The 41411-nt window shown below is 37.9% G+C and carries 32 protein-coding genes; all 32 read left to right on the forward strand.

Annotated elements, in window-relative coordinates:
• Positions 1-4: 4 nt before the first annotated feature.
• A complete protein-coding gene (locus KQI22_RS09015; protein ID WP_216551747.1) occupies positions 5-559 on the forward strand; it encodes a PBECR3 domain-containing polyvalent protein in 555 nt (184 codons plus the stop codon).
• A gap of 67 nt (positions 560-626) precedes the next feature.
• Positions 627-1865 (forward strand): DNA-processing protein DprA, encoded by a 1239-nt coding sequence (gene dprA, locus KQI22_RS09020; RefSeq protein ID WP_216551748.1) that lies wholly within the window; start codon positions 627-629, stop codon positions 1863-1865.
• Between the two features lie 423 nt (positions 1866-2288).
• Entirely contained in the window at positions 2289-3692 is a 1404-nt protein-coding gene (locus KQI22_RS09025) for an O-antigen ligase family protein (RefSeq protein WP_216551749.1), read from the forward strand.
• Positions 3693-3924: 232 nt separating this feature from the next.
• A complete protein-coding gene (locus KQI22_RS09030; protein WP_216551750.1) occupies positions 3925-5622 on the forward strand; it encodes a GspE/PulE family protein in 1698 nt (565 codons plus the stop codon).
• 48 nt (positions 5623-5670) lie between these two features.
• Entirely contained in the window at positions 5671-6891 is a 1221-nt protein-coding gene (locus KQI22_RS09035) for a type II secretion system F family protein (RefSeq protein ID WP_216551751.1), read from the forward strand.
• Positions 6892-6906: 15 nt separating this feature from the next.
• The gene (locus KQI22_RS13845) at positions 6907-7374 is read left to right on the forward strand and encodes a type IV pilin protein (RefSeq protein WP_253293579.1); all 468 of its coding nucleotides are present in this window, start codon (positions 6907-6909) and stop codon (positions 7372-7374) included.
• The gene (locus KQI22_RS09045; protein WP_253293580.1) at positions 7371-7898 is read left to right on the forward strand and encodes a prepilin-type N-terminal cleavage/methylation domain-containing protein; all 528 of its coding nucleotides are present in this window, start codon (positions 7371-7373) and stop codon (positions 7896-7898) included. The genes KQI22_RS13845 and KQI22_RS09045 overlap by 4 nt, the downstream gene beginning before the upstream one ends.
• Positions 7899-7954: 56 nt before the next feature.
• Positions 7955-8731: a prepilin peptidase gene (locus KQI22_RS09050; RefSeq protein ID WP_253293581.1), complete on the forward strand. Its 777-nt coding sequence runs from the start codon at positions 7955-7957 to the stop codon at positions 8729-8731.
• 69 nt (positions 8732-8800) lie between these two features.
• Entirely contained in the window at positions 8801-10633 is a 1833-nt protein-coding gene (locus KQI22_RS09055) for a hypothetical protein (RefSeq protein WP_216551752.1), read from the forward strand.
• A gap of 11 nt (positions 10634-10644) precedes the next feature.
• The gene (locus tag KQI22_RS09060) at positions 10645-11445 is read left to right on the forward strand and encodes a hypothetical protein (protein WP_216551753.1); all 801 of its coding nucleotides are present in this window, start codon (positions 10645-10647) and stop codon (positions 11443-11445) included.
• Between the two features lie 36 nt (positions 11446-11481).
• Positions 11482-12933, forward strand: coding sequence for a type IV pilus modification PilV family protein (locus tag KQI22_RS09065; protein ID WP_216551754.1), 1452 nt, complete (start codon positions 11482-11484; stop codon positions 12931-12933).
• A 61-nt stretch (positions 12934-12994) separates the two neighbouring features.
• Entirely contained in the window at positions 12995-15424 is a 2430-nt protein-coding gene (locus KQI22_RS09070) for a hypothetical protein (protein ID WP_216551755.1), read from the forward strand.
• 10 nt (positions 15425-15434) lie between these two features.
• On the forward strand, positions 15435-15959 hold the full coding sequence (locus KQI22_RS09075) for a pilus assembly FimT family protein (RefSeq protein WP_216551756.1): 525 nt from the start codon (positions 15435-15437) through the stop codon (positions 15957-15959).
• A 40-nt stretch (positions 15960-15999) separates the two neighbouring features.
• A complete protein-coding gene (locus KQI22_RS09080; protein WP_216551757.1) occupies positions 16000-18459 on the forward strand; it encodes a type IV pilus modification PilV family protein in 2460 nt (819 codons plus the stop codon).
• A gap of 33 nt (positions 18460-18492) precedes the next feature.
• Positions 18493-23673 carry a DUF5057 domain-containing protein gene (locus tag KQI22_RS09085; protein ID WP_216551758.1) on the forward strand — a complete coding sequence of 1727 codons (5181 nt, stop codon included), beginning with the start codon at positions 18493-18495 and terminating at the stop codon, positions 23671-23673.
• Between the two features lie 158 nt (positions 23674-23831).
• Positions 23832-25082: a DegT/DnrJ/EryC1/StrS family aminotransferase gene (locus KQI22_RS09090; RefSeq protein ID WP_216551759.1), complete on the forward strand. Its 1251-nt coding sequence runs from the start codon at positions 23832-23834 to the stop codon at positions 25080-25082.
• On the forward strand, positions 25075-25758 hold the full coding sequence (locus KQI22_RS09095) for a sugar transferase (RefSeq protein ID WP_216551760.1): 684 nt from the start codon (positions 25075-25077) through the stop codon (positions 25756-25758). Before KQI22_RS09090 ends, KQI22_RS09095 begins: the two co-directional genes overlap by 8 nt.
• 51 nt (positions 25759-25809) lie before the next feature.
• Positions 25810-26547: a glycosyltransferase family 2 protein gene (locus KQI22_RS09100; RefSeq protein ID WP_330623322.1), complete on the forward strand. Its 738-nt coding sequence runs from the start codon at positions 25810-25812 to the stop codon at positions 26545-26547.
• Between the two features lie 2 nt (positions 26548-26549).
• Complete coding sequence (locus KQI22_RS09105; RefSeq protein ID WP_216551762.1) at positions 26550-27755, forward strand: glycosyltransferase; 1206 nt, start codon at positions 26550-26552, stop codon at positions 27753-27755.
• Positions 27756-27816: 61 nt separating this feature from the next.
• Positions 27817-28629 carry a glycosyltransferase family 2 protein gene (locus KQI22_RS09110; protein WP_216551763.1) on the forward strand — a complete coding sequence of 271 codons (813 nt, stop codon included), beginning with the start codon at positions 27817-27819 and terminating at the stop codon, positions 28627-28629.
• 46 nt (positions 28630-28675) lie between these two features.
• The gene (locus KQI22_RS09115; protein ID WP_216551764.1) at positions 28676-30001 is read left to right on the forward strand and encodes a lipopolysaccharide biosynthesis protein; all 1326 of its coding nucleotides are present in this window, start codon (positions 28676-28678) and stop codon (positions 29999-30001) included.
• A 9-nt stretch (positions 30002-30010) separates the two neighbouring features.
• Positions 30011-31087, forward strand: a complete 1077-nt coding sequence (locus tag KQI22_RS09120) for a glycosyltransferase family 4 protein (protein ID WP_216551765.1) — start codon at positions 30011-30013, stop codon at positions 31085-31087.
• 7 nt (positions 31088-31094) lie between these two features.
• Positions 31095-32027 carry an SDR family NAD(P)-dependent oxidoreductase gene (locus KQI22_RS09125; protein WP_216551766.1) on the forward strand — a complete coding sequence of 311 codons (933 nt, stop codon included), beginning with the start codon at positions 31095-31097 and terminating at the stop codon, positions 32025-32027.
• A gap of 92 nt (positions 32028-32119) precedes the next feature.
• Complete coding sequence (locus KQI22_RS09130; protein WP_216551782.1) at positions 32120-33154, forward strand: polysaccharide biosynthesis protein; 1035 nt, start codon at positions 32120-32122, stop codon at positions 33152-33154.
• A gap of 34 nt (positions 33155-33188) precedes the next feature.
• On the forward strand, positions 33189-34379 hold the full coding sequence (locus KQI22_RS09135; protein WP_216551783.1) for a UDP-N-acetyl glucosamine 2-epimerase: 1191 nt from the start codon (positions 33189-33191) through the stop codon (positions 34377-34379).
• Between the two features lie 19 nt (positions 34380-34398).
• A complete protein-coding gene (locus tag KQI22_RS09140; RefSeq protein WP_216551767.1) occupies positions 34399-35595 on the forward strand; it encodes a polysaccharide biosynthesis C-terminal domain-containing protein in 1197 nt (398 codons plus the stop codon).
• 40 nt (positions 35596-35635) lie between these two features.
• The gene (locus KQI22_RS09145) at positions 35636-36688 is read left to right on the forward strand and encodes an acyltransferase family protein (RefSeq protein WP_256447424.1); all 1053 of its coding nucleotides are present in this window, start codon (positions 35636-35638) and stop codon (positions 36686-36688) included.
• The gene (locus KQI22_RS09150; RefSeq protein WP_216551769.1) at positions 36685-37989 is read left to right on the forward strand and encodes a flippase; all 1305 of its coding nucleotides are present in this window, start codon (positions 36685-36687) and stop codon (positions 37987-37989) included. The genes KQI22_RS09145 and KQI22_RS09150 overlap by 4 nt, the downstream gene beginning before the upstream one ends.
• 32 nt (positions 37990-38021) lie before the next feature.
• Positions 38022-38810: a glycosyltransferase family 2 protein gene (locus KQI22_RS09155; protein WP_216551770.1), complete on the forward strand. Its 789-nt coding sequence runs from the start codon at positions 38022-38024 to the stop codon at positions 38808-38810.
• Between the two features lie 64 nt (positions 38811-38874).
• Complete coding sequence (locus tag KQI22_RS09160) at positions 38875-40017, forward strand: glycosyltransferase (protein ID WP_216551771.1); 1143 nt, start codon at positions 38875-38877, stop codon at positions 40015-40017.
• A gap of 127 nt (positions 40018-40144) precedes the next feature.
• Positions 40145-40756 (forward strand): hypothetical protein, encoded by a 612-nt coding sequence (locus KQI22_RS09165; protein ID WP_216551772.1) that lies wholly within the window; start codon positions 40145-40147, stop codon positions 40754-40756.
• Complete coding sequence (locus KQI22_RS09170; RefSeq protein ID WP_216551773.1) at positions 40740-40913, forward strand: hypothetical protein; 174 nt, start codon at positions 40740-40742, stop codon at positions 40911-40913. Before KQI22_RS09165 ends, KQI22_RS09170 begins: the two co-directional genes overlap by 17 nt.
• The last annotated feature ends 498 nt before the right edge of the window (positions 40914-41411 follow it).

Below are 41411 nucleotides of genomic sequence, written 5' to 3' on the forward strand. Positions count from 1 at the left end.
GATTATGAGACATTCAAAAGAGGAATTACAAATCATAAATAATTATAAAAAATCGGTTGATCTGGAAGTGAGGAATTTCGTGGAGAAAGTATATGGTGGCGAGCATGTACAACCAATCACCGTCGGATTTTTAACGGATCGTGCAGCAATAGAAATTGAACATTTGACAGGAATGATGGTATATGGAAATAGGATAGTCCTTGATGATAATGCTGTTATTCATATAAAAAACAGACATGGTATAGGAGGGGAGCAAGATGAGAGCATGAAGAATATTGATGATATTGCAAGGATTGGTTATGTGCTGGCAAATTATGATAATATCGAATTTTACGGTGAATATGCACAGGGATATGTCGATGCAAATGGAAAGCAAGCCCCAAAAGTTGTTGTAATAAAGAAAATTAACGGAACATTTTATGTCGTTGAAGCGGTAAGTGATGCAAAGAAACATCGAAATTATATAGTTTCCGCCTTTATTAAGCCGGCAGATAGAAAAAGCGATTCATCAGTCCCTAATAATGCATATGCCCTAGGTAAACGTCCGAAACGTAGCTGATGATATCGCCTTTATTGATTATTATATAACATATTCTGAAGATATATTCAAGAGCAGGAGACACTACATGACAACAAAAAACATAGAAGAACAAAAGAAATATGAATACTGGCTGTACCAGACAAATCCGCTGCGGCGAAGCCGCATGATCCGGCTGACGGAGCGGGGGATCAGCCCCAAGGATCTTTATGAGATAAAAGAGGAAGAACTGAAGAAGCTGTGGCGGTCTATTTGCCAAAATGGACAGGATAGTGTGACGGAAAGAGATATAGCTCTTATTTTAGAAAGCCGCAGGACATTTGATCTGCAGGGAGAATATGAAAAACTGCGTGAAAAAGGAATTGCGTTTATATCCATACTGCATGAGGATTATGCGTATAAGCTGCGAAATATCCCGGATCCGCCATTTGCCTATTTCAAAAGGACAGACAATACAAAGAACAGATCAGATCAGCCGACGATTGCTATTATCGGAGCCAGAAACTGCAGTGGATACGGAAAAGAGATGGCGAAAAGACTGGGAACGTGCTGCGCAGATCTGGGAATGACAGTTGTCAGCGGACTGGCAGCCGGGATAGATGGCATGGCGCAGGAAGCTGCCAATCAGGCAGGTGGATTTGTACAGGCGGTACTTGGAAGTGGCGTGGATATCTGCTACCCATCACGGAACAGAGAACTATATAACGATATCCTGAAAAATGGCGAGATCCTCAGTGAATATCTGCCGGGAACCGCTCCAATGGCATGCAACTTCCCTCCGCGAAACCGAATCATCAGCGGGTTATGTGATGCTTTGATCGTGGTAGAGGCAAGACAGAAAAGCGGAACAAGCATTACGGTGAATATGGCGCTTGAGCAGGGCAAGGATGTATATGCCATTCCGGGACGGATCACGGATCCGATGAGTCTTGGCTGCAATCACATGATCAGCCAGGGGGCAGGCGTTATCACGGATATAGAGGAAGGACTGCTGGAAATCAGGCAGATCATACTGGAAAGAAAAGCGCAGGCAGGTTGTAGCTATGGCTTATGTGACGAGCATAATGCTGGCATGAGTGAACACACAGATACAAGTAATAAATCACAAGGCGACTCAAGTTTACATAACACTAACGAACAAAAGAATCCGTATCCGCAGGATGACCTGAAAGGATGTCTGTATGCCTGCATGGACTATATGCCTAAAACCATGCAACAGCTTTATGAAGAAATTGGAAATGCCAATATTGCGGAGATCATGACCGCTCTTTTGCAGATGGAACTGGATGGGGCGGTTACGGAAAAGGGAGGGGCGTATTCTTTATGAAATAAATTTGAAACGGGCTACACTTTGAAATTCAGATATGATAAACTAAAAAGAAAATGAGGCACAGGCAAGCATAAGAGCGGCAAGATTTGTACCGGGACTATCAATTAATGCATATTGACAGGAGGTAGTGTAGATGAATGCAGTAAAGGAAACAGTGAGACTGGAAATATTAGAAGTTTTTTATGGTAAAATACGCATTATCGATGCCGAAACAATGTTTTTCAAGTAAAGATATTATGTTTTTGAATATAGATGATACCTCGGTTACTCTTGATTCAAAGGTGGAGTATGACTGCTCTACTGACAGTAAGCGATGAATATATTGAAATGTCAGATAATTGAATAACGAAGGGGTATTTGCAGGGGCTGTTTGCTGCCTGCTTTTATAGATGACGAATGAGATGACAAGGAGCAGTGCATATGAAGGAAACGTATCAGTATATAAAGGGAAAGGCTAAAATGTATATTTCCTGGATGGGGGAGAATTGCTTTACAGAAAAAGCTTTTTACTTATATGTTATATCTTTTATGATTATTATTCCGGTTTTTGAATTACTGTTTGAAGCATATGATGAAGCATACACTTCACAGCCAATCATTGTCGGAGGATATGGATGCGTCGGTATAATAATGTATGCGGTTCATTTCCTGAAAAATAAAAAGGAATTTAAATGGTGCATGTCTGATGTGTTTTATCTGATCCTGTTTCTTTTTGCAATCCTTTCGCTGGTTTTTTCCTGTGATATAGAAGAATCTGTGTTGGGCATAGACTATGATGAACCGATTGAGATTTATGTGGCATATTTTTCACTTATGTTTGCAGCAACGATGATAAGAAAATATGAATATAGAAGAAATATTTTATATACCTTTTTATGGATGGTGTTTATAGAAGGTGGATACGGGGTGCTGCAGAGCTTTGGTATTACAATAGCGCCTGCGGCAAGAAATGCAGAGGCAAATCTGCCGGGAGCGAGGATCGCATATGGGCTTACACAGAATTCCAATTTTTATGGCGCGTTGACAGTTATAATGTTTGCTGCTGTTTTGGGCAAATATTTGTTTGATAAGGAAAAGGTATTCAGAAATATATACATGATCGGTATTGTGATCGGGTTTTATGCCTTGTTGGCATCTAATGCCCGTAGCGCATGGGTCGGCGCAATTGCTATTTTCCTGTTTTATATTGTTGCATTTCTTGTAATGCATAAACATAGCAGACAAAAGGAATGGCAGGTGCAGAGAAAACGTCTGGCAGCTGCATTTCTTGTGTGTGTAGGAGTGATTGGTGCTTTCCTGTTATTGTCAAACAATTTACAGACCCGCTTTATGAAAGCGGAATACGAAATGGAAGTGGGAGGAATTGACAGGCTTGGCAGTGGACGGATCGGAATTTACAAGCAGGGCTTAAAAAGTATTCCAAAACATTGGCTTACCGGTGTAGGACTGGATAATTATATATATACATATAAGGAAGATCCTGCTTATGGTTTTGAAATGGGAGAAGAGGAGGGGGCCAAAAAAGCACACAATGAATTGCTGCATATTGCTGTTACACAGGGAGTACCTGCCGGGATTGCCTATTTACTTCTCTGGATCTATGCAGTTACGGTCGGCGTGAAAAATGTAATAGAAATGAAAGACGAGAATCAAACTATTTTGACATGGATATTTCTGGGAATGGCAGTAGGATATATGGCGCAGGCAGTGTTTAATTGCAGTGTACCGAATGTGGCATCCTATTTCTGGATTGTGCTTGGCTGTGTAATGCCGAGAGATACGCAGAAACAACATTTATATATGGAACAACAGAAGAAGGCATAATTTGTTATGTACAATTTATCAGAAATATACGACGTAAATAAATAAAAATGTAAAAAGTGCCCAAAATTAGATGAAATTTTTGTGTACATATTTGAGTACAAAAGGTTGTAAGCGACTTTACACAATCTTAAGAAAATGTTAAAATGATTTACATAAAATTCATACTTTGGGTTTGCTATGCCCGTAATGACCGAATTTTAAAAAGTAGGAAGTAGTATGAAAGGACAGTAAGATGGGGTTATCAGGAAGAAGAAAGATAAGAATCGGTGATATTCTTATCAATGAAGGCATTATTTCACAGGAACAGCTCGATGAAGCGCTTGCCAAGCAGAGGGAGAATAAGAAACGACTTGGTGAAATCCTTGTAAATGATGGATATGTAACAGATGAGACAATGGCAAATGCCCTTTGCCATCAGCTCGGATATGAAAGAGCTGATCTGCAGAGCCGCATACCGGATGATTTGATCTCCATGTTTGATGTGGATATATTGAAGAAGTATTCAGCCATCCCTTACCGGTATGACGACCGCAATGTGAATGTGATCTGCATGGCAATGTCCGATCCGATGGATATGCTGGCGATCGATGACCTTTCGATGATCAGTAACCGTATGATCCAGCCGGCTGTTGCAACACCGCGAGAGATCATGCTGGCAATCGATAAGTATTATGGAAATGCCGAAGCAATCAAAGCGGCTAATGATTACGAGCAGGAAAGAGCCGATCTGTTCCAGGAAGATGAAATGGATCGAATGATCAATGAGGATGTCAATAATTCCCCGATCGTACAGCTCGTGAATAACATGCTGGAACAGGCAGTTCGTCAGAGAGCTTCCGATATCCATATCGAGGCACTGGAAAAGAAAGTTCGGATCCGTTATCGAATTGATGGCGCATTATTCGAACGTATTACATATAATATAAAGCTGTTACCTGCAATCGTAGCCAGATTAAAGGTTATCGGCGGAATGGATATCTCCGAAAAGAGAAAACCGCAGGACGGCCGTATCACAACATTTGTTGATAACAGAGAATATGATATCCGTGTATCTATCCTTCCGACGGTATACGGCGAAAAGACGGTTATGCGTATTACCAACAAAGGTAATCTGACGCGAGATATTTCAGAGCTTGGTTTCAGCGAAAGTGAGAGAAAGGTATTTACACATATCCTGAAGAACCCACATGGTATCATCCTTGTTACGGGACCTACAGGTAGTGGTAAATCAACAACGCTTTATACGGCATTGAGCGAATTAAATACAGAAGCAGTTAACATTATTACGGTCGAAGATCCTGTCGAGGCAAATGTGGCAGGTATCAATCAGGTACAGACAAATGTAAAAGCAGGACTTACCTTTGCAAGTGCGCTTCGTTCTATTCTGCGTCAGGATCCGGACATTATCATGATCGGAGAAATTCGAGACGGCGAGACAGCGAGCATTGCGGTGCAGGCGTCTATCACAGGTCACTTGGTTGTTAGTACACTGCATACGAACTCGGCGGCAAGTACGGTATCACGTCTGGAAGATATGGGAATCGAATCTTATCTGATTGCCGATTCTGTTGTGGGTATCATTGCGCAGCGTCTGGTACGCCGCCTGTGCCCAAGGTGCAAACAAAAACGTCTTGCGAATGAAGATGAACTGGAAGTTCTTGGCATGGAAGGACAGGAAGTGGAAATCTACGAGCCGGTCGGCTGCCCGAATTGTGACAACAGTGGGTATCGCGGACGAATCGGTGTATATGAGATTCTGGAAGTGAATAATGATGTAAAAAGATGCATCGCAAAAGGCGGTGACGCTGATGCGATCAAGGAAGTAGCTTTGAAAAACGGTATGAGCACGCTGCGTATGAGCGCAACAAGATATGTGCTGCAGGGCATTACATCAGTCAGTGAAATGATCAAAGTTTCCTTTGAAAGCTAGAAGGATACAGAAAAGATAGAAGAGAAAGAAACCTAGGAGGGTGTGCAGGTGACAACTTATAAATATTCTGCAGTTGATAAAAACGGTAAAGCAGTCAGCGGTTCCATTGAGGCGGAAAATGAACAGAAAGCTGCGGAACAGCTGAAAAAAGAAGGAAAGATACCTACTGAGATCAAGGAGCAGTCGTTCCTTGACAAAGATCTGAATATGGGATCTTTGTTTAAGAAAAAAGTAAAGACGAGAGATATGAGTATCTTTTGTCGCCAGTTCGTGAGTATGCACAGAGCCGGTGTTACAATTCTGGAATCTATGCGAATGCTGACAGAACAGACAGAAAATGCGACCTTGAAAGATGGTCTGCAGGAAGTATACCTTGGTGTACAGAAAGGTGAATCGCTTGCAAACTCCATGGCGAAGAGACCTGACGTGTTCCCAAAACTGTTGATCCACATGGTAAGCGCCGGTGAAGCTTCCGGTAGTTTAGATATCGCATTTGAACGTATGGCAACACAGTTTGAAAAATCTGCCAAAATCCAGGGGCTGATCAAGAAAACAATGATCTACCCAATTATGGTATTGGTTGTAGCTGTAGCAGTTGTTATTGTCATGCTGACATTCGTTGTGCCGACTTTCATGGGTATGTTTGCCGATATGGAAATTGATATGCCGAAGATCACACTGGCGGTTGTGGCGGCTTCGGAGTTTATGCAGGCAAGATGGTATATTGTGGTAGCGGTAATAATTGCACTGGTATTTTTCTTCCGTTGGTTCAAACGGACGGAAACGGGTGAAACATTAATCGCCAAAGCTGCTATCAAAGCACCGATGATCGCGGATCTGACTGTGAAGCAGAACGCGGCAAAATTCGCAAGAAACTTATCGACCATGCTGGCAGCAGGTATTTCCATGCCGGATGCAGTGGAAATTGTTGCAGAAACAATGAGCAATAAATTTTATATGTCGGCTATGCGGGATGCAAAGACCGATGTTATGCAGGGTGTACCGCTTTCACAGCCGATTGAAAAATCAGGACTGTTTCCGCCGATGGTATATCATATGGTAAGAATCGGTGAGGAAACCGGTAATATTGAAAACATGCTGGATACATTAGCTGATTATTATGAAGAAGAAGTAGAAGTGGCAACACAGTCATTGATGGCGGCTTTGGAACCGCTGATGATCATTATGCTTGCCGGTGTCTGCGGTGTAATCATTGGCGCGGTTATGGCTCCTATGGCAGCTATGTATGAAGGACTTGATAATCTGTAATAAAAAGGAAGGATTATGAGGGTGAATAAGAAGGAAAAAGGGTTTTCCTTGGTGGAATTGATCATCGTGATTGCAATTATGGCAATCCTGATCGGTGTGCTTGCTCCGCAATATATCAAATATGTGGAGAAGTCGAGAGTGACTGCGGACAGAGATATTTTAGAAACAGTATACAGAGCCTGTTCTACAGCATCGGTAGAAGATGATATTACGGATCTGCCGAGAGCGGGAGATACTAATATCGCTGTAAATCCGGCAGGAGGAAATCATCCGAACTGGAGCAGGCGTGTGCTGGAACTTGTTGGCGTGTCGGATTTTTCGACAGGTGTGGAGAGCAGACTTCGCTCCAAGGTGGCAAGAGGACAGCACATCAAGATTGAAGTAAATGATGCAAATCAGTTTACTGTTTATGTGGGCGCAAAGACCAACGCAAACCAGAACAAAAATGGGATTGTGGTTGGCTTTGAGGCAGATAGTGAATGATTTTAAAAGCTTTATATATAGGGGATAGAGCTTTTGAAATAAATATTTTAACAAGTTTAAAGGAGAGGTTAAAAATGAAAAAGACAAATAACAAAGGTTTCTCACTCGTTGAGTTAATTATCGTTATTGCTATCATGGCAATCTTAATCGGTGTATTAGCACCTCAGTACATTAAGTACGTTGAAAAATCAAGAGTATCAGCAGATAAAGATCTTCTTGACAGTGTTTATCAGGCATGCACAATTGCAGCATCAGATCCTGATGTAACAACAAATGTGCCTGCAGCAAACTCAACAGTTACTAAAGGAAATATTGCAACGGGAACAAACACAGCTGACTGGTATAATGTTGTAGGTAATACACTTGGAACAAATATTGCAGGTGTGGAAGCTAAATTAAAATCCAAAGCTTCAAAAGGCAATGGCACATCAGCAAGTATTACAATTACTTGTGGCGCTAATGGTGATTTTACAGTAACAGCCGGTACAATCACAGTTCCTGAAGTATCAGGATCATCAAACTAATCATTAGTTAGAATGATTTGAACAAAATGCAATATGCATGAAGGAGACATTCCCCTATGACCACATTTTTTATAGCAGATAAAATAATACCGGGAATCATTATATTCCTTTACGGGATTGTGATAGGCAGCTTTTTAAACGTCTGTATCTATCGCATTCCCGCAGGGGAAAGCCTTTCGAAGAAGAGAAGCCACTGCATGAGTTGTGGGTATCAGCTTCGTTGGTTTGATCTGATTCCGCTTTTCAGTTATCTGTTTCTCGGTGGTAAATGTCGAAAATGCAAGGCACATATTTCGGTACAGTATCCGATTATCGAATCGCTGAATGGTGTGCTGTATGTGCTGATTTTTATCATTAACGGGTGGAGTATAGATTCAGTTATATACTGTTTATTGACTTCAGCGCTCATTGTATTGAGCGTGATAGACTTTAGAACTTATGAGATTCCGTTTGGAATCAATCTGTTTATACTGGCACTGGGGCTGATTCACTTGGGATTTCACTTAGGGGATTGGGTGACCTATGTGATTGGCCTCTTTGCTGTCAGTACTTTTCTTGAAATTATTTTCAGAGTTTCGGGTGGCAGAGCAATCGGTTATGGCGACGTCAGACTGATGCGGGCTGCAGGTTTGTTGATTGGCTGGAAGTTATCGATTCTGGCTTTGATCCTTGGATGTATCCTGGGATCTGTCATACATATTATTCGTATGAAGGTGTCCGGCGAGGGACACGTACTGGCAATGGGGCCTTATCTGGCAATGGGTATCTTTATATCCGTGCTGTGGGGCGAACCGTTTATCAATTGGTATTTTAGTTTGCTTGTGACACATTAGTCGGCGCAGCGGACTTTATATAAAAAAGAAAAAAGAGGGTAAAACCTATCGCTTTTAGGGAGGTAAATCATGGCAAAAGCACAAAGAGTACTTAGTATCGAAATCGGATATTCCCTGACACAGGTCTGTGAAATGGATTTCCGGTCAAAACATCCACAGGTATATGGTGTTTTCAGTATGAAGACTCCGGATGGCATTCTGAATGATGGCGCGATCAGCCCGACAGAATCTTATATCCAGGAACTGAAATCCTATATCGCAGCAAACGGAATGAACGCAAAGAAAGTTATCTTCGCAGTTTCTTCCACAAAGATCGCGAGTAGAGAGGCAACCATTCCTATGGTAAAAGAGAATAAGGTTGCAGAAATGCTCATGAGTAACATCACAGATTACTTCCCGGTAGATCCGAGCAGTTATCAGTTTGCTCACAATATTATGGATACGATTACTGACGAAGCAGGCACAAAGCAGTACAGAGTCATGATCATGGCCTGCCCGTCCGAAATTCTGGAAGGTTACAGCTATCTGGCCCAGCAGCTTGGCTTGGAGCTTTCTTCTATTGACTATAGTGGTAACAGTATTTTCCAGGCACTGCGCCACAGATTCGCAACAGGCGTTAACTTAACAGTTAAGATCGATGAAAGAAGTTCCCTCTTAACCGTGACAAATAACGGTGTCATTACCATGCAGCGTTCCGGTATCTATGGTGCGGATCAGGTTGTAGACATTATGATGGATACAGATGTATACGGAGAGCCGCTTTCTTACGAAGCAGCAGTTAAGACACTTCGTAGAAACAATCTGGTTATGAAAGCAGAGGAAGAAGCAACACTGGCAGATAAAGAGGCAGAGGTTGCTGAACTTGAAAGACAGAACGAAGCAGCAATCGCAGCAGCTGCTGCAACAGGTGACAGTTCACAGGTTGCCAGTACAACAGTAGCTGCAAAGCAGGCAGGTGCTAATCTGAAAATGCTGCGTCTGCGCAGAGATGTCACTTATGCATATGAACAGCTGATTAGTTCGATCGTCCGCGTAATCGATTACTATAACAGTAAAAACAGAGATGCGGCAATCGACAATATCATTATCACAGGTATTGCAGCCGACTTCTGGGGCTTCGCAGGACTCCTTTCCGACGAATTGGGAAGAGAAGTTGAAGTACTGAAGGATCTGGCGGGCACAAACATCAATCAGGGCTTACATCTGCAGGATGTATCTCTTGGTGATTACATTTCCGTTATCGGTGCAGGTCTTGGATCAGTCGGATTTATGCCTGCTTCCATGGCTTCCGAAAAAGGCGGTAAGGGAAAGGGTGCAAAGAAGAGCTCTGCATCTAACGAAAAACTGCCGGTGATCGTATTCGTGGCAGGACTTGCAGTTGCAGTTGTGCTGATTGCATTATCTGTTCCGAAATACTTTACAACAAAGATCGAGGGCGAAAACCTGACAGAAAAGAAAACACAGCTGGAGCCGGTACAGGGTATTTATGATACTTATGTGCAGACGAAGGCGGATTGTGATTATCTGAATGAAGTTTATGCCCAGACAGATAATTACAACAGAGATTTATATGAACTGATCGGACAGCTGGAGCAAAAGCTTCCTAAGGATGTAGAAGTTACAACAATGAATGTAACAACAACAGGCGTCAGCCTTGCGTTCTCTGTCGGAACAAAGGAAGAAGCTGCAGCAGCTATTATTAATCTCCGTTCTTTTGAGAACTTCTCAGATGTTTTAGTAACAGCAGTAACAGAAGTAACAAATGATGAGACCGGTACAAGCCGGGTACAGCTTACAGCAGATTGTACATATGGAACAAATCCGGCATTACTTGTTGACGAGTCAACAGAGTCTACAGAAGAAAACGCAGAAACTGCTGAAGCAGAAACTGTTGCTGAATAGGAGGAACCGAGATGAAATTAAAAAAATCAGATATTAATATTTTATTGATTGCACTTGGCATTGCAATCGCAGCAATTTCTTATTTCTTTGTGTTCACAAAATTAAATGAGAAGACAGATGCAATGAAGGCAAATAATGCATCATTGCAGCAGGAAGTAGACAGATTACAGGAACTTGCAAATAATAAGCAGCAGTATTTAGATGATACTGCAACCATGCAGGAAGAAATTGAAAATATCAAGGCACAGTTTGCGGCAGCATACAAGCCGGAAGATGAAGTGCTGTATGTAAGAGATCTGGAAAAGAATTTTGATGCCAGCGCAAAAACGATTAATATGCCCGGAACTACACCAATGGAAGTAGCACAGGCAACAGTAGAAGAACAGCCGGCAACAGATGAAAACGGTGAACCTATAGAGGCTGCAACAGCTACTGCAGATACAACAGGTGCAGCACCTGAAATTTTATTGTATCAGACACCGGTTACGGTTAACTTCGTGGCATCTTATAATTCCATAAAGGAAATTGTAAAGCGGTTAAATGAAGATGAAATGAGAAAATCTGTACAGTCTGTTTCATTGGCATTTGATTCTGAAACAGGTGATCTGACAGGTACATTAATCTTCAACATGTATTCATTAACAGGTACGGATGCAGTATATACTACACCTGAAATTCCTGGTGTTGTATTGGGTAGTGGAAATATCTTTAACAGTGCTGATAAGAAAGTGGCAATTGAAGCAGAAAAAGCAGCACAGGCTAAGGCAGCAGAAGATGCTGCGGCTGAATCGGCTGAAGATAAGAGAAACTAATAATTAAGACGAAAAGCCAGTAAAAGAGGTTCTTTCATGAAGAAAACGAGAAAAACCGAAGGTTTTACACTGGTGGAGCTGATCATAGCAGTTGCAATACTGGGTATTGTGATCTCTCCACTGGTTGCGAACTTTATACAGTCTGCAAAAATTAATAAGAAAGCTAAAATAAGCTTGAACGCAACAAACATGGCGCAGGATATTCTGGAAGGCGCAAGCTCTTATTCCGCGGATGAGTTCATTAAGATGTTTGAAAGTGAAGCAACGCTTGTAAATAAGATCATCCCGTCAGGTCTGACCTATGAGTTCCATGGCGATATGGATGCTGCGGGAAGTGAAGTATATAAGGCAGATGTATCCAGCTTTAATGTATCAGACGGAGCAGTAGGAAGCAGATTATATACAACGAGTGTGAAGGGCGGAATCGCACAGGATGTAAAGCGGGTAGATGGTTCCGGTAACCGGATTACAGATTATTATTTCTTTGCGGACGGTGTAAAACAGGGCAATAATAATTATAATTTGAAATTTCATTTATCTACGGCAAATTCACAGAATAATAAGACTGTTGCCAATATTGCAACGATTAATAATACATATGATGTGACAAGAAATGTTTCAAGTGATGAAGCAACAGTAAAAGCAAATGAATTTGTGAATAGAGCCAGTGGCACCAAGACGGCGGATGATTATCTGCAGATTATGTCACGTACGATTACGATCAGTATATATGATAAGAGTAATGATCTTCCGAAAAGTACGGCGACAACGAAAGCTGAAGGGAATAAATATGTGATAGATCTCACGAAAGAATATTCAGTACCGGAAGGAAATGGAGTGCCTGCCGGCATGACAGCGATTAGCGAAACGGAAAAAGGAATTTCCACTTTGGATGAGTCTCTGTTACCGAGAAGCATTTATTTGTACTTTTGTGGTATGCCTTATACCACAAAAGATGATATCAAAGATAACATTGTAATTGATAACAGAACGGGGAAGGAAATTACAATTTATCTGATCCGGACACTGGATAAAGAAAAAGAAAAGCAAGATCCTAGTCAGGAAGAAACATATAATGATGAGTACGGAGCTTCTGTGAGCGTAGTGTCAAAGATACCGGATGCATCATTGCCGAGGGTTTATACAGATGATACAGTGTCTCCGAATAAACCGGTTACGCATATTGTATCGAATCTGAGATATGATCTGAGTTCTGATGCAAGTAAAAATATCAGGATTTTAAAAGAAGGCAGTAATAGTGAGGTTGTAGACAGCAAGTATCAACCGACGGATCCGACTGAATATAAACAGGACAGATGTAAGTATACATATAATGGAACCGCAATTACGGAAGCATTATATGAATCGAATTTTAGCCCTGCATATCAGCAGGAAAAGAAAAGCTTTATTTATGATGTAACGCTGGATGTTATGGACGTCGCAACAGGCAATAAGGTGGCTACGTTTACGAGTAGTTTATCTGACTAAGGCTGGTGTTCATACAGGTGGAAAGGATGTACATAAAATGATCGGGAATTTGAGGAATAGAATGAAAACAAAAAAGAATAACCGCGGTGCAGCAATGATTATGGTTATTGTCAGTATTGCTTTCATCGGTATGTTGGTTGCGATGATCGTTTATATGGCGTATTGTAACTATTTGATGAAGGGAACTGACCGTGTGGCAAAGGATAACTTCTATTCCGCCGAAACAGCACTCGATATTATCAATGCAGGTCTGCAGCAGGAAGTTTCGGACAGCATGGCAGAGGCTTATGTGTATACCATGAAATACGCAGATGGCGATTCCGCTGAGGATATGTCCAAACATTTTCAGGAGAAATATTTCAAGCAGCTTGAAACTAAACTGTGCGAAAAGAATTATACAGATCCGAATAATCCAACAGTGAAAAATACTGATAAGTGGGATGAGAAACAGCTTAAAGATATCCTGACAAAGGGTGGAATGAGCCCGAATGATTCTATTGGCGTTCCGGGGACTGTATATGTGGGTATTGTAGCCGGACTGGAAAATGCACTTTATCATCCGGATGGATCTACCTACACAGAAATGCAGAATCTGAGAATTGTATATACCAATGATAAGGGGTATGTATCTATTATCGAAACGGACATTCGAATCAAAGCGCCGGATTTGGACTATGCAGTTTCTACATCGCGGTTACAGATTGAAAATTATTCGCTGATTGCAAATAATAGATTGATTAACTCAAATGAATATGAAGGAGCACCGGCTGATTTTAGTGCAGGAGCGAATACAACAGTCACAGGTAATGTGTTTGGTGGTAATGACGGCATTTATGTGGCAAATCATAAGTCTCTTTCGTTTATAGAACCGCCTGTAGCATCAACTCCGGCAGATCCGACTACTGAAGAAGATAAAACTAAAACACAGTATTATCTGATTGCCAACACTTTGAATGTAAGCAATGCAAAGGACTCGGTTGGACTTGTAACAGATGATACGCATTTAAACTATGTATCTAATATCAATGTGACAACGGGAAATCTTTCTCTGGATGGTGCGACTTATGTAAAGGATGATCTGACAACGGATGGAAACGGGAATAATATTAAGCTTTCCGGTATTTACAGAGGTTATGGCGATTCATTAAATAATTCCGGTGCCAGCAGTTCCATCCTTGTAAATGGCGCCAATACGAAGCTGGACTTCTCAAAACTGAACGAGCTGTTTCTGGTAGGTCATGCATATGTGGGTACAAAGCATTATGATGCAGATGCAGACCGTTATAAAGCAGTATATGGAGCGGGAGCAGATGGCGATTATATTGAAAATATTCAGGATTATCAGACCAGACTGGATCAGACAACATCTGTTTCATCCAATAATGTGGAAAAGAATGCAAAGGATGTTATGCTTGGTGAATCTGTTTCCGTAAAGGCAGATCAGCTGATTTATATGGTACCTGCAGAATGTGTGGGATTTGATACAGATACAGGTGAACAGGTGCTTGCCAAAAATCCAATGAGCTATGAAGAGTATCAGAAGCTTACGACAACCTACAAAACCGATCCGAATGATAGTACAAAATATACGACGGAACTGAAATATAAGGTTGTGGATCTTTCGAGATTATGGACGAAGCTGGGTGCTTCTTTCACTTCCGATTATAAAGCAGTATTTCGTCGTGTGAATGGGTCCGTACTTGTATATTTATATCTGGATTTTGGGACAAATGAGCTGCAGGCAAATGAATTCTTTAAAGCATATTATGAGTACGATAAAGACGGACTGAGCAGATACATTAAATCTTATGTATCCAATGTGATCTGGAATCCGGCACTGGCAAGTAATAATAACCAGAATCTGACACTTGCAGGTAATGCATTTTATTTTACAAATAACGGTAAAAATTTAGTGCTGCAGGAAGATACGTTAAACAGCAGTGATGATAAACTGGAAGCGGCATTGAAAAATGTAGATACATATGCGGATACCTATACTTCTCTTATGCATACGTTGCAGGAAAATGCATCAAATAACACATCGATGCAGCAAAGTAACTCGGCATTTGAAAATATTGTAGATGTTGCTGCCGTATCAGGAAAGATAAAGACGGCTGACTTTAAGAAGGATCCTACAAGTCTGACGGAGGACGCGGTTGCACATGTAGATACGGGCGATTATACATATGACGGATCAAATACAAGCTTGAAGGTAATCATCTCTTTGAAGAATGTCTACTTAGAAAAAGACTTTGATGGTCTTGTAATAGCAGGTGGCGATATTGTGATCGGTTCTCAATGTAATTCTGTTACATACAATGCGGATGAGGTTAAGAAGGCACTGCGAGCAAAATCCGCATCAGGTTACTATGCTTATGAAGCTTTGGGTGACAGTGGTAAGCTTACATATGCTGAAACAGCGGAAGTTGCAGGTAATGAGTATGTCGATCTTGGTTCACTGATTGTTTACCAGAACTGGAAGAAAGAATAGGCGGTGTGTGATGAAGAAAAATAATGAAGGATTCTCGATTGTAGAGTTAGTAGTTGTAATTGCATTATTGTCTATCTTTTTAGGAATATTTGTATCAAATATTGGCGTGATCACAGGATATACGGCAAAGGAATGTTATAAAAAGATATCTTCTGCAATTACGGCTAATAAAATTGAAACACTTGGAAAGGCAACAACGACGGGTGATGTTTATCTGGAGATTTATGTTAATTCTACAGATAAACTTCTGTACGCCAGAACTGTAACGAAAGGGAATACTGCTAATCCGGAGTATAAAAATGTCGAGAAACTTGCCAAGAAGAATAATGTTAAGATTTCCTATGTAGTTAAGCCGAATCCAACATCATCGGTTACAAATCCGGTATCGGAAGGACATCCGCTTAAAATCTGCTTTAACAGGGCAACAGGGGCAATCGAGAGCCCGGCAAATTTATCGATGATCGTTGTAAAAGCAGGAACCTACACTTATAAAATTGATATTGTGGCGGCAACGGGTAAAGTCAAAGGGAAATAGTACAGGACAGAAATAAATGGGTTGTAAGATGGGAGGAACTATGAACGTAAAAAAGAAAAAAACCGGAAATAACAGAGGTTTTAGTATGGTCGAGCTTTTGATTGCTTTTGGAATTATGGGAGTGATCGTTACAACAGTCGGCTATATGATGACGACTTCATCAAAAACTTATAGCTCATTAAGTACGGAAGCACAGCTTCAGTCTGAAGCGCAGCTTGTGGCAAATGCAATTTCGGAACTGGCAATTGATTCTTTTGACGCCGGTAATGTTGCATTGGTAAAAAAGTATACAGTACAGTATGATTCTTCAATAACAGATAAGAGTTATTTTTATCTTTTGTCTAAAACAAGAGCGGAAAAAACGAGATACAAGATCTATTTAAATGCAACGAGCAAGGAATTATATCTCGATACAGAAACATATGATGCATCTACAGAGTCTTATACGGTCAAAAACAGTGGAGCTTTGCTGGGGCAGTATCTGGAAGATTTTCAAGTGGATTTAGACAGAGTAAAGGATGAGAATATCCTTTCTTTTGCATTGACCTATAAAAAAAATGGCAGAAGCTACAAAGGTGATTATCAGGTGCTGATGCGTAACAGAGCTTATGCAGATCCTGATTCTAAAAATGATGATACGGCTGAGGCACAGCTCAAGGCACTTACATTGACACCAAAGCTCGTATATATTGATGTAATAAAAGGCGTTACAACACAGTATTATGAGGATTCAATCCATTCTGGTGCCCATACAATCACAAACGGGGCAGGAAGTATTAAATTTACGGCAAAGCCTACATATAAGGGAACACCGGCAAGTGAAGACAGTGACTGGAGCCTGATTAATTATGACAGCACGATTTTCAGTATGAGTACTGCCAAGGGCAAAGAAAGCAATCTGACATGGTCGGATGTCGGATTGGATAAATTCATTAATACACCGAATACAGAATTCAGTGTTGTTGCAGCACAAGGTAATATCAAGAAGGAAGCTAGAATCAGACTGCGGATTGTAAGGAAGATTACATGGGCAGGATCAACCGGCATTTCCGGATGGAAGAGTGAGTACGCAAATGAGATATATAAAGGGAAACAGGTTCCGGATACCAATAATTATGCAAATGCAGGTACTTCGGTTACTTTGATTCCAACAATCGATCAGTCGAATGTCAGCACGGATTTGACATGGAAGCTTTATCATCGTAACCCGCAGGCAACCAATGCGGAATGGCAGTTATGTTCGAATGATGCGCTTGCGAAGCTGTCTTCTGCAAAAACCAGTGGCGGACGCCAGTCAAATACCGTTGTAGTCGGCAAAAATGCACAGAATTTAAGTGATGAATTTAAGGTTGAGGTTATTTCTGATTTCGATGATTCTGTAAAGGCTGCGTATATCTTTGGCATTTTGCCTACCAAGAAACAGTCAAGCAACGGTGATAACAGCCGTGGTTTTAAATTAAACTTTAATGATTGGGCATCAGATGTGACCAGAGGTGGATATACGGATGATCATACGGCACCGGACAATGATGGACAGAGAAAGGTAAAAAAGGTTACCAGAATTACAGGAATCAAAGCAGTGGGTCCTAACAATATTAATGATCCGGCAGAGGGATTGAAGCGCTTTTATCATCCGGTAGCAAATCCTGATGACGGTCAGGGATATATTTATGTGGATATGAATTCATTTGGCTTTAAGATTGATCAGATGGAGCAGTTCTATTTGCATGATAATATGTACTTGGAAGTATCTTTTTATTATGACTTTGATGTTCTGAATCCAAATACACACCAGCCAACAGGTGAAACAAAGAATGTCCAGGGAACTATGCGTTATCATATTCATCCGGTTGAGATGCAGCCATTAGTGCCAACTACAATTTGTCTGCAGAAGGGGCAGTCAACAGAGATTGATACACAGATGAAGTATTATAATGTGACAAAACGTAGTGAGTGGGGAATTTATGTAAATAGTTACACGAAATCCGATTCAAAATGGAGCAGATCCAGCAACTTAAATCGAGCCGGTATGGAGGGTACAAATCAGTATCTGAGCTTTGCGGATAAATCTGCTTATGGAAACGCAGACAATTATGTGGATCAGATTTCTTGCCAAATGGAAGCAAAGAGTACAACCAAACAGTATCCGACAGATGCATTATACGTAAGGATAACTTCCGAAGATTATTATAGTTTTAGAAAAAATAATAATACTGGTAATAACGGACAGGACGATGGAAAGGCTTATCGTGACTATAAGGTTTATATTGCAAATGTAGAGGGGCAGGGAGTTTATTTGCCAGGACCAAATTCAACATATGGAAATTTCCCAAGCAATATAACGGCAACCAGTGCGGGAACTGGAGTGACAATCAAGGGTATTGATACAACAGGTAAGGAAGTATCTGCTGTAGTATATAAATCCGGTAATAAATATAAATGTGTATACGGACCAAATACATATACCTATAACAGTACTTATGAATACTGGAAAAAATAGAAATAGCCGGGTAAAACAGGAGAGCGTATGAGAATGAGCAAGAAAAGTAAAAGGACAATAGTAGGATTAGTCGGATTTTGCATGGCTGCGGTTATATTCGGAGCGGAGGTAATGACCAACGTAACAGATGTGCAGGCTGAAACAAAGGTGTTTGATAAGATTAAAGATACCTATCAGACAGAAAACGCAACAACTTTTACTATATTGGAAATTGAACCAACAGCGGAAACTTATAAGGTTGACAAGGATCAGAATGCAAATGATTATAAATCAACGAAAGCAGAGTTGGGTTACTTGTTTTCAGATACAAGATATAGCGATGAAATGAGGGGATTTGGTAAAACTTCTCAAGGTAGAGCATTAGGAGATCCAAATTACAATCTGGATAATAATAGAAATGAATATGCCAAGATTTTGTTAAAAATGCGAAATTTTGGTATGATAAAGCCGGATGGTATTGATGCGCAGAGAGATGCGCAAAGTGTGGGTGAATACCTGTTTTATGCACCTGGAAATGCTATTTTTTCTACTTTTAAAACTGGTGACTATGAAGAGTTTACGGAAAAAACATTTGTAAAAGGTATATATTCCATGAAAGAGGGTGGAGAATACCAGCTTGCAGATGGATATGAAATTGACAAGAATGGCAGAATTTGTCTGGTTAAACAGGAAAGTGTCAGTGAAAATGATCTTACAGAAGAAGATCGTGCAAATATCATTGGACCGGATGAATCCGTTAGCAGCAACTCGATTGTAAAGCGGCTGGAACCTGTTACAATCGATACTACTAAGATGGGATTACCGGTGGCTGCAGACGGAACAAAGCTTGTTACACATGTTGGTCAGGGTGGTAATCTGACTTTTACAAGATCATTGAATACTTCCTTAACACATACAGAATATTGGGGATATGTCAGTGACGATGAAAGTGGTCAGATTTCTTTATACTATGCTACAAGTTTAAAAGGCAGCCAGAAACATTATAACAGTAATTGGTTTCAAGAGTATGTATTTGGTAATTATGTCGATTATAAGAATAAGATGACCATTAAGTATATTACCAAAGCAGCGAATGAGGTAACAGCGAAGGATATTGAGACGGCTAACCTTATTTATATCAACGGAACAAATACAGAATTTATAAATGAAAAACAGGATATATCAGATGATGTTCTGCTTACTTTATTTAATAAAGTTGCTGTAGATCACAAGGCTTTGATTATGGATTATTTGAATTATAGTCCGGAGTCCGCAGAGTCACAGAATATCAGTAAATTGGCTCTCCTTTTATGGCAGACGGATTATTCGAATGTTGTAACAAGAGCGCAGGAAAAGGGATTATATAATTCTACAACAGAAAAAATAGAATCCCCAAAAGATTCTGAAACGAATAAGCCAACAAAGACATCGGCTGAAATTATAAAAGAACTCTTTGAAGATAAAGAGTTTGTAAGTGGATTAAAAACCACTATTATGTATGGCGGTAATGGTAACTTTGTAACGGGTAATACATATGTATATAATCATCATATTGCTGATTTCGATTCGCCAAGAGCAATGGTAGATGCACTTGATTTTATCGGAAATGGTGATTTTACTTCTTATTATACATCAGCGGTTGCATCTTCTGGATTTTCAGAGGTATTAAGTTATATTAATACAACCAATAAGAATTCACTGGAAGGAACGATGCCAACTAGAGTATCTCCGGCTGTTGCGGTTCAGTACATTCTGGTAAGTGACGGAAGAGGGCTGGCTGTAGTAAAAAACAGTCTGAATATTTTGGAAATCCAGCCGACCACAGCGTTTCTTTATAATGAAAAGCGCGGATCGGAGGAATATGCTGATCTTGCATCAAACAGCAAAACGAAAAAGAACAGAGATGCATTTATAGCGAAATATCTGAGCGCTTACTATAATCAGGATACCATGAAGAAATTTATTACGTTTGAATCCATGTCGATTGATGAATTTAATGGACGTAATGAAGATCTTGTTGAGACATATGATATTGTTTATATTGGCGGTGAGATTGGCAATTATTATTATACAACTGTAAATTCAGGGACATCATCTTCCGGTAGTAATGTAAATACTTATACAGCAGTTGATGGAATTTATAATCCAATTTCATCTGTAACAGGTGATAATCAGCAGACAACAGCCGGTACATCAAATGCAGTGAAAAAGGATCTGCCCGTTTATACAGATAAAGCAATGACTGGTATGATCTATTACAATATCGGAGATATTGTAACAGCAAATAACTGGCTGCTCGGATATCTGGATACGGATCCAAGTACAGAAATCTCAGCTGCGGATCTTGCTGATAAGGAAAGTAACAGAGATGCCAATATTACAAGATTAAATGGAAAAACAAGTACGACGAGATATCCGGGACGTGATATTACCAAGACAAAGCTTGCAAAACTGGAAGAATATGTGAAAGCAAATTGTCTGGTAGTAGTAGACGGAAGCCTGATGGGAGCAGTTGGTACAAAGGATAATATCAAAATTAATCCGACAGCAGTCAATTCAGATGTAAATGATAATAAAAATGATCATGGACGTGTCGATAATGCTTCTAATCTGTATGAATTTTTACAGTATACGTTAGGATATATCTATAATAAAGAAACAGGTGAATATGAAAATAAAGTAACGGATTCGGTTACTGTAACCTCAGACGCTGCAACAGATACATACGCAGCTGAAAATGCAGGGGGCTACAAGCGATATGTAGGATCAAATGTTGTTACAACGAGTCAGTTTGAAGCAGGAACTGTTACAAAGGATACGGTAAGTAAGTATGTTGCGACAGAGAAGCTGACACTTACATTAAATAAGAAGCCTACGGAGTACAGTTATCTGACAAAACAGGGTACGCAGATCATTGATCCGGATACTGTGCAGTATCTGGAGCAGGATTCGGATGGATCGAGAACTTTGACATATCAGTTTGTGATCGGTGCAGATGCGACAGACGGCAATATTGTGACGACCTATAAACCGCATTTGTATATTGATATCAACAATGATGGTAAATATTCTGCCAAGACGGAAGAAATTGCGGATATAACGGTGGAGGTGACCGGAAGCGGGGCTGAAGCAGAGAAAAACGCAAATGGCGAATATGTATTATATAAAGATATTGAGTATACCATGAAGCGTGCGATTGCGAAGGATTATTGCGGTCTCTTGAAGTGGAAGCTGGATGTGGAAGCATATCAGTATGCAAATTCACATGCTTCGGAAGAAGGCTATACACTTGCAAAGAATATTACCGGAAATGAAAAAATCTGCAGTATTTTACAGATCACGAATTATCCAACAAAACGTCATTGGACAAAAGATGGAAAGACACCCGGCTCTACATTGAATTTGGAAGAGGCAATAAAGGATCAGAATGGTACATATGGAAAATATCTGAATAATATTCCGGGATATAAAGTTGTTGTTTCTACTCTGGATGTAAGTCAATTTGAAGATGATTTTGATACCAAATGGACGGAAGAAAGTCAAAAGCCGGCACATAAGAGTCTTGAGGATTTTGCACTTGAGTATTTTGCATCTTATATGGTTGGAGAAGAAAAAGATACGGCAGGAAATGTGACAAAAGAAGGCGTTAAAGGTGCCAATATGTTAGTGCTTGGTTTTGGTGATGATTATGCAAACTTTACCAAGATGAGCGCAATGAAAGCAGTTGAGGCATTTATGGAAAGTGGTAAGCCAACCTTGCTTGCACATGATTTTATCGGATTTAATTCAGGATTCCAGCAGGTAACAGAGTTGCGTAATCTGGTCGGTATGGATCGGTATGGTAATACGCAGAATATTCTTTCAGATGATAGTAAGACAGTATTTATGGGGCTGGCAAACAAATCAGATGCTGCAAAAGGGCTGAATTATTTACATTCCGGTTCAAGCTATACAAGAACAGCGGCAAATGCTGCAGAAGTGAATCTGATCGAGTCAACAGGAAAGACAGTGGCATATCAGCCTGGTATGGCAAGAAAAACCATACTGCCATATACACAGGGATTTAGTAATACGTTGATTTGTTGGAAACGTAATGGGCAGAGTAAAAACTGGCTGAATTCGAACCTGGTATATTTAAATGGAAACGGTGAAGCAGATTATACGGTAAATAAAATGAATGATGGACAGATTACGACATATCCGTATATTTTACCGGATTCTTTTAAAGTATCTCAGACTCATTCACAGTATTTCCAGCTTGATCTGGATGCGGATGATGACAATGATAAGGAGTCGGATGTAGTAGTATGGTACACAATGGGAGACAGTAATTTAGACAGTGGTAAATTTAACCCATATGCAGATACTGTTGGCGGACCGATGGCAACGGATGGATATTATATTTATAATAAAGGTAATATTACATATACCGGAGCCGGTCATGGGCAGATGAATGGTAACAATCTGGATTCGGAAGCACAGTTGTTTGTAAATACATTAATGGCATCCTTTACGGCGAAGTATACAACACCGGATATTGGATTCTTTGAAACACCGGATCTGAATGCAACAGCAATCAGCAGTCTGGCAATTCCATATGATAAAAATGTTACAAAGCCTGTTGATCCGGATCATCCAAATGCAGGAAACACAGCAGTGGATTCCTCTATTCTGACAAATACGGACGGTACGAGAAAATATCAGTTTGTAGATCCGAATACAGATACTACAATAGATGAAAAGTCTGCAAGAACAATTGGTACACCGATGTATTTCCGCCTGAATGATACAAATTTCGTACGTGGTAATAAGTATCTTACAATTAAGTATTATCTGAAGGCTGAAGGAAAAGAATCTGGGGATGAATATACACTGAAGGTAGGAAACAGAGAAGTAAAGGCACGTGTAGAAACCGTAAATAAAACATCAGCTGTAGATATTTCAGAGTATATCAATACCTATACGGTTGCTAACGGAAGCTTTGGCTCTGTGATCGCAAAAGATACGCTGGATGGAAATAAGGTGAAGAATCTGTCAAGTATGGCAACTTATGGTTTTTATCTGCCATTATCATACTTAAATGATACAGGCGCCTTTACGATCATCATGGAAGCGCAGACGACTGTAAAGACTGTTTCATCAACTACAGGTCAGGAAGATGAGGAGAAGGAGATAGAGCAGAAAGCTTATCAGGAACTTACAGTAACAAAGACAGATCTTCTGAATCTTGATTAGAACAAAGTATATAGAGTTGTGTCTGCCATTAATTTGTGATAAAATTCAATGTGAGCAGAGGGTCATATACACATGATATGGGATGGCATACGCCATCCCATATTTTATAAAAAGAGTATGAAATATTTTAAAAGAAGATATGAAAGAAGAAATAAAAAATGAGGAAGATTCCATTTAGTCCACCGGATATTTCTGAAATGGAAATTCAGGAAGTGGCAGAAGCTATGCGTTCCGGTTGGATTACAACAGGTCCAAGGGTAAAAGAATTAGAACGTAGACTGGCTGCATATTGCCATACAAGTAAAGTGGTTTGTCTTAGTTCAGCAACAGCGGCGGAGGAATTGAATTTCCGTATATGCGGAATCGGAGCGGGAGACGAGGTGATAGTTCCGGCTTATACATATACGGCGACAGCTTCTGCGGCAATTCATTGTGGGGCAAAAGTCATTTTCATAGATAATTTCAAGAATTCTACAGAGATGGATTATAATCTGGTGGCAGACGCTATTACAGAGAAGACCAAAGCGATTGTAGCAGTTGATCTTGGAGGAATTATCTGTGATTATGATAAATTATTTCAAATAGTTGAAAGCAAAAGGCATTTGTTCTGCGCAAAAAAAGGAAATGATCTTGGCGCCAGAATACAGCAACAGATAGGGAGAGTGTTGGTTTTTGCTGATTGCGCACATGCATTGGGGGCAAGCAGAAACGGTAAAATGGCCGGTGAGATAGCAGATTTCACGGACTTTAGTTTTCATGCTGTAAAAAATTTTACAACGGCAGAGGGAGGAGCTGCAACATGGAAAGATATACCGGGGATAGATAATGATGAGATGTATCATGATTATCAGCTTTTATCTCTGCATGGACAATCAAAGGATGCCTTGGAAAGAAAACAGCTTGGGACATGGGAATACGATATTATTGGTCCGTGGTACAAGTGCAATATGACAGATATAATGGCAGCTATTGGGTTAAAACAGTTAGAGCGTTATCCTGCAATGCTGGAAAAACGAAAGAAAATAATAAAGCAGTATGACAGTATGTGTGATGAACTTCATATTCTGCATTTAAGGCATTATACATCTGAATATAGTAGCAGTGGGCATTTGTATTTGACCCGTATCCCGGGAATAAATGATCGGGAGAGAAGAGAAATTATTGTTCAGATGGCAGAAAGAGGTATTGCAACAAATGTACATTATAAGCCGCTTCCAATGATGACAGCATATAAGAACATGGGGTGGGATATAGCGGATTTCCCCAATGCATATGATTACTACCGGAACCTGATTACACTGCCTCTGCATACGCGGCTTAGTTTTGAGGATATAGACTATATAACAGAAAATTATAAAGACGTAGTAAGTAACTATTTAAAGGGGAAGGAATCGTTAGGTGATGCTTAAGAAATGGGATGAACTTCCTGCATTTATGAAATGTGAAGAGATCAAAGTATATTATGATGTATTGGCAGATAAGAAGTTGTCTTTATTTATGAAGCGTATATTTGATGTTGTCACTTCATGTATTCTGCTTCTTATATTATTACTTCCAATGATCGTTATTGCATTTTTGATCAAGATTGATTCAGCAGGTCCTGTTATATATAGTCAGGAAAGGGTAACTGCATATGGTAAAATATTTAAAATACATAAGTTTCGGACAATGGTAAATAATGCAGAACAGATAGGACCGGCAGTTGCGGTAGCACATGATATGCGGATCACAAAAATCGGGAAAAAATTACGTGATCTGAGAATTGATGAATTGCCGCAGCTTTGGGATGTTTTAGTTGGAAATATGAGTTTTGTCGGTACGAGACCGGAGGCGGTTAAATATGTCAAAGCATATTCAAAAGAGATGCTGGCAACTCTTTTACTTCCGGCCGGAATTACTTCGGAAGCCAGTATCCGGTATAAGGATGAAGGACGGTTATTGGAAAAAGTTGACGATGTAGATCAATATTATGTGAGAGAGATTTTACCTGATAAAATGAAGTATAATTTATTAAGTATAAAAAAATTTGGATTAAGAGCAGAATTAAAGATTATGTTTAAGACAGTGGCAGCTGTATTTGGATAGGAACCTAATAAAGGATACAATGATATGACAGAGGGATTGGTATCAGTTATCATGCCATCATGGAATACAGGAGAGTATTTGGCAGAAGCAATACAGTCTGTAATAGATCAAACATATACAAAATGGGAACTGATCATTGTAGATGATTGTTCAACGGATCAGACGGACGAAATCATTGCCTTATTTCATGATGATAGAATCAGATATTTTAAAAATGACAGAAATAGTGGTGCAGCGTTGGCCAGAAACCGGGCATTGCAAAAAGCATGTGGTGAATGGATCGCTTTTCTGGATTCGGATGATCTGTGGAATCCTGAAAAACTGGAAAAGCAGATAGATTTTATGCTTCAGAATGGATATGTTTTTTCATATACTGAGTACGAAAAAATTGATGAAGGCGGAAATGCACTTGGAATTGTAGTGACCGGACCTGTAGTTATTCGGAAGAAAGAAATATATCGTTATGATTATATTGGTCATTTAACGATGATGTACAATGTAAAAGAGTTTGGAATGGTACAGATAAAAAACATATCAAAAAACAACGATTATGCCATACGATTGCAGCTTTATAAAAGGGATGGCGCTTGTTGTTACTTATTAAACGAGAATTTGGCAAAATACAGAATTAGGAAAAAATCCATATCTCATGATTCTTTATTAAAAAAGATAAAAAGTCATTATGAATTGTTTCGTATCTGCGATTCCCAATCGGTATGGTTAGCCGGTATATTTACTATAAGAAATATGTTCTATGGTGTACTGAAGAAGATTAGGTATGAGAGGTAAAAATGGAGAATTGTGTTGTTCAGATTAACTTGGGAAATTTTGGCAGTACAGGTAACATAGCAAAAAAAATAAAGCAAGTAGGAGAAGAAAGTGGTTTAAATGTAATTCTTGCTTACCCGGATAATAAAAATAACACGACTCCGAATAAGGATGATATTATAATATGTTCTGAGTTTGTAAATAAAATTAATCAAAAAATGGCTTATTACTCCGGCTTGAATGGGTGCTTTTCGTGGTTCTCAACATTGTGCCTTATAAATAGACTTGATCATTTAAATCCAGGTGTTATTCATTTACATAATTTACATGATAGTTATATTAATTTTCCGTTATTATTCAGGTATATTAAAAGAAAACATATTAGTGTAGTTTGGACATTACATGACTGTTGGGCATTCACTGGTAAATGCCCTAACTTTACAGTTGCTCAATGTGATAGGTGGAAAAGCGGATGTGGAAATTGTAAGCAGCTTATAGATTATCCAAGTTCTAGATTTGATGTGACTAAAAAAATATGGAAAATAAAAAGAAAATATTTTTTGGGAGTAAATTCAATGCAGCTTATAACTCCATCAAAATGGTTGGAAAGCTTGGTTAAAGAATCTTTTCTCTCTGAATATCCTGTTGAAACCATATATAATGGGATCGACGAAAGTGTTTTTAAACCAATACGCTCAAAGTTTAGAGAAAAAATGGGTATTAATGAAAATAAAACAGTAATTTTAGGGGTTTCATATTGTTGGAATGAAAAGAAAGGAATCGATATTTTTTTTGAACTATCAAAAAGGTTGGATAAAAGTAAATATCAAATTGTTATGGTGGGGCTGGATAATAGTATAATAAGGTGCCCTGAAGAAGTAATTGCTGTATCACGGACAAATGATCTGAATGAATTGGCGGAGATTTATTCTGCGGCAGATATTTTTGTGAATGCAACAAGAGAAGAAGTGTTGGGAATGGTAAATATTGAAGCATTGGCATGTGGAACACCGGTCATAACCTTTAAATCAGGTGGAAGTCCGGAATGTATTGATGATTCCTGTGGCATTATTGTGAAGAGTAATACAATTCATGAGTTAATAGAATGTATTGAAAAAATGACCAATTCAGATCAGTATAGTACAGAAAATTGTTTAAAACGTGCTGAACAATTTCAGGGAAAAGATACATTTCAAAAGTATATTAATATATATAAAAGAATGCTGTAAATAGTTTGGAAAATATGAATGATGTGGGGAAGAGGATATGCCATTCTTTTCAATCATAACTGTGACATATAATGCAGAAGAAGAAATAAAAAGAACTTTAGATTCAATTGAGAGTCAGATTTATAGTGACTATGAATATGTTTTAGTAGATGGAAAATCAACAGATAAAACACTGGAATTAGTTAGTGCATTTTATCAAAAAATGCATCAGAAGAGTATAGGAGTGCATATTATCTCAGAAGAAGATAACGGCATATATAATGCAATGAATAAAGCATTAAAATATGTTAAGGGGAAATATTATATATTCTTAAATGCAGGTGACTATTTTGCAGATAATAGAGTGCTGTATAATGTGAAAACTAGGTTACAGACGATACAGTGTGATATTTTATATGGGGATGTTATATTAAAAAGAGAAAATTATTATAAATATGAAACGGCTAGGAATATTCAAAGTATAAAAAAGGATATGCCGTTTTGTCACCAGAGTGTCTTTGTTGCTGAGAAGGTGTTTCGTAACTTATCATATGATGAAAAATATAAGATATGTGCAGATTATGATTTGTTTATAAGAGCATATAGTGAGGGGTATATATTTGCGTATATAAACATTGCGATTTCAGTATATCTGATGGGTGGTTATTCTGCAAATAATGGTTCTTATGTATATTGGATGGAAAGAGCTAAAATCAGTTATTTATACGGAGAATGTTCGGAGAAAGAGTATATTGATAGAATATCACAAGTTGAAAAGAAGTATCGCCACGAGAAAAAATTAAACATATTAAAGAAATGTATTCCGGATTGTATTATTAGTTTGGGAAGAAAAATATTACTAAAAAAAGGCGGATGGGAAGAAAAAAATATGTAAAGAAAAATGAAATCCACAAATGGTTTGATAAGGATGAAGGCCAAATATGAAAAAAACCAATATGCTTTTTCAAAGTAAAGATAATTTATTACATGATATAATTTATAGTGGTTTGTGTAAACCAATTTCGATGGTAATTAGCTACATATACGTGCCTATTATTATGAATTATTTAGGCGTAGAAAGATATGGTATATGGACTACCATTATGTCTATATTATCATGGATTAGCTTTTTTGACATTGGAATTGGAAATGGATTACGAAATAAGTTAACGGATGCAATTGCACTCAAAGAAAATGAGAAAGAAAAAAAACTAATATCTTCTGCGTACGCGTTTATTGCAACTATTATGATCTTGGCGATTACAGTTTTTTGCGCAGTGGCTATACAAGTTGATTGGAATAGGGTATTTGGAATAACTAACATAGATGAAAATTTAACCGTAGTTGTATGTATTAGTGCTATTTTTATGGTACTGAATTTTATCTTGTCGATATGTAAAAATATAATATATGCTTTGCAAAAGGCTGCATATGCAAGTGTAATGGAATTGGTAACACAGATACTCAGTGTTTTAGGGGTACTTATCATTATGCGAGTGACTCCGGGGAATTTATTCTCATTGGCGTTAATTTATGGATTATCAATGACTATTGTAAATATTTCAGCAAGTATAATACTCTTTAGGAAAAACCGCAACCTAAAACCTGATATTCATTATATTAGATTAAAAGAAGGAAAAAGCCTGACTAATTTAGGACTACAGTTTTTTGTAATCCAAATATGTGCTTTGGTTTTATTTACTACAGATAATTTAATAATATCGTATTTATACGGAGCTGCTGATGTAACACCCTATTCGACGGTAAATAAACTCTTTACTGTGATAAGTAGTATTTATACATCATTGTTAGCACCAATATGGACTGCAACAACAAAAGCAAAGACTGAAAAACGATGGGATTATCTTCTGAATATTATAAAGAAAATGATAATTGTAATGATTCCATTTGTTATAGGTGCTGTTATTTTAGCTATAGTATTCAAATCATTATCTGGATTGTGGTTAGGAAGAAATCTACATTATACATATGGTCTAATACCTTTAGGTGCCTGTTATTGTATCCTTACAATATGGTGTAATATGATATCTTACGTGGCAAATGGATTGGAGTTAATGAAGGTTTCTATAATTCTGGCAATTATTCAGGCTAGTGGAAATATCCCAATGTCACTTATATTTGCAAGGGTATTGAATATGGGAATAGCAGGAATTTTATGTGGAACAGTATGCTCGATGGCAATTTCTGCAATAATTCAGCCAATAGCTGTTTTTTCTTATATTGAAAAGAAAAAGAAGGAGATTTAGTATATTTTCATGAATGTTATATATGATTATCAAATCATGATTGGACAAAAATATGGAGGAATATCTAGATATTTTTATGAGTTAATACAGAGATTTTCTGTGGCAGATGGAATATCTCCAAGATTATATTGTGTCTTTAATGATAATGCATATTTTAGGGGGAATAGAAGATCAATATCATATTCAAGAGTTAGAGGCAGAAGAAGTATAAATAAAATGATAATAAAGTTTATGCTGTCTTTTTCTAAGTATGACATTTTTCATCCGACCTATTATGATCCGTATTTCCTGGATTATAATAAAGGAAAACTGGTGTTAACAGTATATGATATGATTCATGAATTAATGCCATATTATTTTTCTCAGGAGGATTCCACTGTGGAAAATAAAAAGAAATTGATTTATAAAGCTGATAAAATTATAGCAATTTCTGAGAATACTAAGAGGGATATTTTAAAACTGTATCCTGATATTGATCAGAATAAAATATCAGTTATATACATAGGAAGTAATTTTAAACCGATAAAAAATAATAAACTAGATTGCAGATTCCCGCAAAGGTATGTTCTTTTTGTTGGAACCAGAAGAATATATAAGAACTATCTAAATTTTTATGAAAGTATGAAACCAATATTGCAGATGGATTCCAGCCTTCACCTTGTTTGTGCAGGGGGAGGGGCATTTACTCAGGAGGAAATAGATTTACAAAAGGATAATATTGATAGAATTCATCAAGTAAATATAGATGATGTAGCATTAAGTTATGCATATTCACATGCACAATGCTTTGTGTTCCCTTCTCTGTATGAAGGTTTTGGGATACCAACATTAGAAGCCTTTGCATGTAATTGCCCAGTTGTTTTAAGTAATGCGAGTTCAATGCCAGAAGTCGGTGGAGATGCTGTTGTATATATTAATCCATATGATATAGCTGACATGACAAAAAAGATAAAAATGGTATTAGATAATGAGGATATGCGTAAAGATTTAATCAAGAAAGGAAAAGAACAATTAAAAAAATTCGATTGGGATAAGATCGCGACTCAGACGTTAGATTGTTATAGGGAGGTCATAGAAGGGATGTGAGAGCATAATGAATAATGTTTTGATTTTTGGATGTAATGGATTTGTTGGAAAATATCTAGCAAGTGAATTTGGGCATAGTGGTTATAGAGTGTTTGCTTCGGGGCGCCTAGAATGCGATGAAAGCTTAAACAGATGCGTTAAAAGTTATATAACCGCAGATTTGACAGATTTTGAAAAAGTATGTGATTTAATTGCGGATGTAAAACCTGATATGATTATTAATTTGGCAGCTGTTAGTTCTGTAGCTGAATCTTGGAGCATGCCGCAGAGAACAGTAGAAATAAATTTAGTAGGAACACTTAATATTCTAGAGGCAGTTAGAAAATTAAGGCTTGATCCCAAAATATTATTGGTTGGATCTAGTGAAGAATATGCAATTTCAAATAATAAAATGAACGAAAAATTTCCGATTGCTGCAAATAATCCATATGGTTTATCTAAGGTAGCGCAGGAACATTTTGCAGAGTTATATAGAAAAGAATATGGACTTAGGATTATATGCACTAGAACATTTAATCATACGGGATATGGACAATCAGAAGCATTTGCAATTCCAAGTTTTGTAAAACAGGTTGCAAGGATTCATAATAGTGGAAAGCCTGGGACAATAAAGGTAGGTAATTTGGATGTAAGAAGGGATTGGGGTGATGTCAGGGATATGGCTAAGGCATATCGTATGATTCTTGAGAGTGAATCGAAAGAAATGATATTTAATGTGGGAAGCGGTTATATTTATCGTTTGAGTGATATATTGAATTATATTATATCATTAAGCAATCAAACGATAAATGTTGAAATTGATCCAACCAAATTGCGACCAATAGACAATCCTGTTATTTGGTGTGACAATTCAAAAATAAGAAAAGAAATTGGATGGGAGCCTCAATATACAGTTTATGATGCAATAAATGAGATGTTTAATAAAATGACAGGAAATTGAGAAGTGAATAACGCTATTTTATAATCTCCTGTAGAAAAAAGGAGGTTATATCTTGGTGGGTTAATAAATATTAAAATATGAGGTGTAAAATAGTGTCGTTGTTTAAAGATAAAACACTGATGATAACCGGTGGAACAGGTTCTTTTGGAAATGCTGTTTTAAATAAGTTTTTAAGGACAGATATAAAAGAAATCCGTATCTTTTCCCGGGATGAAAAGAAGCAGGATGATATGCGTCATGAATATCAGACCAAAATGCCGGAAGTTTCAGATAAGATAAAGTTCTATATTGGTGATGTCCGTGATTTACAGTCTGTAAGAAGTGCAATACACGGAGTTGATTACATATTTCATGCAGCGGCATTGAAACAGGTGCCTTCTTGCGAGTTTTTTCCAATGGAGGCAGTTAAGACAAATGTGCTTGGAACGGACAATGTTCTGACTGCTGCGATTGAAGCGGGAGTCGAGTCGGTCATATGTCTTTCAACTGATAAGGCAGCGTATCCAATTAATGCAATGGGGATTACAAAGGCATTGGAAGAAAAAATTGCATTAGCAAAATCCCGGATATCGGGAAAAACAAAGATATGTTGTACGCGCTATGGTAATGTGATGTGTTCACGCGGATCTGTTATACCTCTCTGGATTGATCAGATTAAATCGGGGAATCCAATTACTGTAACAGAGCCATCTATGACGCGCTTTATTATGTCGCTTGATGAAGCGGTAGATCTTGTAATGTTCGCTTTTGAACATGGTGAAAATGGAGATCTTTTGATCATGAAAGCACCCGCCTGCACAATTAAAACGCAGGCAGAAGCAGTTTGTGAACTGTTTGGTGGTAAGAAAGAAGATATTAAAATAATCGGTATTCGTCATGGTGAAAAGATGTATGAGACACTTTTGACAAATGAGGAATGTGCAAAAGCAATTGATAAAGGTAATTTCTATCGTGTCCCGGCAGATAAACGCAGCCTTAACTATGATAAATATTTTAAGGATGGAGATGCCGGGAGAAATACACTGACAGAGTTCAATAGTAATAATACTACTTTGTTGAATCTGGAAGAAACAAAGGAAATACTTGCCAGGTTACCGTATATTCAGGAAAGAATGGCAGAAGAATAAGGTTTGCCAGTTGTTTCAAAGGAGAGTAATGACAATGGAACATCATTTTCGGTGGAATAATAATGGAAAAACGAAGATCTGCATCGGGCTTGGAACTCGTCCGGAGATTATTCGGCTTGCAGCGGTGATCAGAAGATGCAGAGAGTATTTTGATACTTGCGTGATTTATTATAACCAGAACTGGGACAAAAATCTTTCAACTGTATTCTGGGAGGATTTTGAACTGAAAAATACCTTTGACGAGTTTGGACCGGATATATTGGTTCCTGTTGTAGGCGATAATCTGGGCGTAACTTGCGGAAATATTATTGCACGTAGTTATGAACTGTTATCGGAATTACAGCCGGATGGCTATTTGGTATTGGGAGATACTAATTCGTGTCTTTCTGCTATATCAGCTAAACGGTTACATATTCCGCTTTTCCATATGGAAGCGGGCAATCGCTGTAAGGATGAGTGTCTGCCGGAAGAGACAAATCGACGCATTGTGGATGTAATCTCTGATGTAAATCTGTGTTATTCTGAATTTGCCCGTAAATATCTGGCTGATACGGGACTTCCCAAGGAAAGAACTTACATGACAGGATCACCAATGGCTGAAGTAATCCATGGGAACCTTGAGAAAATCGAAGCATCTGATGTGTTGGAAAGACTGGGGCTGGAATCTAATAAGTATATTCTTCTTTCAGCTCACCGGGAAGAGAATATTGACACAGAGAAGAATTTTATTAGTTTGTTTACAGCTATTAATGCGCTGGCAGAGAAATATGATATGCCTATTTTGTATTCCTGCCATCCGAGGAGCCGTAAAAGATTGGAGAAGAGCGGATTTAAACTTGATTCCAGAGTCAGGGTCAATGAGCCGCTGGGATTCAATGATTATAATTGCTTGCAGATGAATGCTCTGGCAGTTGTATCCGATTCGGGAACGTTACCGGAAGAGTCTTCTTTTTATCTTTCTATTGGACATCCAATAGCAGCTGTCTGTATACGCACGTCTACAGAAAGACCGGAAGCACTCGAGGCTGGTGATTTTATTTTAGCAGGCATTACAACGAAAGAACTGTTAAATGCAACGGATATGGCAATTGAGATGAAACAAAATGGTGTATTTGGCAGACCGTGCCCGGACTATGTAGATGAGTCTGTTTCTATGAAGGTAGTCAGGATCATTCAGGGATATACAAATGTAGTTAATAAAATGGTATGGCGAAAGGATCAGTAAAGCGGATAGGGAGTACACTATGAAAATCTTGGTAACGGGTGCAAAAGGTATGGTGGGGACAGCACTTGTCAATAACTTGAAAAATATTCGTGACGGAAAGAATAAAACGAGACCCGCAATTGTAATTGATGAAATTTATGAGTATGACACAGATTCGATACCGGATGATTTGGATCAGTATTGCAGGAAGGCGGATTTTGTATTTCATCTGGCAGGAGTAAATCGTCCGGAAAAATCAGAAGATTTTATGAAGGAAAATTTCGGTTTTACATCGGATTTGTTAAAAAAATTACAAAAATACAATAATAAAGCCACAATTATGCTGGCTTCTTCTATTCAGGCTTCGCTTGCCGGCAGATTTGTAAATTCTGAATATGGACGATCCAAAAAAGCCGGAGAGGAATTGTTTTTTGCATATGCGGAAGAAACAGGGACAAGAGTGGCAATTTATCGATTCCCCAATATTATGGGACATTCCAGACCGAAGTATAACAGTGCAGTATCAACATTTTGCTGGGCAGTGGCAAATGATGAAGAATTCACTGTAAATGACAGAAATACGGAACTGGAACTATTATATATTGATGATCTTGTAGAAGGTATGTTTGATCTCTTAGAAGGCAAAGAACAACATTGCATATTTGATGGTGTGAAAACGGTTCTTGATGAATCTGGAAAGTATTGTTGTATTCCGGTAACGCACAGAGTAACTCTGGGAGAAATAGTTGATTTGCTACAGGAGTTTAAAAAGCAACCTTCAACGCTTATGATACCTAAGATGCCGGAAGGATCGTTTACAAAGAAATTATATAGCTTATATCTGACGTATCTGCCGGTTGAAAAAATGAAATATGCATTGAAAATGAATGTGGATGATCGAGGAAGTTTTACGGAATTAGTGCACACACAGGATTGTGGTCAGGTGTCAATCAATATTTCCAAGCCTGGTATTACGAAAGGACAGCATTGGCACAACTCAAAATGGGAAATGTTTATTGTAGTAGCAGGACATGGATTGATTCAGGAGCGAAATATCAACACAGGAGAAATCGTAGAATTTGAAGTGACGGGTGAAAAAATAGAAGCAGTATATATGATTCCGGGGTGGACACACAATATTATCAATCTTTCGGAAACAGAAAATTTAGTTACGGTTATGACATGCAATGAGGTTTTTAATCCGGATAGACCGGATACATTTTATGAAGTGGTGTAATATGGAGATGATGCAAAAAGAGCGGAATTCCAATTATGAGATGTTAAGAATTTTAAGTATGTTACTGATTGTAATGAGTTATTGTGATGAAATATTTGGATTATCGGATCTATATGGTGACACGTTGGGGGTATATAAAATGATAACCGACTGGCTTCATATAGGAGGGCAAATTGGTGTTGGATGCTTTCTTCTTATTTCCGGGTATTTCATGGTGGATAAAAAAATCGACTTGAAAAAAATACTTAAAATATGGGGAGAGGTAGTATTTTATACTATATTAATATGGATAATTTGGATTATTTATCAGCTTATTAGCGGAGATTTTGATTGGATATTGGCGGCTGATGAAATAAGTTACGCTTTGTTCCCGGTTTTATCAGGACATTATTGGTTTATTACTGCGTATATAATTTTAATGGTTTTGTCGCCTTATATAAATATATTATTGCAGGCATTAACGAAAACGCAGTATCAAGCTTTTTTGGCTAGCTGTATTATTATTTTGGTTTTATTGAGAGGTGGAGTTCCCGGAATATTTGCCGGAATGTTTGAAGGGAGAATGTATTCGGTAATTCTTATGTATATAATAGCGGGATATATAAAAAGGTTTATTCCTATGAAAGCCGGGTCATTTCTTAAGCATATATGTATAGCGTTTTCCTTTTACATACTAATGTTTATGTCTTTTTATATGATAACGTATTGGGGATTAAAACTTAAAGATAAATCAATATTGGATATGAAGTATTTTTATAGGGAATTAAATAGTCCGTTTACGGTTCTTATTTGTATAGAATTATTTATAGGATTTGGCAGTTTAAAAACATATTATAACAAAACTATAAATACTATAGCCGGGGCTACATTGGGTGTTTATCTTCTACATAGTAACAGATTGCTGGAGAAGGGGTTGCACATACTTTTTCCATTATACAAAGAACAGAATCCAATATTGTTAATCTTGTATTCTTTATTGGCGGTAATGATTATTTATGTCATGGGGACTGCAATTGATTTAATAAGAAAGAAATCCGTTGAAAAGATCTGGCTGCGGTTTCTGAATCGAAATATTAAGGAATGTGTTAAATGAAATATAAGTTGTTGAACTTATTTGAAAGATTCAATAATAAAGAAATGAAAAATGCTGGTTGGCTGATAAGCGGAAGGCTGATACAGATGGTGCTTTCTTTTGTAATCAGTATACTTACAGCAAGATATTTGGGACCTGCAAATTATGGAATTATAAATTACGCAGTAGCTTATGTCATTTTTTTCACTTCATTATGTACATTAGGGATTGATTCGGTTATTATAAAAAATTTCGTTGATCAACCAGAAGAACAGGGAGAAACAATTGGAACAACTCTGGCATTAAGGGCACTGTCAAGCATATTGTGTTTCATAGCAATAATTGTGATAGTATGTCTGGTTGACCGGGGGGAAACAACTACAATTTATGTAACGGTTTTATGTAGTATTGCTTTATTATTTCAGATATTTGACACTTTTAATTACTGGTTTCAAAATAGATATGAGTCAAAAGTCACCGCCATTTCTATATTAATTTCATATCTTGTGACTTCGGTATATAAAATATTTTTGTTAATATGCAATAAAGACATATACTGGTTTGCATGTGCCAATGCTTTGGAAAGCTTGTGCTTGGCGATAGGGCTTTTACTTGCGTACAGAAGCCACGGGGGTCCGCATTTATCGGTTTCATTTAGGAAAGCAAGACAATTGTTAAAAAGCAGCTATCACTATATTTTGTCGGGAATGATGATTGCTATTTATGGACAAACGGATAAACTGATGTTGAAACAGATGTTGGGAGAAAAAGAAGTGGGGTATTATTCATTAGCGACATCTCTCAATTCGGTATGGGTGTTTATTCTGATGGCATTTATAGATTCTTTTTATCCAACTATAGTAAAACTATATCAAATAGATAAAGAAAAATATGAAAAGAAAAATATTCAATTGTATTCTATGATAATTTATATGTCCGTTGTGGTAGCTGTCTTTTTTATTTTATTTGGAAAATTAGTAATTGGTAAAATTTATGGAGAAGCGTATCTGCCGGCAGTAGGACCACTCAGAATTGTTACGGGATATACGATTTTTGCATATTTGGGAGTGGCGAGGAATGCATGGATAGTCTGCGAAAACAAACAAAAATATTTGAAATATATGTATTTTATTGCTGCAATAATAAATGTTGGTTTAAATAGTTTATTGATACCCATCTGGGGCGCATCCGGGGCTGCACTGGCATCATTGCTTACCCAAATTGGCACAAGTTTCTTATTGCCGCTATTTATACCGGAGATGAGAAAAAATGTTGTGTTGATGTTAAAGGCTTTAAAAATAACGGCATTATACCGCAGTTGATTGTATGGAATTATAAATGAGGTATTGTTTATATGGATAAAGTACAAGTTTTAGTTGCAACCATGAACCAAAAGGATCATTCTTTATTGCAAAAAATGAATATACATTCTGATGTGCTGGTAGGAAATCAATGTGATGAGAATAAAATAGAACACTTTATATATGGAAATAACAAAGCATCCTATTATTCTTTCGCGGAAAAAGGGGTGGGATTAAATAGGAATAATCTTTTGATGCGTGCAACTGGTGATATATGTCTTTTCGCAGATGATGATATGCGATATGTTGATGATTATGTAAATGTTGTAAAAGAAACATTTCGGAAATGCCCCGATGCGGACGTTATTGTTTTTAACCTGATTGAAAAGGTACCTGAAAGATATATTATAAGGAAATGTGCCAGAGTTAGATTTTATAATTATCTAAGATATGGAACCGCAAGAATAGCCGTGAGAACCAAAAGAATCCGAGAAGAGGGAATCTTTTTCCATTTATGTTATGGCGGGGGAACGGAACACTGTCATGGGGAAGATAATTTGTTTTTGACGGAATGCCTCAGACATGGATTAAAAATATATGCAATGCCGGTGTATATTGCTGAATTATTGGAAGACCGGGAGTCAACATGGAATAGAAAATATGATGATTCCTATCTGAAGGATCAAGGTTGTTTATACTATGCAATATCAAAAAAAATTTGGAAACTACTTTGCTTTCAGGACGCAATCAGACATACGAAGCTCTATCATATGCCGGCTATATGTGCGTATAAGAAAATGACAAAGAAGGGACAGAACAAGGATAAAAATGAAATCTGTTAAATTTCTGACAACACTAATACCGTCGAAAGAATATGACGTGGTGCGATCAAAATCTACGCATACGATGAGTGATGCAGCAAGTGCACTTCAGTGGCATATTTATGAAGGTTTAAGCTGCCATTTCCCGGAAAAAATTCAGATTATAAATGTAATGCCAATATATAGCTATCCTCAATATTATAGTGATCCGTTTATAAAAAGAGAGAGCTTTGAAGAAAAGGGAAATGTACATATAAATGTAGGGTTTTGTAATGTGAAATTATTGAGAAAAATTTCGATGGCTCATCAAATATATAAAGAACTGATGAAAGCATTTTCTGAGGTAGAGGAAGGCATCTTATTTGTATATACTATAGGAGATGCTTTTATACAGGCTGTAGAGAAGTTTAAAAAAAAGAAAAAAATAACAGTTTGTGCTATTATAGCAGATTTGCCGGAAATGTCGGATTTGTCTTCAACAAAAGGGAAAGTGGAGAAATTATGGAATGTTGTGGCAGCACATAAGTCATATAGATATTTAAAATGTATTGATGCATATGTTCTGCTTACAGAATATATGGCCGATTATTTGCATATAAAAAATAAACCATATTGTGTTGTGGAAGGAATTGCCACAGACCCGGTGGAATATAAAACTGTACAAGCGAAAGGTAAAAAAGATTCAGAAAAGCGTATAATTCTTTACACGGGAACACTGCATGAGAAGTTTGGAATCCTTACTTTAATAGAAGCATTTCAACAAATAGAAATGAAAAATTATGAATTGCAAATATGTGGGATGGGAGACTGTGAAGAAAAAGTAAGAGAAGCAGAAAAAAAAGATCCCAGAATAAAATTTTACGGACAGATATCAAGAAAACAGATATTGGAGCTTCAGGCCGGAGCTACGGTTTTAGTAAATCCGCGTCAGAATGTGGAAGAATTTACAAAGTATAGTTTCCCCTCCAAAATAATGGAATATTTGTCTTCGGGGATCCCTGTCATTGCTTATAAATTAGATGGCATCCCAAAGGAATATGATGAAGTAATCCTGTATGTCGAGGGAAATGAGGCAATACATTTAAAAGAAAAAATGATAGAAGTGTGCGAGATGAGTGAAAAGGAACGGAAGGAAATCGGAAATAAAGGAAAAGAATTTGTATGGAGAGAAAAAAACAGTATAAAACAGACGGAGAAAATCGTTAATATGATTCAAAATATTTCATAATATTAATTCAACAATAATGATCCAGGCTTGCGGCTTCTGTCGAACCATATCTTTATGATGCCGCATGCGGCATATCTGTTCATCTATTAGAAAATCCATGCTTGCAATAAAATAATAGGAAGTACATATGAAGAGTTACGAATTAGAATTACAGCGGGCAGGAAGAAATAAAAATACGCAGATTAATATTGGCTATGTGAATAGCAGTAAATATCGAAAGAAATTTGATGCCATATCAGATTCAAAAGAATTAAACAGATTGCTTTATCATTTAGCCAAAAAGATGTTATTACATAGAAGCGGAACAGAATATGAGGATATGTACTGGATAGATCTTGATACATTATCAGTAGTAGCAAAGGAAATAACAACCGATTCCGTTAAAGAAATATCATATTCAAATAAGACCATAAAAATTGTGGAAGAATATAAAGCAGATCCTGAGAAAAGACTTTTAACATTACACACACATCCAAGCAGCTTCCCTCCAAGCATACCTGATTTTAATGCAAACTTCCAAAATGGATATAATATGGGACTGGTTATCTGTCATGATGGAAAGATATTTCTGTATGCGGCAGAGGAAGAAATTAGTGAAACGTACTATGATTTGTTGGTTGCGAAAAAAATGCACCAAGGATATAATGATTATGAAGGAAGATATACAGCTCTCATGGAGATGCAGGAAAAGTTTGGAATTATATTTAAGGAGGTAATGGTATATGATAATGGAAAATGATGAATTTAAAATCCCTAAGAAGTATTGTAAAATGTCCATTGCCCAAATAGAGCAGGAAGCAGAAAAAGTCTTAAAGGAAATCCAAAGTGCGCCAAGAAACATACGACGAAAGAAAAAGGCTGCACGGGGCTGTAAGGACATACGATTTTATTTATAACAGCAGAAGGGAAGGCGAGCAGCCTTCCCTTTTTTGGCCAAATATGTCAAAAATGATACCGAAAATGCAGCAACCGGAAAAAATCCTTTACACATCCATTTTTTTAGTGTATAGTTTGAAACGATTATTACAGGACGCTAGGGGAAGTAGTATGGCAAAATATTTGGTTATTGTGGAATCACCGGCAAAGGTGAAGACAATTAAAAAATTTTTGGGCAGCAATTATGAGTGAATAATCCGGCTTCCGTGTCCATGCTGTCCGGCGAAAGGAAACCGTGATTCCGTTTTCTAGGAAACCACTATTCCGGAGGTGGAAACCATGAGTGTGTGAATAAAACTCTGTAAATGTAATCTTCTATGATAATGATTGGGCTGAAGGCTCTCAAATGAGCATTCAGCCCTTGCTTTATATATAACAGTGTCGATTCGAGCATGTCAAGAGCAGGCGAAAATTTCCGCCTGTAAAACAAGCTTTAAAGTTACTATTCGGGCAATCGG

Source organism: Kineothrix sp. MSJ-39, assembly GCF_018917935.1.
Classification (GTDB): domain Bacteria; phylum Bacillota; class Clostridia; order Lachnospirales; family Lachnospiraceae; genus CAG-194.

Coding starts and splice junctions, on each gene's coding strand:
- KQI22_RS09080 (WP_216551757.1), top strand. CDS start 16,000: ATGAACGTAAAAAAGAAAAAAACCGGAAATAACAGAGGTTTTAGTATG.
- KQI22_RS09030 (WP_216551750.1), top strand. CDS start 3,925: ATGGGGTTATCAGGAAGAAGAAAGATAAGAATCGGTGATATTCTTATC.
- KQI22_RS09145 (WP_256447424.1), top strand. CDS start 35,636: ATGTTAAGAATTTTAAGTATGTTACTGATTGTAATGAGTTATTGTGAT.
- KQI22_RS09060 (WP_216551753.1), top strand. CDS start 10,645: ATGAAATTAAAAAAATCAGATATTAATATTTTATTGATTGCACTTGGC.
- KQI22_RS09015 (WP_216551747.1), top strand. CDS start 5: ATGAGACATTCAAAAGAGGAATTACAAATCATAAATAATTATAAAAAA.
- KQI22_RS09085 (WP_216551758.1), top strand. CDS start 18,493: ATGAGCAAGAAAAGTAAAAGGACAATAGTAGGATTAGTCGGATTTTGC.
- KQI22_RS09105 (WP_216551762.1), top strand. CDS start 26,550: ATGGAGAATTGTGTTGTTCAGATTAACTTGGGAAATTTTGGCAGTACA.
- KQI22_RS09150 (WP_216551769.1), top strand. CDS start 36,685: ATGAAATATAAGTTGTTGAACTTATTTGAAAGATTCAATAATAAAGAA.
- KQI22_RS09065 (WP_216551754.1), top strand. CDS start 11,482: ATGAAGAAAACGAGAAAAACCGAAGGTTTTACACTGGTGGAGCTGATC.
- KQI22_RS09170 (WP_216551773.1), top strand. CDS start 40,740: ATGATAATGGAAAATGATGAATTTAAAATCCCTAAGAAGTATTGTAAA.
- KQI22_RS09050 (WP_253293581.1), top strand. CDS start 7,955: ATGACCACATTTTTTATAGCAGATAAAATAATACCGGGAATCATTATA.
- KQI22_RS09045 (WP_253293580.1), top strand. CDS start 7,371: ATGATTTTAAAAGCTTTATATATAGGGGATAGAGCTTTTGAAATAAAT.
- KQI22_RS09125 (WP_216551766.1), top strand. CDS start 31,095: ATGAATAATGTTTTGATTTTTGGATGTAATGGATTTGTTGGAAAATAT.
- KQI22_RS09095 (WP_216551760.1), top strand. CDS start 25,075: ATGCTTAAGAAATGGGATGAACTTCCTGCATTTATGAAATGTGAAGAG.
- KQI22_RS09115 (WP_216551764.1), top strand. CDS start 28,676: ATGAAAAAAACCAATATGCTTTTTCAAAGTAAAGATAATTTATTACAT.
- KQI22_RS13845 (WP_253293579.1), top strand. CDS start 6,907: ATGAGGGTGAATAAGAAGGAAAAAGGGTTTTCCTTGGTGGAATTGATC.
- KQI22_RS09075 (WP_216551756.1), top strand. CDS start 15,435: ATGAAGAAAAATAATGAAGGATTCTCGATTGTAGAGTTAGTAGTTGTA.
- KQI22_RS09135 (WP_216551783.1), top strand. CDS start 33,189: ATGGAACATCATTTTCGGTGGAATAATAATGGAAAAACGAAGATCTGC.
- KQI22_RS09155 (WP_216551770.1), top strand. CDS start 38,022: ATGGATAAAGTACAAGTTTTAGTTGCAACCATGAACCAAAAGGATCAT.
- KQI22_RS09165 (WP_216551772.1), top strand. CDS start 40,145: ATGAAGAGTTACGAATTAGAATTACAGCGGGCAGGAAGAAATAAAAAT.
- KQI22_RS09090 (WP_216551759.1), top strand. CDS start 23,832: ATGAGGAAGATTCCATTTAGTCCACCGGATATTTCTGAAATGGAAATT.
- KQI22_RS09160 (WP_216551771.1), top strand. CDS start 38,875: ATGAGTGATGCAGCAAGTGCACTTCAGTGGCATATTTATGAAGGTTTA.
- dprA (WP_216551748.1), top strand. CDS start 627: ATGACAACAAAAAACATAGAAGAACAAAAGAAATATGAATACTGGCTG.
- KQI22_RS09140 (WP_216551767.1), top strand. CDS start 34,399: ATGAAAATCTTGGTAACGGGTGCAAAAGGTATGGTGGGGACAGCACTT.
- KQI22_RS09055 (WP_216551752.1), top strand. CDS start 8,801: ATGGCAAAAGCACAAAGAGTACTTAGTATCGAAATCGGATATTCCCTG.
- KQI22_RS09120 (WP_216551765.1), top strand. CDS start 30,011: ATGAATGTTATATATGATTATCAAATCATGATTGGACAAAAATATGGA.
- KQI22_RS09100 (WP_330623322.1), top strand. CDS start 25,810: ATGCCATCATGGAATACAGGAGAGTATTTGGCAGAAGCAATACAGTCT.
- KQI22_RS09070 (WP_216551755.1), top strand. CDS start 12,995: ATGAAAACAAAAAAGAATAACCGCGGTGCAGCAATGATTATGGTTATT.
- KQI22_RS09025 (WP_216551749.1), top strand. CDS start 2,289: ATGAAGGAAACGTATCAGTATATAAAGGGAAAGGCTAAAATGTATATT.